Genomic DNA, 57533 nt, shown 5'->3' with positions numbered 1-57533 from the left:
TGGCCGCCCGCTGGCTGGGCTACTGCTTCTCCACCGCCGGGATCCATCCCCACGACGCCAAGAGTGTCGATGAGACAACCCTGCCCGCCCTGCGAGAGCTGGCGGCCTTGCCGCAGGTGGTGGCCATCGGCGAGTGCGGTCTCGACTACAACCGCGACTTCTCCCCCCGTCCGGTGCAGGATGCGGTATTCGACGCCCAGCTGGCACTGGCTGCTGAGCTCGGGATGCCGGTGTTTCTCCACTGCCGCGATGCGCACGCCCGTTTTATCGAGATCCTCCGTCCCTGGTTGCCGAAACTACCGGGAGCCGTGCTGCACTGCTTCACCGGTTCCGACGAGGAGCTGGACGAGTGTCTGGCGCTGGGGCTGCATATCGGGGTGACCGGCTGGCTCTGCGATGAGCGCCGTGGTCAGCTGCTGCGCGAACAGGTAGCGCGTATTCCGGCCGGTCGGCTGATGATCGAGACCGATGCCCCCTATCTGGTGCCGCGGGATCTGAAACCGCGTCCGAAGCGCAACGAACCTGCATTTTTGCCGCACATCGCCCAGGTGGTGGCGGCCTGTCGTGGTGAAGCGCCCGAGGCCTTGCTGGCCCACACCCGGGCCACCTCCGCCGCGTTCTTCCAACTTCCTCTCCAGGAGTGATTCATGGCTACAACTCTTCCGGGCGCCTTTCCGGGCCGCCGCCTGCGCCGTCTGCGCAAACATGATTTCAGCCGTCGTCTGGTGCGCGAGAACGTACTGACCGTCAACGATCTCATCTATCCGGTGTTTGTGCTGGAAGGGGAGAACCGTCGGGAAGCCGTTCCCTCCATGCCGGGGGTGGAGCGTCTCTCCATCGATCTGCTGCTGGAGGAAGCCGCTGAACTGGTGGAGCTGGGCGTGCCTGCTATTGCCCTGTTCCCGGTCACCCCGCTGGAGAGCAAGAGCCTGATGGCGGAAGAGGCCTACAACCCGAACGGGCTGGCCCAGCGCACCGTGCGCGCCCTCAAGGCCCGCTTCCCGGAGCTGGGGGTCATCACCGACGTGGCGCTCGATCCGTTCACCACCCACGGTCAGGACGGCATCATCGATGACGAAGGCTATGTGCTGAACGACATCACCACCGAGATCCTGATCAAGCAGGCGCTCTCTCACGCCGAGGCCGGGGTCGATATCGTCGCGCCGTCCGACATGATGGATGGCCGCATCGGTGCCATCCGCGCGGCGCTGGAAGAGAACGGCTTCATCAACACCCAGATCATGGCCTACTCCGCCAAGTACGCCTCCTGCTACTACGGCCCGTTCCGCGATGCAGTCGGCTCTGCCGGCAACCTCGGCAAGAGCAACAAGGCCACCTATCAGATGGACCCGGCCAACAGCAACGAAGCCCTGCACGAAGTGGCGCTGGATATTCAGGAAGGGGCCGACAGCGTGATGGTCAAGCCGGGTATGCCCTATCTGGACGTGGTTCGTCAGGTGAAGGATCAGTTCGGCGTGCCGACTTTCGCCTATCAGGTGAGCGGCGAGTACGCCATGCACATGGCGGCGATCCAGAATGGCTGGCTGAAAGAGAAGGAGACCATCATGGAGTCTCTGCTCTGCTTCAAGCGAGCCGGGGCCGACGGCATCCTTACCTACTTCGCCAAGCGCGTAGCGCAGTGGCTGAAGGAAGATGCCCGTTAAGCCGGGTTGAAGAGATAAACGAGAGGGGGAGCCGATGGCTCCCCCTCTGTCGTTATGGCTCTCTTTTGGTCACGAGCGGCTGATTACAGCTTGATCCAGGCATCGCTCCAGTGGCTGCCGGTACCCGGTGCATAGTGGCTGGTCGAGCCGCCACACCACCCACTGTAGGGCCAGGGTTTGCACTCGTAGTCGCCACCGGCATTGCTGACCCGTTCGCCACTTTGATAAGCGGTGCCCGCAACATAGGCCGGGTAGCTGCCGTTACCACCGTCACTGTCACCACCCGGAGTCTGTTCCACCAATGCCAGGGTGAAGCGGCGCTCGAAGCCCTGCTTGCTCCCCTCAGCCATGCCCGCCAGCAACAGCTCGTAACTGCCGGCCGCTAGGCCCGACTGCGTCAGCTGCAGGGAACCCTGACCATCGATCAGGGCGCTGCCGGTGGCGACCGGATTGCCATTCTGCAACAGGGTCGCGGTGACGGTCACCGGGTTGGCGGTGGTCAGCGTCAGGCTGAAGTCGAGCGCGCCGTTGACGATGAGATATTCGGCCGCCAGATCGGTGACGGTGAAGTCACTGCTGCTACCGGTAGTGGGCAGAATGAAGTCTCCGCTCAGGTAGGTCAGACCGGTCCAGCCGGAGCTGGTCAGCCAGTGCTTGCCATTGGTCTGATAGACGTTGGGCAACTGGGTGCACTGTTTGTTGTCATTGACGAAGCCGATACCGTAAAAGCCCGCCACATTCTTGTAGCAGAGCTGGCGACCATTCTGGTGCAGCACTGGCTGATCCAGCTTGCCCTTGTGGTGGAGTGACAGCCAGTCAAACTGGTTGATGGCCGAGACCAGCGGCACAAACTGGCCATCGGGCTGACGATAGCGGATCAGGGAGCCGGCATCGCAGAGCAGACCATCAGCCCGCTGTTCGACGTAGCCGTAGTACTGCTCGCCATCCTGGAAGGTGAATCGGCAGAGATTGCCTTTCTCCGACTCCTTGGGGATCCAGCCCATCAGCAGTCGCTCCTGATTGGTCAGGGCCGCCAGCTGCCCAACACTGAAGTCGCTGCCGTTGGCTACCCAGCCTTGCGGCATGGTGGAGAATTGCATGAAGTAGTGGTCGGTATAGTACATGTGGCTGTCAGCGCGATGCTTGCGAGCCCCCTGGCTGACCGAGTTGTAGCGATAGATGTCGTTTTCCGGCTTGTGGAAGCCGTTGAGATCATCGTCCAGATAAGGCAGGTCGCCCTTGCGGATATGGTAGTTGGCCATGCCCGTCATCAGCGGGTGCCAACCGTGGCTGCCACGGGCAAACGCACTGTCATGACTGTAGGACTTGCCATCAAAGCCGTGGCCAAATTCGTGGGCAATGATGCCCCAGCTGCCGTAGTAGTGGCTGACAAAGTTAAAGGTATCGACCCCGGTGATACCGCCTCCCCCCAGACCACCACCCATGGCAGTGATCCCCAGGTTGAGGTAGGGGCGCTTCATCAGGCTGTGGTAGTAGTAGTCATAATCGGCCGCCGTAAAGATCCCGTTCGGCACATAGCTGTTGCCGCCATTGCCGAACATCTCGTAACCGTTCACCGCTTTGAAGTTGTACCAGACGTGTTTGAACTCTTCGGTTGAGACCATGTAGGCCAGGTTGGTGGCGATGATCAGCCACTCTTTGGCATACAGCGCATTGATGGGGCGCCAGGAGCCCGTGGTATTAGTGGCAAAACGGATATTCCAGCTCGGTTTGAGGCGTGCCAGCTTTTGGGCAAACGGATCCGAGTTGGAGCTGAACCTGTGCTCGAACTGGGCAGGCAGATTGATGCTGTTGTCGAGCAGATTATTGAGATCAAACACCCCATCGCGGCTGGCGCTGTTGAAGCGTCCCTGCTCGCCGAAGGCGCTCAGTGGCAGGGTGAGTTGGGCATAGGCGGGCAGGCGATCGAGCTGGCCCAGGATCAGCCACTTGTTGATACCGTTCAGGCGTGACTCGATATTGATGTCATGCAGCTCTCTGGCGGCATAGTTGGTGATGCGCACCGTGTCGTTATCAAGCAGCTCGGTCTTGACCAGCGAATTGATGTTGACCGAACGCTGGGCGCGATCGATCAGCACCTCGTAGGGTTCGTCATTGCGCAGTATGTAGCTGACTGCGGCCGGCATCAGCTGATCGAAGATCAGCGGGCGAGCCGGCAACTGCTCGTCGGCCGTGAAGCTGATCTCCTTGCTCAGCAGCTGGTTGAAACCCAGGCCGCGTTCGTTGGCGGTGACAAGCGCCGAGCCCGCCAGCTGGAGATCTTTCAGCGCCGCCACGGGCTGCTGGTTGATCTCCCGGACAGTAAAGGTCGGGTTCTTGAACTGAAAGTCGTTGGCGATCAGGGTATCGGCATCATGCCACTCGATGCGGTCCTTGAAGTTCACCACCAGCCGATCGTCATCCATGTCGATTTTTTGCAGATTGCTGTCGGCGATCACCTGCTCAGGCGCCAGCGGGGTGTTGCTGGCGATAGCATCAGCCAGTTTGCGCAAGTCATAGATGTAGTAGTTTTTGCCGGCTGTATGGGCCAGGAGATAGTCACCCACCTGATGGAGTTGCACCAGACGGTGGCTGTATTTTCCTTCAAAGGCGAGCCGACCGGCGATGGGGGTCTTGAGACTGTTCTCCGGCGTCACATCCTGCTGGCGGTAGACCTTGATCTCGCTCAGCGCATCGGCCACCAGCACGTAATCCTGATTGGCAAAGACGGCCTGGGCGCGGTGCAGGCTGTTGCTGCCGGAATCCCGACCGGTTCCCAGGGTGGTGACATGGCGATGCTCGTCGGCCAGATCGAAGATATCGACCCGGTGCGAGTAGCGCGAGACCACGTAGAGCAGGTTGTTGCGGACAAACAGTTCGCTGACCTGATTGTAGGCCGTGGCACTGCCGGTTTCGGTGCCGCGGATCTCGCCAATCTGCTGGCGGCTCGGGATATCGATAATGGCCACATGGCCTGGATTGCCGTTCTGGCTGACATAGAGCCGATCCTGATAGCGCTCGACCGCCGTGATCAGGCTGGCGTCCAGCCCCAGCTGGTCGGCCGTCAGCTCCTCGCCTTTGTCCAGATATTGCAGCGAGGTGGCAAACGAGTTGACGCTGCAGGAGCTGGTCTCCATCACCACCCGGGTGCGTTCGCCATTCTGGATCTGGCCGTGGGGGAAGTACTCCAGCAGACAGCCGTTGCCGTAGTCATAGTTGCCAAAGCGTTTGTTGACCGCTACGACCCCACCGTCGTACCAGGTCAGCTCCCACTCCTCATCGAAGAAATCAAAGACGTTACGAATGGCTGTTTCGTCGAAAAAGTGGGGTTTGGGCAGATCGAACAGGATGTGGTTATCCGCTGTCAGCGGGTAGAGCAGGCCGTTGATGGCAAGGTGGCGCTTGCCATCCTTGATGGTCACGTTCTGCTCGTCAGCCGCACTCTGATGCAGCGCGGCGAGACGCGCCGTCATCTGCTCGTAGTGCTCCTGATAGGTTTGTTTGAAATAGGCTTGTTCGCGCTCATCGGCCACGACATGGGCCGACAGCAGCAGTCCGAGCAGGGTGGCAAGCTTGGTGGTTCTTGGCATGGTGATTTCCTTATCTTGGTTGTTGTTGGACGTTTTTGGGTGCTTGGCAAGCATGTAAAAGAGAGGGGCTAACCCGTCCGGGTCAGTGCATCCTGCCCATCGGCAGCGTGGCCGACGGGCAGGATATGGGCGGGGGCCTGTCGGCCTCCGTTAGTGGTTGGGGCAAGGTCAGAGTTTGATCCAGGCATCGCTCCAGGCAGAGCCGGTACCCGGTGCATAGTGGGTGGTCGAGCCGCCACACCAGCCGCTGTAGGGCCAGGGTTTGCACTCGTAGTTGCCACCGGCATTGCTGACCCGATCACCGGCCTGATAGCCGGTGTTGGGGGCGTAGGCAGGGTAGTCACCTTCGCTACCGCCGTTGCTCTCTTCGGTCAGCGCAACCGGGAAGCGCTGTACCACCGGCTGCTGGCCGTCAGCCAGACCGGTGATGACCACGTCGTAGCTGCCATCGGTGACGTTGCTGCCCTGCAGTACCAGGGTGCTGGTGCCGTTCACCTGGCTGCTGGTGGTGCCGTGGCTTTGGCCGCTCTGCTCCAGAGTCGCGGTGATTTGGACCCGGTTGGCGGTGGTCAGGTTGAAGCGGATGCTGACCTGACCGTTGACTATGGTGTACTCGCTCGCCATTGCGCTGACGGTGAAGTCGCTGCTGCCTTCGGCGGGTGGCGTTGTGCCGCCGCAGTCGCTGTCGCCCTGTACGCGCCAGACGCCCCAGTCACCCGTGGTGCCCGGCTCTTCGTTCTGGGTCCACCAGCCTGCCAGCCAGTTCTTGCCGTTGTGGCTGACGATGTCGCCGCCCACGTAGACTTTCTTGGCATCCCAGCTGTTTTCACAGACGGCGCCCTGCTCCCTGACGGTCACGTTGCGCTGCTGGGTTACCTGCTGACCGGCGCTGTCGCTTACCTGATAGGTGAGGGTGTAGCGGCCGACCTTGCTGCTGTCGACGCTGCCGCTGACCTTGATTTGGGCGGTCAGGTCGCCATCTTCTTCATCATGGGCACTGACGCCTGTCATCGGATCGAAAGCGGTACCCAGTTCCAGCGTGGTGTCGGTGACACCGCTGAACACCGGCTTCATGCTGTAGACCTCGATGGTACGTACCTGCTCGGTGACGTTGTTGTCGCGATCGCTCACCTTGTAGGTGAGGGGGTAGAGGCCGATGCGCTGGCTGTCTACCGAGCCTTCCACCTGGATCTGGCCAGTCAGGTCGCCATCTTCCTTGTCGTTGGCGCTGACACCTGCCAGCGGATCAAAGGCGGTACCCTGCTTGATGCGGGTATCGCTCAGGCCGCTGAACACCGGCTTGCCGTTGTCGACCGGCGGCGTGATCTCCTGATCGTGGATGAAGGGGCCGTAGCTCTTGATGAAGGATTCGTTGTAGGACTGACCGGCAGCGTTGCGGCCCATGTCCCAGTTGATGGACCAGGTCATCACGCCACGCAGCGGTTGTCCCTCGCTCTTCAGGCGGTTGAAGGCGTTGTAGAGCTTCTGCGGATCCTGCACATAGCCGGTGGCGGCGGCGTCGATGTTGGTCGGAATGCCGAACACCAGCTTGTCATGGGGGATCTTGTAGAAGCCGCGGGTACCGTTGCTCAGCGAATCCGCCATGTAGTAGATGAACTCTTCTTTCAGGGCATCGTTGTTCTGGGCAATCCAGCCGATGCCATCGATGTAGATACCGTCACCACCCTGGTTGTAGAACTGGGGGTTGATCCAGTCGTAGTAGCCTTCCAGATTGCGGATATAGGGGATGTAGGCGCCAGTCTGGGTCAGATAGGGGAACTCCGGCGCCATGGTGATGAGGAAGTTTTTCCCCTGAGCGCGGTAGTGATCCTTGACCAGACGCAGGGCCGCCGGGATCACGGTCTGGTTGTCGGCGGCGGTGATGGCGGCCTGCTCCAGATCGATATCCAGCCCGTCGAAGCCATAGGTCTCCACCAGACGGATGATCTCGTCGGCAAAGGCCTGCTCCTGACCCTTGCGCAGCTCGATGTGCGCATCGGCACCGCCCAGCGCCAGCAGCACGGCACGGCCCTGACGGTTCAGCTCGGCAATCTGCTCGATAAACTGGCTTTCGCTCATGCCGATAGCCGGGTCGAGTTTGAAGGTGGGGATGGGATCGCTGCCATAGACCTTCATGAAGGAGACATCGACCACGTTGTATTGCGGGTTGACCTGATCGAGCTTGACGCAGGGGGCGATACCGCCCTTGTAGCCCGAGCCGTCACACCAGTTGTGCCAATAGCCGACCACTACGCCGGACTGGGGGTTGACCATCGCCTGACCGGCACTGGCGGCATATGCCATGGGGGCGCCCATGCCGAGCAGACAGCCCAGCAGGGATAACTTCAATTTGTTCATCTTGATATCTCCATACAGTACAAACGGAGCGTACAGCTATGGCCGAACGCTCCCGGGGGCAGCCCCGCTGTCATAGGTGTTTTCCCTTAGACCGGTGGCTTTGCGTCGCGCCCTTTCGGGTCACTTTGCCTTTTTCACCCGATTTCTGTGCAGCACAGAGAATCAAGTGACCTGAGTAACAGGCTGCTTATGATATGCACTTAAAAATAAATTAATCAACGTATGTGCATGATTTGTTTTGGTTATTAACTTGTTGATTGGTTGTTTTCCAAGCATGGAAAGGGCCGGTGATAGGCCGCTGTAACCTACTCTTTTGTCGAGTGGATTTGGTCTGCTCCCTTGTGGTTCGAGAGTTGAAAAAGCCGCAAAAAGAGCAAAAAAGTACCGATTATTCATGCTGTTGCCGTCCAGTATCAGGCAGAGAGGTGTTTGAGCTCACAAAGAGGGGAAAACAGTGCCGAGAGGTGGATTCCCGCTTGATTATTGCGTGGCTTGGCCACATGTTAGAAAGCCATACAGAGCTGCTAAAGCGGTCTGTTCAAGACCAAACAAGAGGTAACCGGGATGAATAACCCTTTGCTGACAATGGATTCTCTGCCCCCTTTCAGCCAGATCAAGCCGGAGCAGGTTCAGCCTGCCGTGATTCAGGCGATTGCTGACTGCAAGCAGAAGATCAGCGATGTGCTGGCCCAGCGTGATCCCCATACCTGGGATAGCCTGATTGCCCCGCTGGAAGAGGTAAATGACCGCCTGTCACGGATCTGGTCACCGGTCAGCCACCTCAACTCCGTACTCAATAGCGAAGCGCTACGCGAGGCCCATGACGCCTGCCTGCCGCTGCTCTCCGAATTCCAGACCTATGTCGGTCAGCATGAAGGGCTCTATCAGGCCTATCTGGCCCTCTCCCAGAGCGATGATTTCCCGCTGCTCAGCGGCGCCCAGCGCAAGGAGATCCAGAATACCCTGCGTGACTTCCGCCTCTCCGGTATCGGTCTGCCTGCCGAGGCGCAGCAGCGTTACGGCGAAATTCAGGCCCGCCTCTCCGAGCTGGCCTCCCGTTTCAGCAACAACGTGCTGGATGCAACTCAGGGCTGGCACAAGCTGGTGGCCGATGAAGCCGAACTGGCCGGTCTGCCCGACAGCGTGCGTGCCGCTGCCCGTCAGATGGCCGAGCTCAAGGGCAAAGAGGGGTGGCTGTTCACGCTGGATATCCCCTCTTATCTGCCGGTGATGATGTATGCCGACAACCGCGAGCTGCGCGCCGAGATGTACGAAGCCTTCACCACTCGCGCCTCCGATCAGGGCCCCAATGCGGGCAAGTGGGACAACTCAGCCATCATGAGCGAGCTGCTCACCCTGCGCCGCGAACTGGCCCAGCTGCTGGGCTTTGCCAACTATGCCGAGCTCTCCCTGGCCACCAAGATGGCGGACAAGACCGAACAGGTGGTGAGCTTCCTCACCGATCTGGCGGCTAAATCCCTGCCGCAAGGCAAGGCCGAGCTGGAGGAGATCCGCGCCTTCGCCGCCGAGCAGCATGGTCAGAGCGAGCTGGCAGCTTGGGATCTCGCCTACTACGCCGAGAAGCTCAAGCAGCACAAGTTCTCCATCTCCGATGAGCAACTGCGCCCCTACTTCCCCGCCAGCAAGGTGGTGAAGGGGTTGTTCGAAGTGGTGAAGCGGGTGTTCGGCATGAAGGTGCGCGAGCGCCTCGGCATCGACACCTGGCACCCGGACGTGCGCTTCTACGATATCTTTGATGCCGACGACGAGCTGCGCGGCAGCTTCTATCTCGACCTCTACGCCCGCGAGCACAAGCAGGGCGGGGCCTGGATGGATGTCTGTCTGGGTCGTCGCTACCGTCAGGATGGCTCGCTGCAAAAACCGGTGGCCTACCTGACCTGCAACTTCAACGGCCCGGTGGATGGCAAGCCTGCGCTGTTTACCCACAACGAAGTGGTCACCCTGTTCCATGAGTTTGGCCACGGCATCCACCACATGCTGACCCGTATCGACGTTGCCGGTGTCGCCGGTATCAACGGCGTGGCCTGGGATGCGGTGGAGCTGCCGAGCCAGTTCCTCGAGAACTGGTGCTGGGAGTCCGAGGCGCTGGCCTTTATCTCCGGCCACTACGAGACCGGCGAGCCGCTGCCTGCCGATCTGCTGGAGAAGATGCTGACTGCCCGCAACTTCCAGGCGGCCATGCAGATGCTGCGCCAGCTGGAGTTCGCCCTGTTCGACTTCCGTCTCCATCAGGAGTTTGACCCGGCCAATTCGGCACAGCTCCCGGCGCTGCTGGATGAGGTGCGTAGTCAGGTCGCAGTGATGACGCCACCGGCGTTCAACCGCTTCCAGCACAGCTTCTCCCACATCTTCGCGGGCGGCTATGCGGCGGGCTACTACAGCTACAAGTGGGCCGAAGTGCTCTCTGCCGATGCCTTCTCCCGCTTCGAGGAGGAGGGGATCTTCAACCCGGCGACCGGCCAATCCTTCCTGAAGAATATTCTGGAGAAGGGGGGCTCGAAGGAGCCGATGGAGCTGTTCCGAGCCTTCCGCGGTCGTGAGCCCAAGGTGGATGCGCTGTTGCGACATAGCGGGATCGCTGCCTGAGATTCCTGACCCGCCGCCTGTGTGAGCTTCAAGCAGGTACACTGTTTTGCGGCATAGTGGGATCGAGTCGTGATTTCTGCGACAAAAAGGGACCTTTTGGTCCCTTTTTTCAAGGCTTTTTAATATCTTGCTGATTGCATATTTGCACTGCTCACAGCTCTTCAGTAGAGTCGTGTTCTAACCTTCAAGGAGAGAAAGCCACTTGCCATGAGGCGAGCACTCGATTCCGTCTATCAAATCATCTCAAGTCTGGCTCATTCGAGCGGCCAGGGATATTTCGATACCTTTGTGAGTGAAATCGCCGCTGCTGTGATGGCTGATGTCGTCCTGATCGCCAGCAGGGAATCAAATGCTACCCACCTGACGGTTCAGGCTGCCCATCCCTCCTCTCTTGACCCCGATACCCTGATGCTGCCAATCACTGACTCTCCCGATGCCATTACCTGGCAGGAGGGGGAAGCCTGGTTCAGCGATCGTCTGTTGCAGCTGTTCCCCGCGATGCCACTTGCCGATGCGTGGCAAGCCCAGGCCTACGCCGGGATCGCCCTCAAGGATGCGGATGGCGAGACCATCGGTATCTGCTGCCTGCTCTATCGTCAGCCGCAGGCCAATATGACCAAGGTGATGGGGCTGCTCCGGTTGCTGGGGCCGCTGGCCGGTCGCGAACTGGCGCTGATGCTGCAACGCCAGCAGCCGCAACTCTTGCCTGATACCCCCCATGTGCTGCAGAGCATGCTGTTTCAGGCCCCGGTGGGGATCGGCAAACTCGATCTCACCGGCCGCATTCTCTGGGCCAACCCGGCCATCGAGAAGATGCTGGGTTATCCCCTCGACGAGCTGCTTCATCGCTCCATCTCCGACATCAATCACCCGGAGGATTGGCAGCGCAGCCTTGAGTGCTACGAAGAGATCCGGCGCGGCGAGCGCAGCAGTTTCACCCAGGAGAAGCGCTACTTCTGCAAGGGGGGCGAGATCCTGTGGGGGCGGGTAACTGTCACCCTGATCCGCGACGAGCAGCAGCAGCCGGACTACCTGATGGTGCTGCTGGAGAATATCGATCCCCTCAAGCGCCATGCGGAGCAGCTCAAACTCTCCCACCGGGTCTACGACAACCTCTCCGAAGCGATTCTGGTGTGCGATGCCGACAGCCGCATCATCTCGGTCAACCCGGCCTTCGAGCAGATCACCGGCTACAGCAGCGACGAGGTGCGGGGCCAGCGTCCCAGCATGCTCAAGTCCGGGCTGCACGATCAGACCTTCTATGCCGACATGTACCATGCGCTGGAGCGGGTGGGGGTGTGGCGTGGCGAGGTGTGGAACAAGCGCAAGAACGGCAAGCTTTATCCGCAGCAGCTGATGATCAGCACTCTGCGCGAAGCTGGCAAAATTCAGCAATATATCGCCATTTTCAGCGATCTTTCCCAGACCAAGGTGGCCGAGCAGAAGATCGCGACCCAGGCCAACTACGACAACCTCACCAGCCTGCCCAACCGCTGGCTGTTTGGCCGCTGCCTCACCCGCTTCTGCGAGCGGGGCGAGCGCTTCGCGCTCATGGTGCTTGACCTCAACAACTTCAAGGCGGTCAATAACAGCATGGATCACCATGCTGGCGATGCCCTGCTGCGGGAGGTCTCTGATCGACTGGTGAGCCGGGTGCGCACCGAAGATCTGGTGGCCCGCATCGGTGGCGATGAGTTCGCGTTTCTGGTGCCCGGCATCGTCACCCGCCGTCAGGCCGAGGTGTTTGCCAAGCAGGTGATCGGCAGTTTCGCCCGCCCCTTTATGCTGGCCAACCAGCACCTCTATGTGACCGCGACCATCGGCATGACTCTCTGTCCGGTCGATGGCAGCGAGAGCGACGAGCTGCTGCGCAATGCCGAACAGGCGCTGTTTGCGGCCAAGCGGCAGGGACGGTTGCTCGGTGCCTACTGCTCATCCATGCGGGAAGAGGTGCGCCAGCGCCACCAGATGCAGCAGGATTTGGCCGAAGCGATCAAGCTGGAGCAGCTGACCATGGCCTACCAGCCGATCTGGGACAATCACAGCGGACGGGTCGCCAAGCTGGAGGCGCTGGTGCGCTGGTATCACCCCCACTGGGGGCAGGTATCCCCTGCCGAGTTCATTCCGCTGGCGGAAGAGGCGGGATTGATTCAGGGACTGGGTGCGCTGGTATTGTGGCAATCGTGCCGGGATCTGGCGCGGTTGCAGCAATCCGGCTTCCCTGATCTGCAGATGTCGATCAACCGCTCCACCATGGAGTTCCAGACCATCGACCCCGAGGCGAGTGAGTGGCTCAAGGTGATCCAGCATTTCGGGCTCGATCCTGCCGACATCGTCATCGAAATCACAGAATCTCTGCTGATGGAGAGCAGCGATCAGCACAGAGTGCGGATCGATGCCCTGCGCGAGGCGGGCTGCAAGCTGGCCATCGACGATTTCGGTACCGGCTACTCGGCCCTCAACTATCTGCGTACCTTCCCGGTAGATCTGGTCAAGATCGACCGCTCCTTCGTGCGCCATATCCCCTTCAACGAGCAGGATAGGATGCTGCTCGACGGCATCATCAACATAGTGCACAACCTCGGCATGCAGGTGGTGATCGAGGGGGTTGAGACCCGCGAGCAGCTCAACTTCCTCTGCCAGAAGGGATGCGCCTTCACCCAGGGTTATCTGCTCAGCCGCCCGCTGGCCTATGACGATCTTATTGATTACCTCGCTCTCAACCGTCAGGGGATGAACCTCACTGTCGTGAGCTGATCCACCGCTTCTGTTATCATGGCCGCTTCTGTACGTGCCATGAGTCTGTCTCCTATGCCCCATATTCAGGTTTTCAGTGAAGTCCCCGCCCGTGATGGCGAGCTCGACGCCCTGCGTTTACGCCTTGCCGACGTGGAGTTTCCGGCTCCGTTTGCGCTGGTACTGACTGAAGAGAGACTGGAACTGCGCAAGCTGGACGAGCCCAAGCTGGGTGCCGTCTATGTGGACTTCGTGGAAGGGGCGGTGGCGCATCGTCGCAAGTTTGGTGGTGGTCGCGGCCAGTCCATCGCCAAGGCGGTGGGGCTCAAGGCCGGTGCCACACCGACCGTGGTGGATGCCACTGCCGGTCTGGGGCGCGACGCCTTCGTGCTCGCCTCCCTCGGTTGCAAGGTGACCCTGATCGAACGCAGCCCTGTGGTGGCTGCTCTGTTGCAGGACGGGCTGGCGCGGGCGGCACAGGATCCTGAGATTGGCCCCTGGGTCAGCGAGCGGATGCTCCTGCTGCAAGGCCCGGCGGTGGACAACTTGCTGGCGCTGCCGGAGCGGCCCGAGGTGATCTACCTCGACCCCATGTTCCCGCACAAGCAGAAGTCGGCGCTGGTAAAAAAAGAGATGCGGGTGTTCCAGTCGCTGGTAGGGCCGGATCTCGATGCGGATGTCTTGTTGCCTGCCGCGCTCAAGATGGCTGAGAAGCGGGTGGTGGTGAAGCGGCCGGATTACGCCGGCTGGCTCAACGAACAGAAGCCCAGCATGGCTATCGAGACCAAGAGCAACCGCTTCGATGTCTATGTGATGGCGGCGCTGGCGGCGAGTTAACGGCCGGTGCGAGCCGCAGATGCAAAAAGGAGGGCCAACGTCATGTTGGCCCTCCTTTTTCGTATTGGATTCAGTTGGTTGGCGCGAAGCGGATCAGCTTTTCTTCCCCTTGCCAGTTCAGGCGCAGGGTCGCCAGTTCTGCCAGACTGAGCCGCTCGCCACTGTGCAGCAGCAGATACTCGACCCCTTCGCTGGCTTCGATAGTGCGGATCTTGTCATCCCATTGGTGATCATCGCGGCTGGTGAGGGTCACCGGCAGTTGCCAGCTGGCAGCAATTTCGAGCCAGTCGTAGAGATCGCAGCTGATGGGTTGATAATCCGGCATGATCGGCTCCAAAACAGCCAGGTTGCTGAGTCAGGCTTCCTGTACGCGGGTCGGCCAGCCCATCTTCTGCTGGCGTTCTACTTCAAAGCGCAGCTCGCTGGCGCGCAGGTAGTGTTCATCCATCCAGCCCTTGGGCAGGGTCAGGGTCAGTGACTCCTCTTCTGCCTGCAGGGTGAAGCTGGGCACTGTGCCCTGGGTGCGGCGCATGCAGAGGATCAGCGCGATGCGCAGGATACGGGCCAGCCGGATCGCCTGACGACCGGTGACTGCACCCTGTTTCTCCAGCGGTTCCAGCTTGAATTCGTCCCGCTGGTTGAACAGCAGGGCCGACAACAGCTTCTTTTGCGCGGGAGTAAAGCCCGGCATGTCGATGTTGTCGATGATGTAGGCGGCGTGTTGCGGCGCCTTCTTGTACTCGATACAGAGGCCGATCTCGTGCAGCAGGGCCGCATAACGCAAAATCGGGCGACCGTAGCGTTTTGAGAGTCGCCAGGCCGGTTGCAGCTGGTTGAACGCCTCGACGGCGGTATCGCGTACTCGTTCGGCGTGCTCTTTATCCAGCTGATAGCGGCTGATCAGGCTGTCGGCGGTACGATCCCGGGCATCACAGTCGTGATTGTTGCCCAGCAGACCGTAGATCAGTCCTTCACGCAGGGCGCCCCCCGCGAGGGTCATGCTCTCGATATCGAGGGTTTCGAAGATGGCGATCAGGATGGCGAGGCCGGAGGGGAACACGGTCAGCCGCTCGGCCGCCAGCCCTTCCAGTTGCAGCCGGTCGAGCTTGCCGCAGGCGATGGCCTGACCCATCAGCTCCTGCAGTTTCGGCAGGGTGACCCGTTCGCTCTTCCCTTGCGCCAGCATGATCTCTTGCAGCGCCTGCACCGTGCCGGAGGCGCCAACGCAGGTACGCCAGCCGAGGATGCGGTAATCTTCCGCCACCTTCTCCAGCACCGCCTTGGCGGCAGCAATCGCCTGCTCGAAACGGGCTTCAGAGAGCTCGCCATCACCAAAGTGATTGTTGAGCCAGGTGACGCAGCCCATGTGCAGGCTGTTGAGCAGTTTTGCTTCGCTATGTTCGCCGATCACCAGTTCGGTGCTGGCACCGCCGATGTCGATCACCAGCCGGTTGCCTTCCCCGGCAGAGGTCCAGGAGACCCCTTCATAGATGGTCTTGGCCTCTTCCTCGCCCGAGATGATCTCGATGCTGTGGTTGAGTACCCGTTCCGCTTCGCTGAGGAACTCATCGACGTTGGTGGCAAGCCGCAAGGTTGCGGTGCCCACCACCCGGATGTTGTCGGCCGGAATGTCCTGCAACTGTTCGGAGAAGAGACGCAAACAGTCCCAGCCCCGCTCCATGGCGGCACGGCTGAGACGAAATTCCGGATCGAGCCCGGCTGCGAGGCGAACCTTGCGCTTGACCTTGGCGACGGTGCGCAGGGCACCGGCGACCTCGCGCACCACCAGCATATGAAAGCTGTTGGAGCCGAGGTCGATGGCGGCATAGAGAGGCGAGTTGTGCAACGGGCCTGTCCTTAGCTCTTGCGCGGCGGACGACGACGGTTGTTGCTGTTGCCACCGCCCTGACGATCCCGCATGTTGCGGTTCACCGGCTGACGGTTGCGGAACACCCGTTTCGGCGGGGTCACATCATCCAGCAGCGCTTCGCGATCATATTTGCTGACCGGAATGGCGTGGTGGATGTACTCCTCGATGGCCGGCAGGTTGAAGGCATAGTCTTCACAGGCCAGGCTGATGGAGTGACCGCTCTTGCCGGCACGACCGGTACGACCGATACGGTGTACATAGTCTTCGGCGTCGTCGGGCAGGTCATAGTTGAAGACGTGGGTCACGTCAGGGATGTGCAGACCACGGGCGGCCACGTCGGTGGCGACCAGAATATCGAGCGCACCCTTGGTGAAATCCTCGAGGATCTTCATCCGCTTCTTCTGTGGCACATCACCGGTCAGCAGACCGACGCGATGGCCGTCGTTTTCCAGCCAGGCATGGACGTCTTCACAGACGTGCTTGGTGTTGGCGAAGACGATCGCTTTTTCCGGCCACTCCTCTTCCATCAGGGAGAGCAGCAGCAACATCTTGTCTTCATTGGAGGGGTAGAACAGCTCCTCCTTGATCCGCACGCCGGTCATCTGCTCCGGCTCTACCTGCACATGTTCCGGGTGGTTCATGTGTTCGTAGGCCAGCTCCTGCACACGCAGGGAGAGGGTGGCGGAGAAAAGCATGCTCAGACGCTCGGTCGCGGGCGGCATGCGGCGGAACAGGAAGCGGATGTCCTTGATGAAGCCCAGATCGAACATGCGATCCGCTTCGTCCAGTACCACGACCTGAATGTTGCTCAGATCGATCACCTTGGACTTGAAGTAGTCGATGATGCGGCCGGTGGTGCCGATCAGGATGTCGACGCCCTGCTCCAGCACGGCCAGCTGCTTGTCGTAACCTTCGCCACCGTAGGCGAGGCCGAGTTTCAGGCCGGTAGAGGCGGCGATGCTGTCGGCATCGTTATAGATCTGTACTGCCAGTTCCCGGGTGGGTGCCATGATGATGGCTCTGGGTTGATTAACCAGACGGGGCTTGGTCAGCGGGTGAGTCAGCAAATAGTTGAATGTCGCGGCCAGGAAGGCAATGGTCTTGCCGGTTCCTGTCTGGGCCTGACCGGCGAGGTCATGACCTTCTACCAGCAGTGGCAGAGACAGTGCCTGGATGGGCGTGCAATAGTGAAATCCCTTTGATTCCAGACCAGCCAGAACTTCGGGTTCGAGGCCCATTTGGGCGAATTTGTCGGTCGTTAAGTGTGTTTTGCTCATGGCGGTAGGTTATCAGGTTAGGCTTGCAATAATAAACAGGATCATTTCAAATAGGGCAACTATTGCCTTTGTTGATATGTCAATAAAGCCTTAATTACTGACTGGAGTTGGAGATGAGTGACAAGATTGTTCAGCTGAGCGATGCCAGCTTCGAGGCAGATGTAATCAAAGCCGATGGCGCCGTTCTGGTCGACTTCTGGGCCGAGTGGTGTGGTCCGTGCAAGATGATTGCCCCGATCCTGGAAGAAGTTGCCCAAGAGTACGAAGGTCGCGTGACCGTAGCCAAACTGAACATCGACCATAACTCTGATACTCCGCCCAAGTACGGCATTCGTGGTATCCCGACCCTCTTGCTGTTCAAGAATGGCGAAGTGGCAGCGACCAAGGTCGGTGCACTGTCCAAGACTCAGCTGAAAGAGTTCCTGGACGGCAACCTGTAATAATTAAAGAGGAGCGCATTGCAATAATGCGCTCCTTGTGTTTTATCACCTAGACGCTCATCCCGATTGGTGCTAGTTTATCGCTCGTTTGCTAACCTTTTTGCCTGACTCTTTGCTAACCACAGCCTGGCAATCAAATCCGATCAGCATCAATCCAGCAGACTGTCTCCTCATTTCAATCCTTGCTTACAGACTTTCACCACTATGAATCTGACTGAATTAAAGAACACTCCTGTGTCCGAGCTGGTCAAGCTTGGCGAATCCATGGGGTTGGAAAATCTGGCTCGGGCGCACAAGAAAGATATTATTTTTGCAATCCTCAAGGCGCACGCCAAGGGTGGTGAAGATATCTTTGGCGACGGTGTGCTGGAAATCCTGACCGATGGTTTCGGCTTCCTGCGCAGTGCAGACGGCTCCTATCTGGCAGGCCCTGACGATATCTACGTCTCCCCGAGCCAGATCCGCCGCTTCAACCTGCGTACCGGCGATACCATCTCCGGCAAGATCCGGCCACCGAAAGAGGGCGAACGCTACTTCGCACTGCTCAAGGTCAATGAGGTCAACTACGACCGCCCGGAAAACTCCCGCAACAAGATCCTGTTTGAAAACCTTACCCCCCTGCATGCCAACGAACGTCTGCGTATGGAACGGGGTAATGGCTCTACCGAAGATATCACCGCCCGTGTACTGGACCTGGCTTCCCCCATCGGTAAAGGCCAGCGTGGCCTGATCGTGGCGCCGCCCAAGGCCGGTAAGACCATGCTGCTGCAGAACATCGCCCAGAGCATCGCCTACAACCACCCGGACTGTGAACTGATCGTTCTGCTGATCGACGAGCGTCCGGAAGAAGTGACCGAGATGCAGCGCATGGTAAAAGGTGAAGTGATCGCTTCCACCTTTGACGAGCCTGCTTCCCGTCACGTTCAGGTTGCCGAAATGGTGATCGAGAAGGCCAAGCGCCTGGTCGAGCACAAGAAAGACGTGGTGATCCTGCTGGACTCCATCACCCGTCTTGCTCGCGCCTACAACACCGTTATCCCGTCATCCGGCAAGGTACTGACCGGTGGTGTGGACGCCAACGCCCTGCACCGTCCGAAGCGCTTCTTCGGCGCCGCGCGTAATGTTGAGGAGGGCGGCAGCCTGACCATCATCGCTACCGCGCTGATCGATACCGGTTCCAAAATGGACGAGGTTATCTACGAAGAGTTCAAGGGTACCGGCAACATGGAACTGCATCTCTCGCGCAAGATTGCCGAGAAGCGCGTCTACCCGGCTATCGACATCACCCGCTCAGGCACCCGTAAAGAAGAGCTGCTCACCTCAGGTGACGAGCTGCAGAAGATGTGGATCCTGCGCAAGATTGTCCACCCGATGGGCGAGATCGACGGTATCGAATTCCTCATCGACAAGCTGGCGATGACCAAGACCAACGACGAGTTCTTTGACGCCATGCGGCGCCAGCAGAAGTAAGTCCGGTCAGAAAATGACGAAACCGCGGCCCTGGTCGCGGTTTTTGTTTATCTGTTTTCCGGTCGCCCTAGTAGTATGAGATCCCGATGTCACATGGATGGAGACGTCATGAAGCCTGTTTTCTGGTTATTGCTGGGGTTGCTGAGTGCAATGCCAGCCTGCGCGCAAAGTGCTCCGATCGCGGTGGCAGCCGAGACGTTGCAGACTCACCAGCGCTATCTGGCGGGCCGTCTGCAGGAGGGGCAATTTGCAGCCATCGACTCTCTGCTGGCGACCCTGAGTCGCGAGCGGCGGGAGTTCCTGCTGTTGCAGCTGCTGCGGGATATTCCCGCTACCTCCCCTGCATCCCCTGCGTTGCAACAGTGGGTCGAGGCTCAGGCCGACAAGGCACCCGAGTGGCTCATGGAGCAGCAGGTCGACGGTTTTCTGGTGCAGCAACCTGTCTATGATTTTGCCGCGCAGGCCCGTCAGTTGCTGGGGGAGTGGCAGCTGCAATCACTGATGCAGCGCTATCGGCAGCAGCTTGCCCAGGGCAGCTTCCAGCTAAAGTCCATCTACTACAGCAGTAACCCCGATCTCGCCATGCAGCAGCAAGCCCTGTTGCTAGCCCTCGACACCTTGGCGCAACCGATCTGGATGCGGGAGGCGCAAGCGCTGGCCAGCCAGAATATCTATCTGCCCGACAATCACCTGTTGTTCCATCTGTTGCAGCGCACCGGCGAACCGGCGCTCTATAGCATGCTGTGGCGGCGGCCGGCAGATCAGGACGCGCTGCGCGCACTCTCCACCATTAACCGCTTTCATCACGGCAGTGCCGCAAGTGATCTGCTGATTGCCGCCAGTGGCAACGAGGGGTTGAAGGGAGCCGCCCTGCGGCAGCTGAGCGCACTCTCCCCCTTGCCGCCGCAAGCCCAGAAATACCTGCTGGCGGAACTCTCCAACCGTCAATACGGGGCGCTGGTGGCCGGTCTGTTGATGGAGGTGGACGAGCCCCAGCTGCTCTCTGCACTGGCCAGACGCCTCGGCCATCGTGACGTGCCACCCATTGCACCGAGTCTGCTACCCGATTCGGGTACACCCGATGGGCAGCCAGGGTTATAATGCGTGACCTCCTGAACCCGGTTGGGAACTTGCATGAAATACAAGGATTTGCGTGATTTCATCGCGCAGCTGGAACAAAACGGACAACTCAAGCGCATCACCCGCGAGATAGATCCCTATCTGGAGATGACCGAGATCAGCGATCGCACCCTGCGTGCGGGTGGCCCGGCTCTGCTGTTCGAAAATCCCAAAGGCTACACCATGCCGGTGCTGACCAACCTGTTCGGTACCCCTGATCGGGTTGCCATGGGCATGGGGCAGCCCGATGTGGGCGCCCTGCGTCAGGTCGGGGTCTGGCTCTCCTATCTCAAGGAGCCCGAGCCGCCCAAGGGATTCAAGGAGCTGATGGAGAAGCTGCCGATCTTCAAGCAGGTGCTCAACATGCCGACCAAGCGCCTTTCTTCCGCCCCCTGCCAGCAGGTGGTGCAGGAGGGAGATGCGGTCGATCTCGACCAGATCCCGATCCAGCACTGCTGGCCCGGCGATGTGGCGCCGCTGGTCACCTGGGGCCTCACCATCACCCGTGGCCCCTACAAGAAGCGGCAGAACCTCGGCATCTATCGCCAGCAGAAGATCGCCAAGAACAAGCTGATCATGCGCTGGCTCGATCATCGTGGCGGTGCCATCGATTTTCGCGAGTGGCAGGAGGCCCATCCCGGTGAGCGATTCCCGGTGGTGGTGGCACTCGGTGCCGATCCGGCGACCATCCTCGGCGCGGTGACGCCGGTGCCGGATACTCTCTCCGAATATGCCTTTGCCGGTCTGCTGCGCGGCAGCCGTACCGAAGTGATCAAGGCCATCAGCTGCGATTTGGAGGTGCCCGCCAGCGCCGAGATCGTGCTGGAAGGCTATCTTGAGCCGGGTGAGATGGCGCCGGAAGGCCCTTATGGCGACCACACCGGCTACTACAACGAGGTGGACGAGTTCCCGGTCTTCACCATCACCCACATCACCAAGCGGCGCGATGCCATCTATCACAGCACCTACACCGGCCGTCCGCCCGATGAACCGGCGGTGCTGGGTCTGGCGCTGAACGAGGTGTTCGTGCCGCTGCTGCAGAAGCAGTTCCCCGAGATTGTGGACTTCTATCTGCCGCCGGAGGGGTGCTCCTACCGGATGGCGGTGGTGACCATCAAGAAACGCTACCCGGGCCATGCCAAGCGGGTGATGCTGGGGGTCTGGTCCTTCCTGCGCCAGTTCATGTACACCAAGTTCGTGGTGGTGTGTGACGATGACGTCAACGCTCGCGACTGGAAGGATGTGATCTGGGCCATCACCACCCGGATGGACCCGGCACGGGACACCACCTTGATCGAGCACACCCCGATCGACTATCTGGACTTCGCCTCGCCGGTCTCCGGCCTCGGCTCCAAAATGGGGCTGGATGCCACCAACAAGTGGCCGGGCGAGACCAATCGGGAGTGGGGTCAGCCCATAGTGCAGGATGAGACAGTGAAGCAGAAGATCGATGCCATCTGGGATGAGTTGAATATCCTCGGTTGAGGCGAAAATGGCCCGTTTGCTGCAAAAATGGATGAGATCCGCAGCGATTTGGGTATCCTCGACGAATGGGGCCAGCAGTGCTGGTCATCACCTGACAGTGAAACAATGAGCGAAGCGGGTCGAGCGAACCCGCCACAAGGACAAGAATGCAACGTATCAAATGCCGCGTAGAGGAACTGCGCGAATATGTCGACACCATCTGGCATGTGGCCCTGACGCCGCAGCAAGAGGTCAGCTTCAAGCCGGGCCAGTATCTGCTGGTGGTGATGAGCGATTCGGACAAGCGTCCCTTCTCCATCGCCAACTCGCCGACCCGCCCGGGCGTGCTGGAGCTGCAAATCGGCGCCACTCCCGAGAACGCCTACGCCGGTCAGGTGCTGGCCCGCATGCGCGAGCAGGGGGAGATCGAGGTCGAATTGCCGGCTGGCAAGGCGTTCCTGCGCGATGAATCCCCCCGTCCGCTGATCCTGATGGCGGGCGGCACCGGTTTCTCTTACGCCCGCTCCATTCTGGAGTACCTGATCGACACGGGCAGCAAGCGTCCGGTGTTCTTCTACTGGGGGGTGCGTCAGGCGCACTGGCTCTATGAGCTGGAGCAGATGCAGCAGTGGGAGCGTGACTACGCGCCGCTCACCTTCATCCCGGTGGTACAGGAGCCAGAGAGTGACTGGAGTGGCCGTACCGGTCTGGTGCACAAGGCGATCATGGATGATTTCGTCAGTCTCCACGACTACGACATCTATGTCGCCGGCCGTTTCGAGATGGCGGGTGCCGCGCGGGAGGAGTTCAAGATCCTCGGCGCCGAGCCGGAGCGCATCTTTGGTGACGCCTACGAATTTATCTGACGGGATCCCCGTCTGGATGACGCAGCCCCCGGTTTTGCCGGGGGCTTTTTTTTGTGGCTGCCGCAGTACCGGATCGCCCAGAATGGTTGGATTATCGCGGCGTTATCCCATTATTTTTCAATATTTTGACTATGAATGGCTACTAATCAAACGTAGCTGATGGCATCTTTGTGAGAGATTGACAAGAGCATCCATAGAGCAAGCACAAGGAGGCGCAGTGTTGAGTGAAGAGGGCAGGGCATCTGCGGAGGATGACAGGGGAGAGACCGGCTCTGTCGAGCGGGTCGCAACACTGATCCCGTCCCCTCATGGCGGTGAAATGGCCCGTTTGCAGGCAGAGATCGCCGCTTTGCAGCATGAAAACGGCCTGTTGCAGGAGAAGCTCAATGCCGCCCTCGATGGCACCGGCATCTGTCTCTGGCAGGGCACCATTCCCACCGGCGAGCTGCGGGTATTCAACCTGCAGAACTTTCAGGCCGGTGACATGGCCCCTCATTTCGATCAGTGGAGCGCCAAGCTCCATCCCGACGATCGCGCCCATGCCATGGGCAGCTACTTTGCCCATCTTGAGGGGAAAACCCCCTTCTATGAAGCCGAATACCGCACCATCAACCCGCAAGGCGAGGTCACCTGGCTGTGGGATAGGGGACGGGTCGTCGATCGGGATGGCGATGGCAAGCCGCTGCGGATCATGGGTTCCCATATCGATATCACCCAGCGCAAAGCCTATGAACAGAGGCTGGCCGAGCGAGCCAACAGCGATGCCCTGACCGGCCTGCTCAACCGGCAGGGGTTTGGCAAGGCGTTTGCTCAGCAGCAACATGACGGAGCAGGAGCGCTGCTCTTTATCGATCTGGATGATTTCAAGGGGATCAATGACCAGCTGGGCCACGCCTGCGGCGATCTGGTGTTGCAGCAGATGGCGGACTGGCTGCGCCTTATTATGCCTGGCTCGGCGCTATGTGGCCGTTACGGCGGCGACGAGTTTGTAGTGCATCTGCACCGGGATGTGTCGAGCCATGGCCTGGCGCAACTGGCTGACGCCCTGATCAGCCGGATGCACGGCTATGTGCCCAAACCCGGTTGCCCGCAACGGGTGGGGCTGAGTATCGGCATCGCCCTGTGGGAGGAGGAGCCATTGAGCTTCCGACAGGCGCTGGAGGTGGCCGACAGGGCCATGTATGAGGCCAAGGCGCGCGGCAAGCGAGCCTGGTATCTGCTTCAGGTGTGATGTTTTTTACAGGTTCAATACAAAGCAAAAACCCCAGCCGAGCTGGGGTTTTCGTTATTCGCCTTTGGCGCCGAGCTGCTGCTCGAGCTGAGCCAGCTTGCTTTCGAGGGCGGCCAGTTTTTCACGGGTACGCAGCAGCACCTTGGTCTGCACGTCGAACTCTTCGCGGCTGACCAGATCCAGCTTGCCCAACTGGGCTTGCAGTACCTGACGCATCTTCTTCTCGGCCTCTTCACCCATGCTGCGAATGCCGGGCGGCAGGGAGTTGTGCACCTGCTTGGCGATCTCTTCCAGTTTCTTCGGGTCGATCATGATGTCCTCCTTAAGCGTTGGCGGACATTCTACCGACAATTACCTCACTTTGCCGAGATCGCGGCGGCTTTTTACCATTTGTGCTGGCAAGCAAACGCCGCCCTTCGGGGCGGCGTTCTCGTTTCTGCAACTGCTGAAAAATCAGGTCGGCTGGTGGTTGCGATCCAGCCAGCCTTGCAGCAGGCCGACCAGCAGGCCGGTCAGGTGGGCGATGTTGGCGGTGCTGGTGCCGAGCATGTCGAAGAAGCCGAGCACCATCCAGAACAGCATAAAGCCCATCAGCGCCGGCGGCAGAGTCAGGCCGCAGGCCGGTTGCAGCTTGCTGCGCAGCCAGCAGTAGCCGAGCAGGGCATAGACCACGCCGGAGAGGCCGCCAAACAGCGGGCCGCTGGCAAAGAACTCGGCGATATTGGGCAGGGCGGCGCCCACCAGCAGCAGGATCAGCAACTTGCCGCTGCCAAGGCGCTGCTCGATCTGGCCGCCGAGATACCACCACCAGAGCAAGTTGAACACCAGATGGAGCACCGAGAAGTGGATCAGGGCGGGGGTGAAATAACGCCATGCCTGCCAGTCGGTGAACTGGGCAAGCGTCGGGTGGAATGCCAGTTCATCGTAGATTGGCAGGCCGATGGCCTCGATCCCGTAGATGGCGAGACAGGCGATGATGGCCACCAGCGTCAGTGGCCCCGCCTGATGGAGGAAATCTGTGATGGGATCCGTCATCCCCTTGCTGTAGTCGATACGGGCATCGGCGCGGCCGGATTGCCAGGAGGCTTCCATATAGCGCGGGTGGGCCGGCTCGGCCAGAAAGCGCTTCACCTCCAGCTGGGCCTGCGCGAGGCGCTGCTCGTCCGCCAGCCAGATGGTGACCCCCAGCTCGGACTGGGTCAGCTCGCAGGAGATCCCCAAGGTCGCCAGATAGTCCACCAGCGCCTGCGCCATGCGGGCGTTGTCGAGCACCAGCAGCTGAATCATGCCTCGCCTGCCTCGATGGGAAACTCCCGGCGCCACGCTTCGAAACCGCCATCCAGACTGTAGACCTCGTCATAACCCTGTTGCAGCAGGTATTGGGCCGCCCCTTGACTGCTGTTGCCGTGATAGCACATCACGATGACCGGGGTATCGAAATCCACTTCGTTCATAAAGCGCACCAGGGTGCCGTTGGTGAGGTGGAAGGCGCCGACCGCGTGGGCCGCTTCAAAGGATTGCGGGTCGCGAATATCCACCAGACGGGCTTCACCCGCGCTCAGTTTCTGGTGGGCATCATGGGCACTGATATGGGCAAACTGGTCCATCGGGATGTCCTGCGAATAGGTTGATTACGGGCCAGTGTACCGCAAGCTTGGGCGCAAACTAACCCCACAAAAGATAAGGGAGCCTGCGGCTCCCTTGTCGATATGGCATGCTGGTCAGTGGGTTAACCGCCCAGATAGGCCTGCCGCACCGCCGGGTTGGCCAGCAGGGCGGCTCCTGTGTCTTGCAGCACCACGTGGCCGTTCTCCAGCACATAGCCGCGGTCGGCCAGCTTGAGCGCTTGGTTGGCGTTCTGCTCCACCAGAAAGATGGTCATCCCCTTTTGCCGCAACTGTTCGATGGTGTCGAAGATCTGCTGGATGACGATGGGGGCCAGCCCCAGCGAGGGTTCATCCAGCAGCAGCAGGCGCGGTTTGCTCATCAGGGCGCGGCCGATGGCCAGCATCTGCTGCTCGCCGCCAGACATGGTGCCCGCCCGTTGTTGCAGGCGCTCGTGCAGGCGCGGGAACAAGGTAAACACCTGATCCAGCAGGCCATGCTGCTCGGCCTTGTCGACGAAGAAGGCGCCCATCAGCAGGTTCTCCTCCACCGTCAGGCGGGCGAAGATGCGACGCCCCTCCGGCACCACGGCGATATCCTTGCGCATGATCCGGGCGGTGGTGAGGGAGCTGATCTGTTCCCCCTCAAACCAGATGGAGCCGCTGCTGGGCTTGGGTTCGCCGCAGAGGGTCATCAGCAGGGTGGTTTTGCCGGCGCCGTTGGCACCGATCAGGGTGACGATTTCCCCCTCTTTCACCTCGACGCTGACATCGTGCAGTGCCTGAATTTTGCCGTAGTGGGTCGATACGTTGCGAAGTTCTAACATCTTTTTGTCCTTACGACTCGCCCAGATAGGCCTTGATCACTGCCGGGTTGTTACGGATCTCATCCGGCTTGCCATGGGCCAGCGGGGTGCCCTGGCTGACCACGAAGATACGGTTGGAGATGCCCATCACCAGCTTCATATCGTGTTCGATCAGCAGCACCGAGACCCCGAATTCGTCCCGCAGGCTCATGATGAGCTCATCCAGCTCGTCGGTCTCCTTCGGGTTGAGGCCGGCAGCCGGTTCGTCCAGCATCAGCAGCTCGGGACGGGTCGCCATGCAGCGGGCGATCTCGAGGCGGCGCTGCTGACCGTAGGCCAGATTACCGGCGGCGCGGTTGGCGAGATCCTTGAGGCCCACTTTATCCAGCCAGAAGGCGGCCCGCTCCAGCCCCTCCTGCTCCGCCCGGCGGAAGGCCGGGGTCTTGAACAGACCGGCGATAAAGCTGGTGTTGAGGTGCTGGTGCTGGGCAACCAGCAGGTTCTCCACCGCCGTCATCTCCTTGAACAGCCGCACGTGCTGGAAGGTACGCACAATCCCCTTGCGGGCGATGAGGTGGCCGGGCAGCCCCTGGATCTCCTCACCCTTGTAGCGGATGGTGCCGCCGCTCGGGCTGTAGAAGCCGGTCAGGCAGTTGAAGATGGTGGTCTTGCCTGCGCCGTTGGGGCCGATGATGGAGATCACCTCGCCCTTGTCGATATCCAGTTTTACTCCGTTGACGGCCAGCAGGCCCCCGAAGCGCATCGACAAATCAGAGACTTCCATTAACTTCTGATGTGTACTCATTTCTTCAACTCCAGATGCGGACGGGTCATCGGTAGCAATCCTTGTGGCCGCCAGATCATCATGAACACCATCAAGAGGCCGAACATCAGCATGCGGTACTCGTTGAATTCGCGGGCCAGCTCCGGCAGCACCGTCATCACGATGGCAGCCAGCACCACCCCGATCTGGGAGCCCATGCCACCCAGCACCACAATGGCGAGCACGATGGCCGACTCGATAAAGACGAAGGATTCCGGGCTGATAAAGCCCTGCCGTGAGGCAAAAAAGCTGCCGGCAAAGCCCGCGAAGGTAGCGCCTATGGTGAAGGCGGTCAGCTTGATGATGGTGGGGTTGAGCCCCAGCGATTTGCAGGCGATCTCGTCTTCCCGCAGCGCTTCCCAGGCGCGGCCCAGTGGCATCCGCAGCAGGCGGTTGATGACGAACAGGGTCACCACCACCAACACCAGCGCCATCAGGTAGAGGAAGATCACCTTGTGGTTGGCGTTGTAGGTAATGCCGAAGAAGTTATGGAAGGTATCAAAGCCCCCATCCTTGACGGTGCGGTTGAACTCCAGCCCCCCCAGCGTCGGCTTGGGGATGCCGGAGATGCCGTTCGGGCCGCCGGTCAGGGTGGTCATGTTGTTGAGCAGGATGCGGATGATCTCGCCAAAACCCAGGGTGACGATGGCCAGATAGTCCCCCCGCAGCCGCAGCACCGGGAAACCGAGCAGGAAGCCGAAGGTAGCGGCCATCAGCCCGGCGATGGGCAGGCACTCCCAGAAGCTCAGCCCGAAGTAGGTGTTGAGCAGGGCATAGCTGTAGGCACCGACCGCGTAGAAGCCGACATAGCCGAGATCGAGCAGGCCGGCGAGGCCGACCACCACGTTCAGCCCCAGCCCCAGCATGATGTAAATCAGGGTGAGGGTGGCGAGATCGATGGCGCCGCGAGAGGCCATAAAGGGCCAGCTCACTGCGAACAGCAGCACCAGCACGGCGGTGAGGTTATAGAGCTTGGGCGCCTCTTCCGGGCTCGGCAGCACCAGCTTGGTGAAGCCGACCGAGAAGCCGCTGATGGAGGCCTGAAACAGCTTGGCAATCTGGCCGCGCAGCATCTGGAACCAGAAAACGAGGGTGGCTCCCCCCAGCAGCCAGGCCAGCGACACATCGAGGCGGCTCACTACCTGCAGGCTGGAGCCATCGGTCTCCAGCTTGAAGCCGAGCAGCCAGAAAGAGAGCACCAGCAGCACCAGGCTGGCGATACAGGCGTGGATAAATTGATGTTTCATCACACTTTCTCCACTTCCGGACGGCCGAGAATGCTGCGTATGGACATAAACAGCAGCACGAGAGCATGCATAAATTGGCGTTTCATACCTTCTCGACCTCCGGACGACCCAGGATGCCAGTAGGCATAAAGAGCAGCACAAAAATGAGCAGGGCAAACGCCATCACATCCTTGTACTCGGTGCTGAGATAACCGGCGGTGAGCGCTTCAACCACGCCGAGCAGCAGGCCGCCCAGTACGGCGCCCGGAATGCTGCCGATACCGCCCAGCACTGCGGCAGTGAAGGCCTTCAGACCGGCCATAAAGCCTAGGTAGGGGTTGATGACGCCGTAATACATGCCGAGCAGCACCCCGGCGACGGCGGCCAGCGCGGCCCCCAGCACGAAGGTGATGGAGATGACTACATGGGTGTCGATGCCCAGCAGGTTGGCCATCTTGATATCTTCCGAACAGGCGCGGCAGGCGCGGCCCATGCGGGAGCGGCCGATGAACTGGGTCAGCGCCAGCATGGTGATGAAAGTCACCACGAAGATAATCAGCTGCATATAGGAGAGGCTGGCCTGAAAACCATCCTCACCCCCCAGGGTCCAGCCACCTGAGATCAGGCTGGGCATGGCGATATCCCGCGAGCCCTGCGCCATCCGCATCATGTTCTGAAGGAAGATCGACATGCCGATGGCGGAGATGAGGGGGATCAGCCGGTTGCCACCGCGCAGTGGCCGGTAGGCGACCCGCTCGATGCTCCAGCCATAGGTGCCGGTGATGATGATACTGACCAGGAAGGCGCCTCCCAGCAGTAGAAAGGTGCTGTCGATGCCCATCATCATGAGCCCCGCCATCACCATAAAAGCGACATAGGAGCCGATCATGTACACCTCGCCGTGGGCGAAGTTGATCATGCCGATGATGCCATAGACCATGGTGTAGCCAATGGCGATCAATGCATAGGTGCTGCCTATGGTTAATCCGTTCAGCAGCTGCTGAACCAGATAGAGGAAGTGTTCGGACATACTGCGTTCCCTGTACTTGCCCGCAAAGAGAGGAGGGGGTGAGCGTACTCACCCCCGATCGGCAGATTATTTGACTTGGCTGGAAGTACCGTCAGCGTGCCACTGGAACACACCGAATTCGAAGCCTTTCAGGTCACCGTTCGGAGCCCAGGTCAGGGGGCCCATCACGGTATCGATCGGCGCAGCCTTGATGGCGGCGGCAACGGCGGCCGGGTCATCTTCACCCGCCTTGGCGATACCGGCTGCCAGGGTTTGCACCGCGGCATAGGTAGTCCAGACGAACGGGCCGGAGGAGTCTTGACCCTTGGCTTTGAACGCTGCAACCAGCGGGGCGTTGGCCGGCACCAGATCGTATTTGTTCGGCAGGGTCACCAGCAGGCCTTCGGAAGCCGGGCCGCCGATGGCGGAGATATCCTTGTTACCCACCCCTTCCGGGCCCATGAACTTGGCTTTCAGCCCCTTCTCGCCAGCCTGACGCAGGATCAGACCCAGCTCAGGGTGATAGCCGCCGTAGTAGACGAAATCGACGTTCTCTTTCTGCAGCTTGGCGATCAGGGCGGAGAAGTCCTTGTCACCGGCGGTGATCCCTTCAAAGGCCACCACTTTCACGCCAGCCTTGTCGAGCGCCGCTTTGACGCTAGAGGCGATCCCTTCGCCGTACTGCTTCTTGTCGTGGATAACGGCCACGCGCTGGGGTTTGACCTGCTCGATGATGTATTTGGCGGCAGTCGGGCCCTGATCGCTATCCAGGCCGATGGTGCGCAGGGTCAGCTGGTAACCGCGCTCGGTGATCTTGGGGTTGGTGGATGCGGGGGTGACCATCAGGATCCCCTCGTCTTCATAGATGTCGGAAGCGGGCAGGGTGTTGTCGGAGCAGAGGTGGCCGACCACGAATTTGACGCCGTCATTCACCACCTTGTTGGCGACGGCCACCGCCTGCTTGGGATCGCAGGCATCGTCATAGACGACCGCTTCGATCTGCTTGCCATTGATGCCGCCAGCCTTGTTGATCTGCTCGACCGCCATCTTGCCGCCGGTGAACTGCATGTCTCCGTACTGGGCAACCGGGCCGGTGACCGGGCCTGCGATACCAATCTTGATGGTGTCTGCCGCGTGAGCGATGGAGATCGATCCAAACAGAGCCAAAGAAACCGCTGCGCCAACTGTGATTTTGCTCAACTTATGCATTGATTCGTCCCTTAATCAGTGGATTGTTTCATTTCCGTGTGCCATTCCGGATCTACATCCCGTGCATCCGGCTATAGGTATGGTTCTATCATTCCTCACGGGGCAATAACAAGCTGTTAAAGATACTAACCAGAGGGGGTTGGATGGGTGGATTTTGAAATAAATGACCTGTTATTTTCGGCTAATCAGAGCTTAATTTTGATTTGTTGACTTAACATCTTGGTAACGAGAGGCGATTCTGACAAACGCCAGAGGATTAATCTGGCGATATTTTACTCTGACAGCGCTCCCATTTTGACCAGAATCCATTTGCGCAAACAGAAATGAGCGCCTAAATTAGCCGGCATTGACAATTCCGTGGCAGAGCTCGTTAAAACCAAGCCTTTATTCGGGAAATCTGCTAATGTTCCGCCTTTGACAGTCAGGAGACAGAGATGGCCACTATCAAGGATGTCGCCTCGCGCGCAGGCGTATCCATCTCCACCGTCTCACATGTGCTCAACCACACTCGGCGGGTCAGCGAAGACGCGACCCAGAAAGTGATTGAGGCGGTGGCAGAACTCAACTACGCGCCCAACTCGGTAGCGCGCAGTCTTAAAATAAATTCGACCAAGACCATTGGTATGCTGGTGACCACCAGCGTCAACCCCTTCTTCGCAGAAGTGGTGCAAGGGGTTGAAGCGTACTGCTTCGAACAGGGCTACAGCCTGATCCTCTGCAACACCGAAAACCAGCCGCCTCGCCAACAGCATTACCTGAGAATGCTGATGGAAAAACGGGTGGATGGCCTGCTGGTATTGGGTACCGATATCGACACCCCGTTGCGTGACATGCTGCGCATCCACAAGAACGTGCCGCAGGTGGTACTGGATTGGGGCACGGAGTGCGATTTCGCCAACGTCATCAACGACAACGCCCGCATCGGCGCCCGCATGGCCGTTCGCCATCTGCTGGAGCTGGGGCACCGCGACATCGTCTGCATCACTGGCCAGCTCTCCAAGCCGACCACCCAGCAGCGACTGGACGGGGTACGTGATGCGCTGGGCGAGCACGGTCTGACCCTTAAAGATGAACAGGTCTTTGAAGGGGACTACGAGAGCCAGAGCGGCTTCGATGCCATGCAGCGCATCCTGGCCCTGCAACCTCGTCCGACTGCGGTCTTTGCCTTTGACGATCCCATGGCGATCGGCGCGATTTGCGCTGCCTGGGAAGCCGGAGTCAAGGTGCCGGACGATATCTCCATCATCGGCTACGACGATGTGGAGATGGCGCGCTTCTCCAGCCCGCCGCTGACCACCATCCGTCACCCGAAGGCCGAACTGGGCCAGCTGGCGGTGAAGCATCTGGTCAGCCGGATCCGCAACAAGGAGCTGGAAGTGGAGTCGATGACGGTACAGCCCGAGCTGATTGTCCGTCGCTCGGTCAAACCGCTGCGTTAATCCGCACCCGTTGCCAACACGAAAAACCCCCTCTGTCACGAGGGGGTTTTTGTTTTCGCAGGCTGGAGTACAAGAGGTTTTCCCCAAGCAACTCTGCTTATCCTCACTTCTGTCAGAAGCAGGAATGGTTATTTTTGTGTGTTGTATTTCGGTGAGTAGGGGCCATACAGGATGCCATTAGGCATACCTGCGCTTAGCAGTCTGAAACTGGTTATCCCTGCGATATCATGGCCCTTGTCCATCACAGTGTTGGTGATCTGGTCAACGACGGCGACGACCAGCATGCCAACCAAGCTACCACCACCATTGGACTTTTGCTCTGCGCTGGAAGCGCGGGCGGTACCTTCCCATATGGTTTTGCCGTTACGCAGGTCCACCAATTTTGCTTTCGCTGTCACGACTGTTTCACTCGAGACCACCATATAGCTGGTGCCATATTCGGTGATGTCCAGATAGAGCGCGGTATCAGCACCAAAAATCTGATGCAGTTTGCTGATGGGCAAAGAGTGGATATCTTCCGCAACAGTCATGCCGTTCTGACGGAAGGTTTCGTTGGTCAGTGAGACCGGGAAAACATAATAGCCAGACTCGGCCAGTGGCATGGTGCTCTGGGAGAGCAGGCTATTGCCGGCTTTAACATCTGGACTGTGGTTTACGGGAGGCAAAACCAGAATAGATGTAGGGTGACTTTCCCGAAATGCTGTGTAGTCATACGCAGCTTGTTGGGATGCGCAACCAGCCAGTAGCAGTGAGCCCATGATGGAAATCAGTAACTTTTTCATTTGGCTGCTCCTTGCTTCTGGGTGAGCAGAAAATTAATGAAAGTGGTTGATTCTGGGAAGAGTTGCTTCTCTTTCTCGAAGTGTTCCAGTGCGAGGTTGTCACGCCCTTGCTGGGCATAAAGCATGGCCAGATGAGCATGGAAACCGGGCGGCACCTTTTCCCCTTTGCCATTGGCTTCTTGCAGGTTTTTCTCAAGCCGATCGATCTGTTCACCGTTATCTTTTTCTTCAAGGTTCTGGTAGACCGAATCCTGATATTCACCCCAGTTGTACAGGGGCTTGGGTGGGGTCGCACAACCGTAGCTGAAGAGGGCAAAAGCCAGACAGAGTCCTTGACGCATTTTGTTCATTGATTCCCCCTTAGCGAGCCGGTTGCCAGGCACCGTTCTGGATGCCAGAGACCAGATTGTTTACGGCTTCACGAATCGCCAGGTCGAGCACCTTGCCATTGAGTGTGGAGTCATAATCGGCCGTGCCACCAAAACCGATAACTTCGCGGTTGGAAAGCTCGAATTCGCCTGCCCCTTGTGACGAGAAAACAACTTCTGACGTTTTGACATCGACGATGTTGAGGTTGACTTTGGCATAGGCGATCTGCGATTTACCCCTGCCGAGAATGCCAAACAGCTGATGATCTCCCACCGCTTTTCGACCAAATTCAGTGACATCGCCTGTGACGACGTAATCGGCGCCTTTCAGCGTCTGAGTCTCTTTCTTGAGCCCTGCTTCCGCTTGCAACTCTTCCATGTTGGCTCTATCCAGAACACTGAAACGGCCAGTTTGTTGCAGGTGGGTGATCAGGATTGTCTTGGCCTGGCTACCCAGGCGGTCGTTACCATCGGAGAATATACCGCGCATGTAGCTTGAGCGATTATCAAACTTGCCCACAGAAATGGGGCTGCGAGTGCCTTGGTATTGGGTCTGGTAAGAGGTCACTTTGGCAACTTCAAGTGTTCGGGAGGATTCGCTTGCACAACCCGCAAGTGTCAAGCTTGCTGCGATAGTCACAGCAACAATGTGATACTTTGTCATGACAGCCTTATTAAGTTTATGATTATTAATGTTTTTTTGTGGGGCCTGTATCGTATACCAACGAAGCTCCCAACGGAACCGTTTCAGCTGGAAGCCTTAATAAAACTCCTTGTTGTGCTTGCTAACCAAGGTGGGGGATTGAAGGGGGATCTCCAAATTATGCAGTGTGATCGTTGTGTTGGACTGAAAACTGTCAGTTTTATCCACCAAGACCCAATTCCAGCCCATATGATAAACATTCCCCCTATTTGACCCACCTCGCATTTTGCCTGTTAATCGTTTGATCAATATCAACAAAGGGTTAAGTTCTGATGGACTCCCGACTTAACCGTTCCATCCTGTAGGTTGGGTATGACTGTCAAGGATGGTGTCTTATGTTCCCCCCTCGCAAGCTGGGTCACCAGATCACGCTGCTGGCAATCGGCGGCATCGTATTGCTCGCCGTGGTGCTGCTTACCTTTAATCTGTTTGAAAATCGCCAGCGGGCGCTCGCGGCCGAGCAGGCTGCACTGCGGAGCCAGCTCCAGAACGTGGAAGCGGTGATCAAAAATACCAGCCATGAAACCGTGCTGGCGGCAACCCTGATCGCCCAGCGGCCGGATGCAGCCAGGGCTGTGGCCGACAAGGATTGGCAGACCCTCGCCAATCTGTTTGATCCGCTCTGGCCCGCCCTCAAGGCGCAGGGGATCCAGCAGTTTCACTTTCACATTCCCCCGGCTACTTCCCTTTATCGGGTACACAAGCCCGCAAATCATGGCGACGACCTCTCTACTACACGGTTGGCAGTGGTCGAGGTGAACCGCAATCATCAACCGGTCGGCGGGTTGGAGACCGGTCAGGGCGGCACCGGGATCCGCGGCGTAGTGCCGGTCACTTTCAATGGTCAGTCGGTCGGCTCGGTGGAGTTTGGCCGCGCCCTCGACACCTCGCTGTTTGCCGATCTGCTGGGCAAGGACAGTCGCCTTGCCATCTATCTGTTTGAACAGGGTAAACCCGTTATGCTGACTGGTACCTCCATGCTTGGTGAGTCGGTGGACTGGTATCAGGAGGTATTGGCGGGAGAGAGCCGCTTCACCACCATCAAGCAGCAGGGGAGCGATTTTCTGGTGATGGCGGCACCGTTGCGCGACTTCTCCGGCAAGGCGGTCGGGGTGATCGAGTTGGCGTGTGATCACAGTGAGGTTGCAGCCGCACTGGTACGCCAGAGCTGGCAGATGGTAATGATCGCGCTACTTGGCACCGCTCTGATTGCGGTGGCGCTGGTGCTGCTGCTGGCGCGTCTTAGCCGTCCGCTGCTCGACAGCGTCAAGGCGCTGGAGGCGCTGGCCAATGGCTCTGGCGATCTCGGCAGCAAGCTGCCGGTGGCGGGGCCGGAGGAGATCCGCCGGCTCGGGTCGGCGTTCAATGCCTTTGTTGCCAAGATCCGCGACACCATCAGCCAGCTCACCGCTACTCTGGGCGAACTGGCTGGCGAGAGTGAGCGGCTGTCGCGCAGTGCGGCGGGCAACCTTGGCAGCATGACGCGCCAGCAGGAGCAGACCACCCAGCTCGCCACCGCCATGACCGAGATGACCAGCACGGTACACGAGGTGGCCAACAACACGGCGCAGGCGGCCGAAGCGGCCAACGAAGCGGACAATCAGGCGGTCACCGGTGATGAGGTGGTGCAGCAGAGCGTCAACATGATCGAACAGCTGGCCGAGGAGATCGCCAGTGCGGGCAACACGGTGAAAGAGGTTGCCAAGGCCAGCGAGCAGATTGGCTCGGTGCTTGCGGTGATCCAGTCCATCGCCGAGCAGACCAACCTGCTGGCCCTCAACGCCGCCATAGAGGCGGCCCGGGCCGGGGAACAGGGGCGCGGTTTTGCGGTGGTGGCCGACGAGGTGCGCTCGCTGGCCGGGCGCACCCAGCACTCCACCGCCGAGATCCGCGGCACCATAGAGCAGTTGCAACGGGCGGTGGGCACCACGGTGACCCTGATCGAACACAGCGTCTCGCGAGCGGGGGAGTCGGTGGCGCGGGCCAATCAGGCGGGGGAAGCCCTCGGCCGGATCAAGGGGGCGGTCAACAGCATTCGCGACATGAACACCCAGATCGCCGCTGCCTCGGAGGAGCAATCCTCGGTGAGCGACGAGATCACCCGCAATATCGTCAGCGTCCACGAGATCTCCCAGGCCACCACGCTGGTGGCGCGGGATACCGCCCATATCGCCAGCCATGTGGCGACCCTGGTGGACAAGCTGGGGGATCTGGCCGGGCAGTTCCAGGATGGTTCCAACGTGCGGGTGGTGCTGAGTCGCGCCCGCGCCGCTCATATGGGCTGGAAGACCCGGGTGCGCGCCTATCTGGATGGGCAGGAGGGGCTGTCGCGCAGCGAGGCGGTCAGTGACAAGGAGTGCCGCCTTGGCCACTGGTACTTCAGCGAAGGGCAGGCATGCTGCGGCGATCAACCGGCCTTCAGGGCGATGGCTGCCCCCCACGCCAGATTGCATCAGGTAATCCAGCAGATTATCGAGCTGAAAAATCAGCACAAGCATGAAGAGGCGGAGGCTCTCTACCGCGAGATCGAGCAGAACTCAGAGCAGGTAGTGGGCTGCATCGATCAGCTGCTGCGGGAGATGACCAAGCCGGAGCGTTAATGACGAGCGGATCGGATAGCCAAAGGGCTGACAGTGATGTCAGCCCTTTTTCATGGTGCGGGTCAGGGGCGAGGTTACTGCTCCGGACGCAGATCCTGATAACGGGCGGCGGTGATGAACTGGCCGAAGGTTTCACACCAGACGATCACGCTGCTGTAGCGGGCCGGATCGATCGTGGCGGGCAGCGGCACGATAAAGTTGTCGAAGGTCTTCACCGCCCCTACTCGCACCATCTGATCCTTGAGGCGGGCAAAATCGGCTTCGGTCTCGACAAACTCGGGGGAGAGGTAGAGCTGGTAGTCCGGCCCGGGGGCCAGCTTGCCCATCAGGCTGACGGCATCCGGCCCTATGCTCACCTTGCCTTCCCCCCAGTGCAGCCGATCGCTGTCTTTCAGATCCCGGCGAAAGGTGCCGTGGAATCTCGCTTGCTGCTGGCTGGCCGCTACCTGCTCGGTATCAGGTGCGGGTGGCGCGATCAGGATCGGCAGGGTATAGACACCGGCGGCAAAGCCTGCCGCCGCGACCAGCAGATGGGTGCCCAGCAGCAGGGCCATGGTTTTGCGTTTCATGATATCTCGGTCGTTGATGAACAGGTGCCAGCATCATAGCAGTGGTGCTGGCTAAAGCGCTTGTCGTCCAGCTCAATGGAGCCGGATGTTTGCGCAGCCGCGGTTGATATGGCTTACAGGCTGGCGAAATCCACCTCGGGCAGGGTTTCAAAGCCAGGGCGGGCAAACAGATAGCCCTGCATCAGGCTGACGCCCATCTCCCGCAGACAGGCCATCTCTTCGCGGGTCTCGATCCCCTCTGCCAGCGGGGTGATCTGCAACTCGGCAAACAGCGCCAGACAGTGGCGCACTATGGCTTGCCGGGTCGGGTCCTGGTCGATGCCGCGCAGCAGGTGCATATCGAGCTTAACGATGTTGGGGTGAAAATCGGCCAGCAGGTTGAGGCCCGAGTAACCGGCGCCAAAGTCATCGATTGCCGTCTTGAAGCCGAGGGCCTGATAGTGATCGACGATACCGCGAAGATGCTGGCTATCCTGCACCTGCTCCACCTCGGTCAGCTCGAACATGATCTGCTCGATGGGGAAGTGGTGCTCGCGGGCCGCCTGCAGGGTGGTGCGGATGCAGCGCTCCGGGCGGTAGACCGCGTTGGGCAGAAAATTGATGCTCAGCATCCCCTTCATCCCGAGCCGGGCGGCCAGCGCGATGGCCTTGATCCGGCACAGCTGATCGAAGCGGTAGCGGTTGTCGTCGTTGACCCGGGCAATCACGCTCTGCGCCGGCTCGTTGTTGATCCCCCGTACCAGCGCCTCGTAGCCGAAGATGGTGCGCTGGCTGCAATCGACGATGGGCTGAAAGGCCATGGTGAAGTCGAAGTCGAGATCTGCTTTCTCCTGACACAGCTGGCAGATGGCGGGGGACGGGGCGGCAGGTATATCCATGACTTTCCTCTTGGGCGTGGCGGCGCTGAGCACTGTCTCAAATGATAACAGCTGATCACCCCCCTGTAGGTTCGATTAGCGCAGCGTAATCGAACGATCGAGAGGCTTTGATTACGGCTGTTGCCGTGAAACAGGAGCGGCCAGCTGGAGGGGGGAATTCGGCTGGCCGTTATGACGGAATAATCCATTTACGCGAACGTCCGATTACGCCTGACGGTTAATCGCACCTACGAATTGTATGAGTACTTGGAAAGTAATTTACAGTTCAAATGATTTTAACAGCTCAATTTTCTGTGTTATATATTTTAAGCTTATGTTGTCATCTAATGAACTATATATTCTCATTACTCTTTCTGAGTATATCTTTTCCTCGTCGTTTCTTTCTTGAATTATTTTCTCATGTTCCTTTATTAATTCCGAGCGGTTTTTTAATGATGTCGACTCATCATTTATATAGGAGTTCAAAAGATGAGCTTCTATTAGCGCACACAAGTTCCTATATTTATTCAACCTATCATGTGTCGGTATTATAGAATACAGGGTGCCTATTAGGCTTTTGGGGTGTTTTCCATCTGTCAATGAAATCTCGTATGCATTATGGTAGTACTCATGAACGGATAATAAAAAAGCCATCAATGATGGATATAAATAATAACCTGGTGGGGTTAAATGTAGTACCAAACTGACCTTTGAAAATAACTGCTCTATATCTCTTAATGATAAGTTTTTTATCTCGGCAATACATTGAGTAGTCTCTGACAGGCTCTTCCATTCATAGTCTGAGTCAGCTTTATTTCCTCTAGCTTCAAAATATTGATTTAACTCTAGCTTCTTATATAAATTTTCAATGAATTTCTGTATGTTAGGTTTAGGGAGCTGATACTCAATATCAATGAATCTCTTAAGGTAGCCTAGCGACTCAAAACCATCGCCATAAATTGATTTTACACTGTGTGATAATTGATTTTTATCCATAGCAATAACAAAGACCAATCCTTCTATATCAAATAGATGTTTAATTCTTTCAAGTAGTTCAATTGCATACGTTGGTCGACACCGATCAAGCTCATCTATAAATATGAATAATTTTCCTTTATAGCTAGATTGAATTGATTTAGAAAGATTGATTTTGAATGTTTCAGTATGTTTCTTGTCACTCTCATATTTTTCTATAGCGCTGGAAGATGCTTCCTTAGCAAACTCACCTATGGATTCTTCGACAAATTCTTGTGTATCCAGAATACCCATAGTAGAAATTTTTAATAATGTAGGGATTCCTCTTTTTATTAAAATTTCACCTGCGTTTTTAGCTATATTCCAGGCGTGATTTTGAGTTGTTGAACCATTATATAGTTGACTGTCTATTTCACCAAGAAAGGCCAATAATGGGTCGCCAGCAAAGTCAGTATGCCATGCACTAAATAAAACAGTATTATATTTTGCTAGTTCTAGCTCAGCACGCAGCATTTTAATAAATGTGGTTTTTCCTGTACCCCAAGGAGAGTTTATTGAAAAAGTCATAGGGGTGGATATTTTTTGCAGAAGAGTAGATATATTATGAATACTTTCCTTTAGATCAACCCTGTCAAACCTACAGGGATCTTCTGGTGGTATCGCTATAGAATCAGGCTTGAGTTTCATTACTAAGTCCAAGTGTGATTAAAAAGTAATATTTTTATACACTATCAAGGGCTTAAAACAATAAAAACGGCGCCTTTCGGCGCCGTTTTTGATCTAGCCAACAAACCTCAATCACTGCAGCAGGGAGATATCCGCTACTTGCAGGAACAGGTTGCGCAGGTTGTTCAGCAGTGCCAGACGGTTGGCCTTGAGGGCTTCGTCGTCGGCCATCACCATCACTTCGTTGAAGAAGGTATCGACCGGCTCGCGCAGGGCGGCCAGACGGGTGAGGGCAGCCTGATAGTCACCGGCAGCGAACAGCGGGGCCAGTTCGGCTTGCAGTTCGGCAACCTGGGTAGCCAGCGCCTTCTCGGCGGCATCGACCAGCAGTTCCGGTTTGACGGCAGTCAGCAATTCGCCTTCGACCTTGGCCAGAATGTTGCTCACGCGCTTGTTGGCAGCAGCCAGTGCCAGGGCGGCATCCAGCGTGCGGAAGTGGCTGACGGCCTTGACGCGACGATCGAAGTCGAGCGGACGGGTCGGGCGGCGGGCCAGTACGGCCAGCACCACGTCGGCACCGATGCCTTCGTCCTGATAGGCGGCGCGGAAGCGGCCCAGCATAAAGTCGACCACGTCGGTAACGACGGTTTTGTTGGTCAGCTTGTCGCCGTAGACGCGTACCGCTTCTTCAACCAGTTCAACCAGATCCAAGTCCAGCTGCTTCTCGGTCATGATGCGCAGGGCACCGATGGCGGCGCGACGCAGGGCGAACGGGTCCTTGTCACCTTTCGGCAGCATGCCGATGCCGAAGATACCGGCCAGGGTGTCGAGCTTGTCGGCCAGCGCGACGGCGCAGGCAACCAGACCGGACGGCAGGGCATCACCGGCAAAGCGCGGCATGTACTGCTCGTTGAGGGCCACGGCCACCGCTTCGTCTTCGCCATCGTGACGGGCGTAGTGCATCCCCATGACACCCTGGGTGTCGGTGAACTCGCCGACCATGTTGGTCATCAGGTCACATTTGGAGAGCAGACCGGCACGCTTGGCCTGAGCCACATCGGCGCCGATACGCTCGGCGATAAAGCCGGCGACGGTCTCGATGCGCTCGACCTTGGCCTTGACGGTGCCCAGCTGTTGCTGGAACAGCACGGTTTCAAGGCGCGGCAGGCGGGAGGCCAGGGTCTGCTTGAGGTCGGTCTTGAAGAAGAACTCGGCGTCTGAGAGACGGGGGCGAACCACCTTCTCGTTGCCGCTGATGATCTGGCTCGGGTCTTTGGACTCGATGTTGGTGACGAAGATGAACTTCGGCAGCAGCTTGCCGTTCTTGTCGTAGACCGGGAAGTACTTCTGGTCACCCTTCATGGTGTGAACCAGCGCTTCAGCCGGAACGGCCAGGAACTTCTCTTCGAAGTTGGCGGTCAGCACCACAGGCCACTCGACCAGTGCGGTGACCTCTTCCAGCAGGGCGTCGTCCAGATCGGCTACGCCACCGAAAGCGGCAGCGGCCGCTTCGACGTCAGCCTTGATCTTGGCCTTGCGCGCCATAAAGTCGGCAATCACCATGCCGCGCTCCTGCAGGATTTGCGGGTACTGGCTGGCGTTGTCGATGGTGAACTCGCTCTCGCCCATAAAGCGGTGGCCGCGAAGGGTGCGAGCAGAGTCGATACCCAGAATGTGAGCGGGAACCAGCTCGCCATCCAGCAGCAGGGTCACGGTGAAGACCGGACGCACGAACTGGATGGTCTTGTCGCCCCAGCGCATCATTTTCGGGATGGGCAGTTTGGCCAGTGCGGAGGCGACCAGTTCGCCCAGCAGATCGACGGCCGGACGGCCTTCGACCTTGGCGGTGTGAACCAGCCACTCGCCTTTGTCGGTGACCAGACGCTCGGCCTGCTCAACGGTGATGCCGTTGCCACGGGCCCAGCCTTCGGCAGCCTTGGTCGGCTTGCCTTCGGCATCGAACGCCTGCGCCACGGCCGGGCCGCGCTTCTCGACGCTCTTGCTCGGCTGTTCGCCGGCCAGCTCGCTCACCTTCAGCGCCAGACGGCGCGGTGAGGCAAACCACTCGACGTCGCCGAAGGCCAGATCGGCCTTGGTCAGTTCGGCTTTGAAGTTGTCGGCAAAGGCTTCGGCCAGGGAGCGCAAGGCTTTGGGCGGCAGCTCAGCAGTACCGATCTCTACCAGAAATGTATGTTGTGCCATGTCCGTTCCTTAACCTTGCTTGTTCTCACTGCGCTGACACATAGGGAAGCCCAGCGCTTCGCGGGAGGCGTAGTATGCCTCTGCCACGGCCTTGGTCAGGGTGCGAATGCGCAGGATGTAGCGCTGACGCTCGGTGACCGAGATGGCCTTGCGGGCATCCAGCAGGTTGAAGGAGTGAGCGGCTTTGAGGATGCGCTCGTAGGCAGGCAGCGGCAGCGGTTTTTCCAGTGCCAGCAGGTTCTGGGCTTCCTTCTCGTACTGCTCGAAGCAGTGGAACAGGAACTCCACATCGGCGTGTTCGAAGTTGTAGGTGGATTGCTCCACTTCGTTCTGGTGGAACACGTCGCCGTAGGTGGTCTTGCCCAGCGGGCCGTCAGACCAGACCAGATCGTAGACGCTGTCCACGCCCTGAATGTACATGGCCAGACGCTCGAGACCGTAGGTGATCTCGCCGGTGACCGGCTTGCACTCGAGGCCGCCAACCTGCTGGAAGTAGGTGAACTGGGTCACTTCCATGCCGTTCAGCCACACTTCCCAACCCAGACCCCAGGCACCCAGAGTCGGGTTTTCCCAGTTGTCTTCCACGAAGCGGATGTCGTGGATTTCAGGATCCATGCCCAGCTCTTTCAGGGAGCCCAGATAAAGTTCCTGAATGTTGTCGGGGGAAGGCTTGATGATCACCTGGAACTGGTAGTAGTGCTGCAGGCGGTTCGGGTTTTCACCGTAGCGGCCGTCGGTCGGACGGCGGGACGGTTGCACGTAGGCGCAGGCGATGGGCTCCGGGCCCAGGGCACGCAGACAGGTCATGGGGTGGGATGTACCGGCACCCACTTCCATATCCAGCGGCTGAATGATGGTACAGCCCTGGCGGGACCAATAGTCCTGCAGCTGCAGGATCAGGCCCTGAAAGGTTTTGACATCGAATTTTTGCATAATTTTTTTCGCGCGAAGTGAAAATCAGAGCAAGATTTGCTGAATGTGAACCGAGGGAGTATACCGTCTGGCATGGTCGGATAATAGGCGAAATTGCAGCGGATTCGCGGGATGGTGCTGCGCTCTGGCTGGTCGGGCGGGATGTCCGGTATATGATGTGAGCAGTGCCGCCTGCGGAGTGGGCAGGGTTGGGCAAACTGCTGAAATAACGAGGGAGAGGAAATGGAACTGCGCTGCGCCTGGGTGACCAAGGACCCGGAATACATCGAATACCATGACAAACAATGGGGCAGGCCGGTCTATGACTCGCGCGAGCTGTTTGCCAAGCTCTGCCTCGACGGCCAGCAGGCGGGGCTGTCGTGGATCACCATCCTCAAGCGCACCGAGAGCTACCATCGCGCCTATGCCGACTTTGATCCGGTGCAGATTGCCCGGTTCGACGAGCAGGATGTGGAGCGGTTGATGCAGGACACTGGCATCATCCGCAACCGGCTCAAGGTGCAGTCGATCATCAGAAATGCCCGCGCTTATCTGGCGTTGCAGGAGCAGGGGATCGACTTCGCCGACTACCTGTGGGGCTTTGTTGGCAGCGCCCCCATCGTCAACCAGCGGCAGGGCAACGGCGATATTCCGGCGACCTCGCCGGAGTCGGATGCCATGTCGAAAGCGCTCAAGAAGCTCGGCTTCAACTTCGTCGGCAGCACCATCTGTTACGCCTTTATGCAGGCGGTGGGAATGGTGAACGATCATCTGGTCAGCTGTCCTTGCCACGCCGAGTGTCAGTTACCGCGCTGACCACCCGCCGATTGGCCAAAAAAACACCACTCTCGCCATCTGTTCAGGCTTGCGTCAGACAATGGCGTGCCAGCGCGTTACAATCCGGCCCCCGGCATGGTGCCGGATTGTTTTCACAGAGGTTTTTTCATGCGAGCCAAGATCCTGGTGCCTGCTCTGGCACTGACCGTTGCCCTGAGCGGCTGTACCACCAACCCCTACACAGGTGAATCCCAGACCTCCAAAGGTGCCTGGGGCGCGCTGGCTGGCGCCGCTGCCGGTGCGGCCGTAGGTGCGCTCTCCTCCAGCAAGGGTGACCGCAAGAAGGGCATCCTGACCGGCGTTGCTGCTGGCGCGGCGCTGGGTGGCGGTATCGGCTACTACATGGACGTGCAGGAAGCCAAGCTGCGCGAGAAGCTGCAAGGCACTGGCGTCAGCGTGACCCGTAATGGCAATGAGCTGATCCTCAACATGCCGAACAACGTCACCTTCGACAGCTCCAGCTCCCAGCTGAAAGCGGCCGGTGCCAACACCCTCTCCGGCGTGGCCATGGTCGTTGCCGAGTTCGACAAGACCCGCCTGAACGTGGTCGGTCACACCGACAGCACAGGTTCCCGCGAGCTGAACATGAAGCTCTCCCGCGATCGTGCCGATGCCGTTGCCGCCCAGCTGATTGGTCAGGGCGTAGCAGGCAGCCGCATCTCCACCACCGGCGTAGGCCCGGATCAGCCGGTTGCTACCAACAGCACCGCCGCTGGCAAAGCCCAGAACCGCCGCGTGACCATTACCCTGACCCCGACCGCCTAAGTCGCTCAGGTTTCGGTAACGAAAAGGCCCCGCCAGTGATGGCGGGGCCTTTCTATTGGCGCCGTGGCGAGCAATGACGCCTTGTTGTTTGCTCCCTTCTCCCCTCGTGGGCGAAGGGGCGGGGATAAGCGCCTCTTAGACAGCCGCTGTCAGCTGTACTTCGACCTTGTAGCCTTCGTGGGCCAGACGGGCCTGTACGCAGGCGCGCACAGGTGCGGTGCCAGCCGGGATCCAGGCATCCCACTGCTCGTTGAAGGCGGCGATGTCCTGAATGTCTTTCAGATAGATATTGGCCATCAGGATCTTGTCGACGCCGGAGCCGTTGGCTTCCAGCAGGCGTTGCAGGCTCTCAAGTACTTCGCGGGTCTGCTGGTGGATGTCGGCCTCTTCGCTGACGGGCACTTCCACCACGTAGAGGGTGCCATTGTGGATGACCACGTCTGACCAACGCTGGGTGGTGCCGATTCGGGTAATGGTTGTCATGGAGTGCTCCGGTACGGGGGCTTATTGACCCTTGCGGATCAGATAGCGGTAGGGGGCCTGCTCTGTCTCGCTGGCGACCAGGGTGTGATCCATAAAGCGGCAGAAACTGGGGATGTCGCGGGTGGTTGAAGGATCGTCGGCACTGACCAGCAGGGTCTCGCCATCCGCCATCAGCCGCACTTTTTTGCGAACCATCATAACGGGTTCCGGGCAACGAAGCCCGATTGCGTCCAACTCGTGGGTTGCGCCGCAGAATAAATCACTCATCTATTATCAACCTTCAACCTATTCGGCTGCCAATGATACTCATGGCTAAAAAATAATCAAACAAACGCCCCATCAACCAGCATATGTAACCGAAATGTTATTCTGCCCTATCCAGCTTGCGCCGGACGAGTAATATAAAAATTGAACCATATTCAACAAGGAGGTGAATATGCAGGTCTCCTACGGCAGATTACAAGCCTATGCAGGCATGGGGTTCTTGTCCTTCGCCATGATAGTGATGGGCAGCCCGATCGGGAATACCGGTACCTGGTTCGGCTCCATGGTGATGGTCGGGTTGGGGCTCTGGATCGAGCTCAGCGATTACTATGACGAGGATGAGGACGAGAACGATCAATCCTGAATCGGATGACGATTCAACAACAAAGGCGGAGCAATTCCGCCTTTCTCATTTCTGCCGTTTGGCAATGTGCCCGGATCAGCGGGTCGAGCGCATGGCCCGCTCCAGATGCAGCGCCGTCTGCTCCGGGTTGGCCTTGGGATCGTTGAAGAAGTTGCTCAGCACATCGAGGATCGCCTGCCGCATATTGGTCGGCGTCGCCATCCCTTCCGCCATGCTGGGCAGCAGGTTGTCCTGCTTTTCCGCCAGCAGGAAATCCTGATAGGAGCGGACAGCGCAGCGGTCGAACTTGCTCATGTCGGGATTGGTCAGTGCCGGGATCGACCCCTTCACCCGATTGAACTCTTCCTGAAATTGCGGCGTCATCAGCAGCTGGGCCAGATCCCCCTGCGCCTGCAGCTGGGCCGGATCCCGCTGTTTGAACATGGCGATGGAGTCGAGGTTGTAGCTGAACAGTCCGGCGCTGCCCGGGCTCGGCAGACAGGCGATATCCTCACCCGGTCGGTAGTTACCGGCACTCAGTTCACCCTTCACCCAATCGCCCATCACCTGCATGGCGGCGCCACCGCTCTCCAGCAGATTGGTGGCCTGATGCCACTTCAGACCGGCGTATTTTTGCGGCACATAGGCGCGCAGCTGCTGGAAACGGGTCAGCACTCGCACCATGTCGGGGCCGGTCAGGGTGGCGCTGTCCTGCTCGAGGAACGCCTTGCGATAGAATTCTTTTCCTCCCTCACCGAGCGCCACTGTTTCAAACAGTACCGCCAGCTGCCAGGGCTCGTTGCCGATGGCGAGCGGGGTGATGCCCCGTTTTTTAAGCTGGTCGGCGACGGTGACAAACTGGGCCCAGTCGGTGGGCGGAGCCAGCTTGTTGCGCTCGAAGATCTTGCGGTTGAGCCACAGCCAGTTGACCCGGTGGATGCCGGTGGGCACCGCCATCAGGGCGCCATTCTGGCTGAGGGTGGCCCGCACCATGGGCGGCATCTGACTGTACCAGCCGAGGTGTTCGGCCATGGGGGTGAGATCGCGCAGGAAGCCGAGCCCGGCCCACTCCTTGAGCTCATAGCCCTTGAGGTGGGCCGCTTCGGGCGGGTTGGCCGCCAGTGCCCGGCTCTTCAATACCGTCATGGCGCTCTTGCCGCCGCCGCCCTGCACTGCAAAGTCGTTCCACTGGTTGCCCTGTTTGGTCCACTCGGATTTGAGCACTTCGACCGCTTTCGCTTCGCCGCCGGACGTCCACCAGTGCAGCACTTCCACCTGGGAGGCGGCAACGGGAGCAGAGAGCAGGGCGATGACAGAAAAAGACAACCACTTCATAAGGTTACTGCCTTGGTAGGGAGAGCGTGGCCTGCAGGCCACCTTGCGGACGATTTTCCAGCACCAGATCGCCGCCGTGGGCGTGGGCAATGTTGCGGGCGATGCCAAGACCGAGGCCGGTGCCGGCCTGATCCGTGCTGAGCCGGTAGTAGGGTTCAAAGATACGCTCGAACTGATCGTCCGGCAGGCCGGGGCCCTCATCCATGATAAAGAGGATCAGCATCTCTTCGTCATCCATGATGATGATGCGCACCTTCTGGCCGTACTTGATGCCGTTGTCTACCAGATTGCCGATGCAGCGCTTGAGCGCCAGCAGCTTGCCGCGGTAGGGCCACTTGCAGTGGCCTTCGATGGTCAGCCGCTCGTCGTGCAGGTTCATCGACTCCGCCATCTGCTCAAGCAGGGCGTTGATGTCGATCTCCTCGATATTCTCGTGAATGTCGGTCTCTTTGACCGTCTGCAGCGCCCCTTTCACCATCAGCTCCAGTTCGTCGAGATCCTTGTTGAACTTGGCGATTTGCACCTCGTCGTCGAGCAGTTCGACCCGCAGCCGCAGCCGGGTGATGGGGGTCTTGAGGTCGTGGGAGATGGAGCTGAACAGTCGCTCTCTATCATCGATATAGCGACGAATGCGGTGCTGCATGATGTTGAAGGCGCGGGTCGCCGCCACGATTTCCGACGCTCCTTCCTCCTTGAGCGAAGGCTGATCAATATCCTTGCCCAGATTCACCGCCGCCTTGGCGAGACGGCGCAGCGGCCGGGTCTGCCAGCGCACCAGCATAAAGGTGAAGAAGCAGAGGAACACCGTCATCAGGGCGATGAAGCGCACCTGGTTGCTCGGCATCACGGTATCGTCGAGGGTCATGTAGGGGGCGGGCAGCAGGGCCGCCAGATAGAGCCACTCCCCCTTTTCAATCTCGATCTGGGTCACCAGTACCGGTGGATTGAGCGGCTCCAGCGACAGGGTGTAGCGGGCCCAGGAGGAGGGGAGATCCGCCAGCAGGGTGTCGTTGTTGAAGACGTGGAGGTCATCGGGTCGGGAGAAGTCCACCTTGATCGCCATGGCGTCGGAGAGCTTGCGGGTCAGCACTCCCTGAACCTCCTCCAGCACCTGCGTCTTGCGTTCGCTGTCGGGGATGGCGTTGATGTGGATCTCTTCCTCGTTGAGCGAGACGAAGAAGCGGCTGCCCCCCATGTTGCGCAGCTGGTCCAGCGCGATATGGCGATACTGCAGCGGCAGGGATTTGAAGAAGTTGACGGTGGAAGCGGCAGACATGGCGAGGTTGCGGGTGGTGCTGAGCATCCCCTCCAGCTCCCGCTTCTGGATCTGCTGCATCCAGATGCCGGTCAGAATGGTCTGGGAGAGCAGGATGGCCAGCAACAGCAGCAGGATCATCCGTGACAACAGGGAGCGGGGCACCAGCGCCCCCCAGGACCACTTGTTGCTCATGGCAGCTCGTGCACCTCGGCAATCAGCATGTAGCCACTGCCGCGAATGGTCTTGATAATACGCGGGCTCTTGCCGTTATCGCCCAGCTTCTGGCGCAGACGGCTGATCTGTACGTCGATGCCACGCTCCATCGGCAGACTTTCGCGGCCGCGGGTGGCATCCGAGATGGTGTCCCGATCCAGCACCACGCCGGGCTGTTGCAGGAACATGCCGAGCAGCATGGCGTCGCTGCCGGAGAGGTCCAGCAGGCTGCCATCGTCATGGGTCAGCTGGTGGCTCAGGGTGTCGAGGGTCCACTCGGCAAAACGCAGACGGCGGCTCGGCTCTTTCTCTTTTTCCGGCTGGCGGAATTCGGCGCGGCGCAGCAGCGCCTTGATGCGGGCCTGCAGTTCGCGGGGGCTGAACGGCTTGGCGATATAGTCGTCGGCGCCGAGTTCGAGGCCGATCACCCGATCCGCTTCGTCGGAGGCGGCGGTCAGCATGATGATGGGCACCTGGGAGTCACGACGGATCTGCTGGCAGAGGGTAAAACCGTCCTCGCCGGGCATCATGATGTCCAGAATAATCAGGTCCGGGCTGTGCTGGGCGAGTTGCTGGCGCATCTCGTTGCCCTCCGCCGCCGTCAATACCTGAAAGCCCGCCCGGGTCAGGTACTCATTGAGCAGCTCGCGGATCTCTTGGTCGTCATCGACGATCAGCAGTTGTTTGCTCATTGACATATGTATGTGCATCCACCCATTTTTTTGTGCAGATTGAACCTGTCGGGGGAGTAAAAAGCAAGCAAGCCCCCTATCTAATGTGAGGTTTAAGGCAATAACAGCCTATTGATAAGATTAAAACGAAAAAAGGCCGACCCAAACGGGACGGCCAACAGACAGCTTCTGACCACTGACGAGCACCCCGTGTGGCGATCGTCACAGACTTGAAAAGGGGCCAGTCAGACTGGCCCCGAAAAGGGACAACTCTCAGTAGTGCATCCGGTCGATCCGGCTGGTTATCACACCCGTTCAAACACGGTGGCGATACCCTGACCCAGACCGATACACATGGTGGCAACCCCCAGGGTGGCATCCTTCTCCTCCATCAGATTGATGAGGGTGGTGGAGATGCGGGCACCGGAGCAGCCGAGGGGGTGGCCCAGCGCAATGGCGCCGCCGTTCAGGTTCACCTTCTCGTCCACCAGGTCCTGCAGACCCAGATCCTTCACGCAGGGCAGGGACTGGGCGGCAAACGCCTCGTTCAGCTCGAACAGGTCGATATCACCGACAGTCAGACCGGCACGCTTGAGCGCCTTCTGGGTGGCCGGCACCGGGCCGTAACCCATGATGGCGGCGTCACAGCCAGCGATGGCCATGGCACGTACCTTGGCGCGCGGCGTGAGGCCGAGGGCCTTGGCGCGATCCGCGCTCATCACCAGCATGGCGGCGGCGCCATCTGACAGCGCCGAGGAGCTGCCGGCGGTGACGGTGCCGTTGACCGGGTCAAACACCGGGCGCAGCTGGCTCAGGGTTTCGACCGTGGTCTCCGGGCGAATCACCTCGTCGTAGTCGTAGAAGAAGCGCGCGCCGCTGGCGTCATGGCCTTCCAGCCCGACGATCTCCTTGGCAAAACGCCCTTCCACGGTGGCGGCGTGAGCGCGGCGATGGGAGCGGGCGGCAAACTCGTCCTGCTGCTGGCGGCTGATGCCGTGCAGCTTGCCGAGCATCTCGGCGGTCAGCCCCATCATGCCGGAGGCTTTCGCCACCGACTTGGCCATGCCGGGATGGAAGTCAACGCCGTGGCTCATCGGCACGTGACCCATATGCTCAACGCCGCCGATGATGAAGATATCCCCGTCACCCACCTGAATGGCGCGGGAGGCGTCGTGCAGCGCCTGCATACTGGAGCCGCACAGGCGGTTGACGGTGACCGCCCCCACCTGCTTCGGAATACCGGCCAGCAGCGCGGCGTTGCGGGCAATGTTGAAGCCCTGCTCCAGGGTCTGCTGCACGCAGCCCCAGTAGATATCCTCGATCTCGTTCGGGTCGAGGTTGGGGTTGCGCAGCAGGATGGATTTCATCAGGTGCGCGGACAGATCTTCTGCACGCACGTTGCGGAAGGCGCCGCCCTTGGACCGGCCCATGGGGGTCCGGATACAGTCGACAATGACTACGTCTTTCATGAATGGATCTCCTTTCCGCAATCAGTAGAAGGTTTTGCCTTGGGCTGCCATTTCACGCAGCTTGTCGCTGACGCGGTAGAGCGGGCCCAAGTCGGCATACTGGTCGGCCATGGCCACGTAGCGATCCAGACCAATGGTGTCCAGATAGCGGAACACGCCGCCGCGGAAGGGAGGGAAGCCCAGACCGTAGACCAGTGCGATGTCGGCTTCGGCTGGCGTGGCAACAATGCCCTCTTCCAGGCAGAGCACCACCTCGTTGATCATCGGGATCATCATGCGGGCGATGATGGCTTCCTTGTCGAAATCCTGTTTCGGCTTGGCGATGGGGGCCAGCAGCTCGTAGCTAGCTGCGTCAGCCACCTTCTTCGGTTTGCCCTTCTTGTCCTGCTCGTAGGCGTAGAAGCCCTTGCCATTCTTCTGACCGAAGCGGTTCACTTCGTACATCACGTCGATGGCGGTGCGACCTTCCTTGCTCATGCGTGCCGGGAAGCCCTGCGCCATCACGTCACCGGCATGGTGACCGGTGTCGATGCCGACCACGTCCAGCAGGTAGGCGGGGCCCATGGGCCAGCCGAACTCTTTCTCCATCACCTTGTCGACGGCGGCGAAGTCGGCGCCATCGGCAACCAGTTTGTTGAAGCCGAAGAAGTAGGGGAACAGCACGCGGTTGACGAAGAAGCCCGGGCAGTCGTTGACCACCACCGGGGACTTGCCCATGGCGGCGGCATAGGCCACCACGCGGTTGATGGTTTCATCGGAGGTCTGCTCGCCGCGGATGATCTCCACCAGTGGCATGCGGTGCACCGGGTTGAAGAAGTGCATACCGCAGAAGTTCTGCGGGCGCTTCAGCCCCTTGGCCAGCAGGGAGATTGGGATGGTGGAGGTGTTGCTGGCGAGCACTGCGTCTTCGCCAATGATCCCTTCCACTTCGCCCAGTACGGCGGCCTTCACTTTCGGGTTCTCGACCACGGCTTCGACCACCACATCCACATGCTTGACGTTGTCATAGCTGAGAGTCGGAGTGATGGCGGAGAGCACCTGGCCCATCTTGATGCCGTCGATGCGGCCCTTCTCGAGCTGGCCGTTGAGCAGCTTGGTGGCTTCGCCCATGCCAAGTGCCAGCGCCTTCTCGTTGATATCTTTCATCACCGCCGGAATGCCCTTGCTGGCAGACTGGTAGGCGATGCCGCCCCCCATGATGCCGGCACCCAGTACGGCGGCGTGGCCAGTGGCCTTAGCAGCCTGCTTGGCCGCCTTCTTGGCCAGCGCCTTGATGTGCTGATCGTTCAGGAAGATACCGACCAGTGCCTTGGCCACGTCGGTTTTGGCCAGCTTGATAAAGCCCTGTGCTTCAACGACCAGCGCCTCGTCACGGCCCATACCTGCGGCGGCTTCGACGGTTTTCACCGCGGTCATCGGCGCCGGATAGTGTTTGCCCGCCACGGCGGCAACCATGCCGGCGGCGGTGGTGAAGCTCATCATGGCTTCCAGTTTGGAGAGGCGCAGCGGCGCTTTCTTGGCTGCGCGACGGCTCTGCCAGTCCAGCTTGCCCGCTATGGCGTCCTTGATCATCTGCAGCGCAGCGCTCTGCAGTGCGTCCGGGGCGACCACGGCGTCGATGGCGCCCACCTTGAGGGCGTCATCGGCACGGTAATCCTTGCCGGTGGTGATCCACTCGAGCGCGTTGTCGGCGCCGATCACTCGCGGCAGACGGACTGTGCCGCCAAAGCCCGGCATGATGCCGAGTTTGGTCTCGGGCAGGCCAATCTTGGCGCTGGTGTCAGCCAGACGGAAGTCGGTGGAGAGAATGGTCTCGCAGCCACCGCCCAGGGCGTGGCCCTTGATGGCACAGAGGGTCGGAACCGGCAGATCTTCGATGGCGTTGAAGATGTCGTTGGCCTTTTTCAGCCAGCCGAGCAGATCTTCTTGCGGCAAATCGAACAGTTCCAGGAATTCGGTAATGTCGGCACCGACGATAAAGGCGTCTTTGCCGGAGGTGAGGATCAGACCTTTTAGTTCACGTTCTTGTTGTAATGCGGCGATCGCTTCGCTCAGGGAGAGCAGGGTAGCGCGATCCAGCTTGTTGACTGAACCCGGGGCATCAAACCTCAGCTCGGCGATGCCGTTTTCGAGGTAGCTGACCGACAGGGTTTCGCCTTGGTAGATCATGAGAGTGTCTCCTTGTTCCCACTCAGTGGGGAGTGGTGCTCCTTAATCCCCAGCAGGGGGCGAGGCTCACTATTGATCCAAAAGGAGACATTTTCAACACCTATTTAAAACATTTGTTTAACAGATCTCGAGTAAAAGCTCTTCATCACAAAACGGGCAAAAGAGAGGCGCCTTGTGGCGCCTCGGATGGATGTGAGTTTGTTATCAACTGGCCAGTTCCGGCCGGTTGCGATACTGGTTCAGCACCTCGGGATCGGCGAGGGCATGGGTATTGTTGACCGGTCGGTTGTGTACCACTTCCCGCACCGCCAGTTCGACGATCTTGCCGGACTTGGTGCGTGGGATGGCATCTACCTGCAGGATGCGGGCGGGCACGTGGCGGGCGGTGCAGTGCTGCTTTATTTGCTGGCGGATCCGCTCGCGCAGCGGCTCATCCAGCTTGCAGCCCGCTTTGAGCTTGACGAACAGCACCACCCGCTCGTCCTGCTGCCACTGCTGGCCGATGACGATGCTCTCCTCCACCTCGTCCAGCTGCTCGACATAGCGGTAAATTTCGCTGGTGCCGATGCGCACGCCGCCCGGGTTGAGGGTGGCGTCGGAGCGGCCGTAGAACAGAATGCCACCGGTCGGGGTCAGCTCGATCCAGTCGCCGTGGCACCAGATGTTGTCGAACCGCTCGAAGTAGGCCGCATGGTACTTGTCGCCATTCTCGTCGCCCCAGAAGTAGATGGGCTGAGCCGGGAACGGCTTGGTGCAGACCAGCTCGCCCTTCTCCCCCTGCACCGGCTGGCCCGCCTCGTTGAATACCTGCACCGCGAGACCGAGGCCGCGCCCCTGACTCTCGCCGCGATAGACAGGGCTGAGCGGGTTGCCGATGACGAAGCAGGAGCAGATATCTGTGCCGCCGGAGATGGAGCTGAGCTGCACATCCTGCTTTATCTGCTGGTAGACGTAGTCAAATCCCTCCGGCGACAGCACAGATCCGGTGCTGCAGAGCAGCCGCAAGTGCGGCAAATCGTGGGTCTTGATGGGGGCATAACCCTGCTTGTGCAGCGCATCGAGATACTTGGCCGAAGTGCCGAACAGGACGACTTCTTCGTCGCGGGCGAGATCCCACAGCACGTTGCCATCCGGGTAAAATGGCGATCCGTCATAGAGCACCAGGGTGGCGCCGGAGGCGAGGGCGCTTACCAGCCAGTTCCACATCATCCAGCCGCAGGTGGTGAAGTAGAAGATTCGCTCCCCCGGTTTGATGTCGCAGTGCAGCTGGTGTTCTTTCAGGTGTTGCAGCAGGGTGCCGCCGATGCCGTGCACGATGCACTTGGGTTTGCCGGTGGTGCCGGATGAATAGAGGATATAGAGCGGGTCATTAAAGGCCATCGACTCGAAGGTGAGCTGGGCATCGTGTTGGCTTGCCAGCACTTGCTGCCAGTCGTGACCAAGCTGCAGCGGGTTGCCGAGCAGGGGGATCATCACCGTCTGCTCTATGCTGCCGATCTGGCTCACCACGCTGGCGACCTTCTGTTGAATGTCGATAGCTTTGCCGTTGTAGCGATAGCCATCCACCGCAAACAGCACTCGTGGTTGGGTCTGGCCGAAGCGCTCTACCACGCTGGCCTCGCCAAAGTCGGGGCTGGTGGAGGTCCAGATCGCCCCGATGCTGGTGGTTGCCAGCATGGCAACCACGGTTTCCGGAATATTGGGCAGGTAGGCGGCGACCACATCGCCACGACCAATCCCCTGATGACGCAGCCACTGAGCCAGCCGGGCAACCTGATCACTCAGTTCACCCCAGCTCAGGGTGCGGCTTGGGCTACCTTCGATCCGGGAGATGATGGCCGGGCTCTCGTCCTGACGGCGCAGCAGGTTTTCGGCGAAGTTGAGGCGGCTATCGGGGAACCAGCGGGTGCGCTGCATATCCTGACGGTTCTCCGCCACTATGTTGCCGAGCTCCCCCTTGACGCCGCAGTGCTGCCACACCAGCGGCCAGAAACGGGTGGTCTTCTCCACCGACCATTGATAAAGCTGCGGGTAATTCTGCAACTGCAAGCCGTGGAAACGGTTCACCTCCGCCATAAAACGGTAGAGGTTGGATTGCTGCATCCCGAGCGGATCCGGTTGCCACAGGCAGAGGTTGTCCATGAGTAATCCCTGACTTCATGTATCTACCGGCAGTGTATTGAATTGTTTTTGATTTGTTAATGATTGGTTTTGTGTTGATAACAAACACGTTTGTAACGTATGCGTTACCTCACGAAGCGGCAGCTTGACGGGTCGAGCCGCCAAGCGCTTGATGTTATGCTGCAATCACATTCACCTCGGAGCAGGACGCCATGAGCAGCTACAGCCAACTTTTTGCCCAGCACCTCGATACCTTGCAGCAGCGCACCCGCGACATTCTGCAACAACAGGGGCTCAGCGGACTGGCCATCCACTCCGGCCAGACTCACCGCATCTTCCTCGATGATCAGGATTACCCGTTCAAGGTAAACCCGCATTTCAAAGCCTGGTTGCCGGTGCTGGACAATCCTCACTGCTGGCTGCTGGTGGACGGGGTGAACAAACCAATCCTGCTGTTCTACCGCCCGGTGGATTTCTGGCACAAGGTGGCGGATCTGCCCAATGCCTTCTGGGTCGAGTTCTTCGATATCCGTTTCCTGACCCGGCCGGAACAGGTGGCCGACCATCTACCTGCCAACAAGCAGGAGTGGGCCTATCTGGGGGGCCATCTGGAAGTGGCCGATCTGCTGGGGCTGACCCAGCCCAATCCCGAGGCGGTGCTCAACTACCTGCACTATCACCGCGCCTACAAGACCTCCTATGAGCTGGAGTGTCTGCGTGAGGCGAACCGGATTGGGGTACGCGGCCATATCGCCGCCAAGGACTCCTTTATGGCGGGGGCGAGCGAGTTCGAGATTAATCTGGCCTACATGAAGGCGGTCGGGCAGGGGGCCAATGAGGCGCCCTACGGCAATATCGTCGCCATCAACCGCAACGCGGCCATCCTTCACTACACCCATTTGTCTGCCTTGCGGGTGCCGGATGCGGAGCGCCACTCCTTCCTGATCGATGCCGGCGTCGATTTTCACGGTTATGCCTCCGACATCACCCGTACCTGGGCGTGGCGTCGTGGCGAGTTTGCCGATCTGATTGCTGCCCTCGACGAGCAGCAGCAGGAGATCATCAAGGAGATCAAGCCGGGTCGCCGCTATAGCGAGCTGCACCTGCAGATGCATCATAAGCTGGCGCGCCTGCTGCAAGCGACCGAGCTGGTGGATATGTCGGTAGACGAGATGATCAACACCGGGGTGACCAACGTCTTCTTCCCTCACGGCCTCGGCCACTTCCTCGGTTTGCAGGTACACGATGCGGGCGGTTTCATGCAGGATGAGCGCGGCACCCATCTGGCGGCGCCCGAGCTGTTCCCCTATCTGCGCTGCACCCGGGTGATGGAGGTGGATCAGGTGTTCACCATCGAGCCGGGGCTCTACTTCATCGACAGTTTGCTGGAGCCGCTGCGTCAGGGCGAACAGGGCAAGAGGGTCAACTGGAACAAGGTGGAGGCACTGCGGCCGTTTGGCGGCATCCGCATCGAAGACAACGTGGTGCTGCACGCCAACGGGGTGGAAAACATGACCAGACAAGCAGGACTCTGATGGCTGCAGCGTACTCCATTCCGGCTGCCTCGCTGGAGTTGACCGAAGAGATAAAGAAGAGTCGCTTTATTACCCTGATCGCTCACACCCCGACCGTCGAGGTGGCCAAGGGGTGGGTCAACGAGATCAAACGCCAACATCCGGCCGCGCGCCATCACTGCTGGGCCTTTGTGGCGGGTGCGCCGCAAGATAGTCAGGTTTATGGCTTCAGCGATGACGGCGAACCTTCCGGTACTGCGGGCAAGCCGATCCTGGCCCAGTTGATGGGCTCGGGGCTCGGTGAAATCTGCGCCGTGGTAGTGCGTTACTACGGCGGCATCCAGCTTGGCACCGGTGGACTGGTCAAAGCCTATGGGGGCGGTGTCGGTGCCGCCCTCAAGCAGTTGCCCACCCTGCTCAAGGTGCCGCGCACTCCCTCTCTCATTCACTGCGATTACGGTGACATGGGGACGGTCGAGTCGCTGATCAGCAGCCATAATGGCGAATTGCTGGCGGCGGATTACGGTCAGCAGGTCACCTTGCAGGTGGCGTGGGAGTCCTCGGTTTGGGCTCAGGTGGACCGTGAATTGACCGACCGGACTCATGGGCGGGTATCCCTCAGTCCCTTAGATGGCTAGAATCCATCGCTCTTTAATTGGGGAAAGGGAGCTGTAATGCACATTCTGAGCATTATTCGCATTGTTGGCCTGCTGGTTGCGCTGTTCAGCTCGACCATGCTGTTGCCTGCACTGGTGGCCTTTGGCTATCGGGATGGTGGTGGTGCCGAGTTCGTCAGCTCTTTTCTGATCGCCCTGCTGCTCGGCGTGGTGCTCTGGTTTCCCAATCGCTACCACAAGAAGGAGATGCGCTCGAAAGAGGGCTTTCTGATTGTGGTGCTGTTCTGGACCGTGCTGGGCAGTGTGGGGGCTGTGCCCTTCATCATGAGCGATGTGCCGGACATGTCGGTCTCGGAGGCCTTCTTCGAATCTTTTTCCGGCCTGACCACCACAGGCGCAACGGTACTGACCGGGCTCGATAATCTGCCCAAGGCGTTTCTGTTCTATCGCCAGTTGCTGCAGTGGCTGGGGGGGATGGGGATCATCGTACTGGCGGTGGCCATTCTGCCACTGCTGGGTATCGGGGGCATGCAGCTCTATCGCGCCGAGATCCCGGGGCCAGTGAAGGATACCAAGGTGACGCCGCGCATCGCCGAAACGGCCAAGGCGCTCTGGTTCATCTATCTGCTGCTCACCGCACTCTGTGCGCTGGCCTACTGGCTCGCCGGAATGACGCTGTTCGATGCAGTGTGCCATTCGTTCTCGACTCTGTCGGTCGGTGGCTTCTCCACTCACGATGCCAGCATCGGTTTCTTCAACAGTCCGGTCATCAACCTGATTACCGTGGTGTTCCTGCTGCTGGCCAGCGTGAACTTTGCGCTCCACTTTACCGTCTTCTCTCACCGCCCAGTTCGGCTCGGGCGCTACCTCTATGATTCTGAACTCAAGGTGTTCCTGGCCATTCAGGCGACCCTGGTGATGATCTGCTTTGTCGCCTTGCTGACCCACGGACACTACGCCACCTGGCAAGAGGCGCTCAACCATGGCCTTTTCCAGGCGGTCTCTCTGGGTACCACCACCGGCTATAGCACCACGACCTATGCCGACTGGCCCTCGTTCCTGCCCATGCTGCTGATGTTCTCCGCCTTTATTGGCTGTTGCGCGGGCAGTACGGGCGGCGGCATCAAGGTGATGCGTTTCATGATCCTGTTCATGCAGGGGATGCGCGAGTTGAAGCGGTTGGTTCACCCCAGAG

Annotated in this window: 48 protein-coding genes and 1 riboswitch (2 of these 49 only partly in view); of the genes, 19 read left to right on the top strand and 29 right to left on the bottom strand. The window is 59.3% G+C overall.

Translation table 11 applies throughout. From position 1 onward, the window contains the following. A protein-coding gene (locus ACTG1K_RS02610) for a TatD family hydrolase (RefSeq protein WP_440004778.1) crosses the window boundary here: on the top strand, nucleotides 1–644 show its 3' portion. The gene continues 142 nt to the left of window position 1, outside the view; only the last 644 of its 786 coding nucleotides appear in the window; its start codon lies beyond the left edge, outside the window; the stop codon is at nucleotides 642–644. 3 nt (nucleotides 645–647) lie between these two features. Beyond that, nucleotides 648–1664, top strand: a complete 1017-nt coding sequence (hemB, locus tag ACTG1K_RS02605; protein WP_005357271.1) for a porphobilinogen synthase — start codon at nucleotides 648–650, stop codon at nucleotides 1662–1664. A gap of 83 nt (nucleotides 1665–1747) precedes the next feature. Here the strand turns inward: hemB and ACTG1K_RS02600 are convergent, their stop codons facing one another. Then, nucleotides 1748–5254 (bottom strand): hypothetical protein, encoded by a 3507-nt coding sequence (locus ACTG1K_RS02600; protein ID WP_440004777.1) that lies wholly within the window; start codon nucleotides 5252–5254, stop codon nucleotides 1748–1750. 168 nt (nucleotides 5255–5422) lie between these two features. Further along, on the bottom strand, nucleotides 5423–7612 hold the full coding sequence (locus ACTG1K_RS02595; RefSeq protein ID WP_440004776.1) for an immunoglobulin-like domain-containing protein: 2190 nt from the start codon (nucleotides 7610–7612) through the stop codon (nucleotides 5423–5425). Between the two features lie 54 nt (nucleotides 7613–7666). Next, a riboswitch (cyclic di-GMP riboswitch) is annotated at nucleotides 7667–7752 on the bottom strand. Nucleotides 7753–8176: 424 nt separating this feature from the next. Between ACTG1K_RS02595 and prlC the strand changes: the two genes are divergently transcribed. The 3 genes from prlC (at nucleotide 8177) to ACTG1K_RS02580 (ending at nucleotide 13792) form a co-directional block, all read left to right on the top strand. Next, entirely contained in the window at nucleotides 8177–10219 is a 2043-nt protein-coding gene (gene prlC, locus ACTG1K_RS02590; RefSeq protein ID WP_440004775.1) for an oligopeptidase A, read from the top strand. 207 nt (nucleotides 10220–10426) lie between these two features. Next, nucleotides 10427–12976: a putative bifunctional diguanylate cyclase/phosphodiesterase gene (locus tag ACTG1K_RS02585; RefSeq protein ID WP_425857288.1), complete on the top strand. Its 2550-nt coding sequence runs from the start codon at nucleotides 10427–10429 to the stop codon at nucleotides 12974–12976. Between the two features lie 54 nt (nucleotides 12977–13030). Then, nucleotides 13031–13792 carry a class I SAM-dependent methyltransferase gene (locus ACTG1K_RS02580; RefSeq protein WP_425857317.1) on the top strand — a complete coding sequence of 254 codons (762 nt, stop codon included), beginning with the start codon at nucleotides 13031–13033 and terminating at the stop codon, nucleotides 13790–13792. 70 nt (nucleotides 13793–13862) lie between these two features. Here ACTG1K_RS02580 and ACTG1K_RS02575 read toward each other — a convergent pair whose 3' ends face one another. Genes ACTG1K_RS02575 through rhlB form a run of 3 tightly spaced genes read right to left on the bottom strand, consistent with a single transcriptional unit; the run spans nucleotide 13863 to nucleotide 16939 of the window. After that, nucleotides 13863–14117 carry a Rho-binding antiterminator gene (locus ACTG1K_RS02575; RefSeq protein WP_139444414.1) on the bottom strand — a complete coding sequence of 85 codons (255 nt, stop codon included), beginning with the start codon at nucleotides 14115–14117 and terminating at the stop codon, nucleotides 13863–13865. A gap of 30 nt (nucleotides 14118–14147) precedes the next feature. Beyond that, complete coding sequence (gene gppA, locus ACTG1K_RS02570) at nucleotides 14148–15638, bottom strand: guanosine-5'-triphosphate,3'-diphosphate diphosphatase (protein WP_021229247.1); 1491 nt, start codon at nucleotides 15636–15638, stop codon at nucleotides 14148–14150. An 11-nt stretch (nucleotides 15639–15649) separates the two neighbouring features. Next, nucleotides 15650–16939, bottom strand: coding sequence for an ATP-dependent RNA helicase RhlB (gene rhlB / locus ACTG1K_RS02565; RefSeq protein ID WP_005339414.1), 1290 nt, complete (start codon nucleotides 16937–16939; stop codon nucleotides 15650–15652). 113 nt (nucleotides 16940–17052) lie between these two features. Between rhlB and trxA the strand changes: the two genes are divergently transcribed. The 6 genes from trxA (at nucleotide 17053) to ACTG1K_RS02535 (ending at nucleotide 23529) form a co-directional block, all read left to right on the top strand. Beyond that, nucleotides 17053–17379, top strand: a complete 327-nt coding sequence (gene trxA / locus ACTG1K_RS02560; RefSeq protein ID WP_005339416.1) for a thioredoxin TrxA — start codon at nucleotides 17053–17055, stop codon at nucleotides 17377–17379. Between the two features lie 204 nt (nucleotides 17380–17583). After that, nucleotides 17584–18849, top strand: a complete 1266-nt coding sequence (rho, locus tag ACTG1K_RS02555; RefSeq protein WP_005339417.1) for a transcription termination factor Rho — start codon at nucleotides 17584–17586, stop codon at nucleotides 18847–18849. Between the two features lie 108 nt (nucleotides 18850–18957). Beyond that, nucleotides 18958–19950 (top strand): hypothetical protein, encoded by a 993-nt coding sequence (locus ACTG1K_RS02550; RefSeq protein WP_440004774.1) that lies wholly within the window; start codon nucleotides 18958–18960, stop codon nucleotides 19948–19950. A 33-nt stretch (nucleotides 19951–19983) separates the two neighbouring features. Continuing rightward, nucleotides 19984–21453, top strand: coding sequence for a 4-hydroxy-3-polyprenylbenzoate decarboxylase (ubiD, locus tag ACTG1K_RS02545; RefSeq protein ID WP_440004773.1), 1470 nt, complete (start codon nucleotides 19984–19986; stop codon nucleotides 21451–21453). Nucleotides 21454–21599: 146 nt separating this feature from the next. Then, on the top strand, nucleotides 21600–22298 hold the full coding sequence (gene fre, locus ACTG1K_RS02540) for an NAD(P)H-flavin reductase (protein WP_425857295.1): 699 nt from the start codon (nucleotides 21600–21602) through the stop codon (nucleotides 22296–22298). A 217-nt stretch (nucleotides 22299–22515) separates the two neighbouring features. After that, complete coding sequence (locus ACTG1K_RS02535; RefSeq protein ID WP_158114354.1) at nucleotides 22516–23529, top strand: GGDEF domain-containing protein; 1014 nt, start codon at nucleotides 22516–22518, stop codon at nucleotides 23527–23529. Between the two features lie 54 nt (nucleotides 23530–23583). Here ACTG1K_RS02535 and ubiK read toward each other — a convergent pair whose 3' ends face one another. The 8 genes from ubiK to ACTG1K_RS02495 all read right to left on the bottom strand — a co-directional run bounded on the left by ubiK (nucleotide 23584) and on the right by ACTG1K_RS02495 (nucleotide 30206). Next, nucleotides 23584–23841: a ubiquinone biosynthesis accessory factor UbiK gene (gene ubiK / locus ACTG1K_RS02530; RefSeq protein WP_005339429.1), complete on the bottom strand. Its 258-nt coding sequence runs from the start codon at nucleotides 23839–23841 to the stop codon at nucleotides 23584–23586. Between the two features lie 141 nt (nucleotides 23842–23982). Beyond that, nucleotides 23983–24816 (bottom strand): rhomboid family intramembrane serine protease GlpG, encoded by an 834-nt coding sequence (glpG, locus tag ACTG1K_RS02525; protein ID WP_440004772.1) that lies wholly within the window; start codon nucleotides 24814–24816, stop codon nucleotides 23983–23985. Continuing rightward, the gene (gene glpE, locus ACTG1K_RS02520; protein ID WP_021229253.1) at nucleotides 24813–25136 is read right to left on the bottom strand and encodes a thiosulfate sulfurtransferase GlpE; all 324 of its coding nucleotides are present in this window, start codon (nucleotides 25134–25136) and stop codon (nucleotides 24813–24815) included. The genes glpG and glpE overlap by 4 nt, the downstream gene beginning before the upstream one ends. A 122-nt stretch (nucleotides 25137–25258) precedes the next feature. After that, on the bottom strand, nucleotides 25259–25960 hold the full coding sequence (locus ACTG1K_RS02515; protein ID WP_005342433.1) for an ABC transporter ATP-binding protein: 702 nt from the start codon (nucleotides 25958–25960) through the stop codon (nucleotides 25259–25261). A 10-nt stretch (nucleotides 25961–25970) separates the two neighbouring features. Further along, complete coding sequence (gene livG / locus ACTG1K_RS02510) at nucleotides 25971–26744, bottom strand: high-affinity branched-chain amino acid ABC transporter ATP-binding protein LivG (RefSeq protein ID WP_005357323.1); 774 nt, start codon at nucleotides 26742–26744, stop codon at nucleotides 25971–25973. Then, on the bottom strand, nucleotides 26741–28009 hold the full coding sequence (locus ACTG1K_RS02505) for a high-affinity branched-chain amino acid ABC transporter permease LivM (RefSeq protein WP_005355922.1): 1269 nt from the start codon (nucleotides 28007–28009) through the stop codon (nucleotides 26741–26743). The genes livG and ACTG1K_RS02505 overlap by 4 nt, the downstream gene beginning before the upstream one ends. Nucleotides 28010–28091: 82 nt before the next feature. Further along, the gene (livH, locus tag ACTG1K_RS02500; protein WP_110304535.1) at nucleotides 28092–29018 is read right to left on the bottom strand and encodes a high-affinity branched-chain amino acid ABC transporter permease LivH; all 927 of its coding nucleotides are present in this window, start codon (nucleotides 29016–29018) and stop codon (nucleotides 28092–28094) included. A gap of 66 nt (nucleotides 29019–29084) precedes the next feature. Next, a complete protein-coding gene (locus ACTG1K_RS02495) occupies nucleotides 29085–30206 on the bottom strand; it encodes a branched-chain amino acid ABC transporter substrate-binding protein (protein WP_005339442.1) in 1122 nt (373 codons plus the stop codon). A gap of 434 nt (nucleotides 30207–30640) precedes the next feature. Between ACTG1K_RS02495 and ACTG1K_RS02490 the strand changes: the two genes are divergently transcribed. Next, nucleotides 30641–31645 carry a substrate-binding domain-containing protein gene (locus tag ACTG1K_RS02490; RefSeq protein WP_005355925.1) on the top strand — a complete coding sequence of 335 codons (1005 nt, stop codon included), beginning with the start codon at nucleotides 30641–30643 and terminating at the stop codon, nucleotides 31643–31645. Nucleotides 31646–31773: 128 nt separating this feature from the next. Here the strand turns inward: ACTG1K_RS02490 and ACTG1K_RS02485 are convergent, their stop codons facing one another. From ACTG1K_RS02485 to ACTG1K_RS02475, 3 genes are read right to left on the bottom strand one after another with little or no spacing between them, the layout of a single operon-like run. Further along, entirely contained in the window at nucleotides 31774–32427 is a 654-nt protein-coding gene (locus ACTG1K_RS02485) for a DUF799 domain-containing protein (RefSeq protein ID WP_425857301.1), read from the bottom strand. Beyond that, nucleotides 32424–32777, bottom strand: a complete 354-nt coding sequence (locus ACTG1K_RS02480) for a DUF4810 domain-containing protein (RefSeq protein ID WP_050498494.1) — start codon at nucleotides 32775–32777, stop codon at nucleotides 32424–32426. Before ACTG1K_RS02480 ends, ACTG1K_RS02485 begins: the two co-directional genes overlap by 4 nt. A 10-nt stretch (nucleotides 32778–32787) precedes the next feature. After that, nucleotides 32788–33459 (bottom strand): CsgG/HfaB family protein, encoded by a 672-nt coding sequence (locus ACTG1K_RS02475; RefSeq protein WP_042054701.1) that lies wholly within the window; start codon nucleotides 33457–33459, stop codon nucleotides 32788–32790. Between the two features lie 374 nt (nucleotides 33460–33833). Between ACTG1K_RS02475 and ACTG1K_RS02470 the strand changes: the two genes are divergently transcribed. Further along, entirely contained in the window at nucleotides 33834–36098 is a 2265-nt protein-coding gene (locus tag ACTG1K_RS02470; RefSeq protein WP_440004771.1) for a methyl-accepting chemotaxis protein, read from the top strand. 74 nt (nucleotides 36099–36172) lie between these two features. On the opposite strand, the gene ACTG1K_RS02465 is transcribed toward ACTG1K_RS02470, so the two are convergent. The 5 genes from ACTG1K_RS02465 to glyQ all read right to left on the bottom strand — a co-directional run bounded on the left by ACTG1K_RS02465 (nucleotide 36173) and on the right by glyQ (nucleotide 42300). Further along, nucleotides 36173–36667, bottom strand: coding sequence for a DM13 domain-containing protein (locus ACTG1K_RS02465; RefSeq protein ID WP_374861421.1), 495 nt, complete (start codon nucleotides 36665–36667; stop codon nucleotides 36173–36175). 113 nt (nucleotides 36668–36780) lie between these two features. Further along, nucleotides 36781–37545, bottom strand: a complete 765-nt coding sequence (locus ACTG1K_RS02460; RefSeq protein ID WP_425857304.1) for an EAL domain-containing protein — start codon at nucleotides 37543–37545, stop codon at nucleotides 36781–36783. Nucleotides 37546–37803: 258 nt separating this feature from the next. Next, entirely contained in the window at nucleotides 37804–39186 is a 1383-nt protein-coding gene (locus ACTG1K_RS02455) for a KAP family P-loop NTPase fold protein (protein ID WP_304520356.1), read from the bottom strand. A gap of 111 nt (nucleotides 39187–39297) precedes the next feature. Then, nucleotides 39298–41367, bottom strand: coding sequence for a glycine--tRNA ligase subunit beta (gene glyS, locus ACTG1K_RS02450; protein WP_440004770.1), 2070 nt, complete (start codon nucleotides 41365–41367; stop codon nucleotides 39298–39300). Nucleotides 41368–41376: 9 nt separating this feature from the next. After that, nucleotides 41377–42300, bottom strand: a complete 924-nt coding sequence (gene glyQ, locus ACTG1K_RS02445) for a glycine--tRNA ligase subunit alpha (RefSeq protein ID WP_005339464.1) — start codon at nucleotides 42298–42300, stop codon at nucleotides 41377–41379. A 222-nt stretch (nucleotides 42301–42522) separates the two neighbouring features. Here glyQ and ACTG1K_RS02440 point away from each other — a divergent pair, with 222 nt between their 5' ends. Beyond that, entirely contained in the window at nucleotides 42523–43095 is a 573-nt protein-coding gene (locus ACTG1K_RS02440; protein WP_440004769.1) for a DNA-3-methyladenine glycosylase I, read from the top strand. A gap of 129 nt (nucleotides 43096–43224) precedes the next feature. Further along, nucleotides 43225–43881, top strand: a complete 657-nt coding sequence (locus ACTG1K_RS02435; RefSeq protein ID WP_042054666.1) for an OmpA family lipoprotein — start codon at nucleotides 43225–43227, stop codon at nucleotides 43879–43881. 135 nt (nucleotides 43882–44016) lie between these two features. Here ACTG1K_RS02435 and ACTG1K_RS02430 read toward each other — a convergent pair whose 3' ends face one another. Together ACTG1K_RS02430 and tusA are read right to left on the bottom strand one after the other, a co-directional pair. Further along, nucleotides 44017–44364: a RidA family protein gene (locus tag ACTG1K_RS02430; RefSeq protein WP_019446300.1), complete on the bottom strand. Its 348-nt coding sequence runs from the start codon at nucleotides 44362–44364 to the stop codon at nucleotides 44017–44019. Nucleotides 44365–44385: 21 nt separating this feature from the next. After that, nucleotides 44386–44631, bottom strand: coding sequence for a sulfurtransferase TusA (gene tusA, locus ACTG1K_RS02425; RefSeq protein ID WP_005339470.1), 246 nt, complete (start codon nucleotides 44629–44631; stop codon nucleotides 44386–44388). A gap of 169 nt (nucleotides 44632–44800) precedes the next feature. On the opposite strand from tusA, the gene ACTG1K_RS02420 reads away from it, so the two are divergent. After that, nucleotides 44801–44992: a hypothetical protein gene (locus ACTG1K_RS02420; RefSeq protein ID WP_005339471.1), complete on the top strand. Its 192-nt coding sequence runs from the start codon at nucleotides 44801–44803 to the stop codon at nucleotides 44990–44992. 75 nt (nucleotides 44993–45067) lie between these two features. Here ACTG1K_RS02420 and ACTG1K_RS02415 read toward each other — a convergent pair whose 3' ends face one another. The 6 genes from ACTG1K_RS02415 to ACTG1K_RS02390 form a co-directional block, all read right to left on the bottom strand. Further along, nucleotides 45068–46306: an ABC transporter substrate-binding protein gene (locus ACTG1K_RS02415; RefSeq protein ID WP_279465522.1), complete on the bottom strand. Its 1239-nt coding sequence runs from the start codon at nucleotides 46304–46306 to the stop codon at nucleotides 45068–45070. A 4-nt stretch (nucleotides 46307–46310) separates the two neighbouring features. After that, the gene (locus ACTG1K_RS02410) at nucleotides 46311–47756 is read right to left on the bottom strand and encodes an ATP-binding protein (RefSeq protein ID WP_005357365.1); all 1446 of its coding nucleotides are present in this window, start codon (nucleotides 47754–47756) and stop codon (nucleotides 46311–46313) included. Further along, nucleotides 47753–48475, bottom strand: coding sequence for a response regulator (locus ACTG1K_RS02405; protein WP_005339475.1), 723 nt, complete (start codon nucleotides 48473–48475; stop codon nucleotides 47753–47755). Before ACTG1K_RS02405 ends, ACTG1K_RS02410 begins: the two co-directional genes overlap by 4 nt. A gap of 278 nt (nucleotides 48476–48753) precedes the next feature. Next, complete coding sequence (gene fadA, locus ACTG1K_RS02400) at nucleotides 48754–49917, bottom strand: acetyl-CoA C-acyltransferase FadA (RefSeq protein ID WP_005342451.1); 1164 nt, start codon at nucleotides 49915–49917, stop codon at nucleotides 48754–48756. Between the two features lie 21 nt (nucleotides 49918–49938). Further along, nucleotides 49939–52086, bottom strand: coding sequence for a fatty acid oxidation complex subunit alpha FadB (gene fadB / locus ACTG1K_RS02395; protein ID WP_425857313.1), 2148 nt, complete (start codon nucleotides 52084–52086; stop codon nucleotides 49939–49941). Nucleotides 52087–52290: 204 nt separating this feature from the next. Then, nucleotides 52291–54228, bottom strand: a complete 1938-nt coding sequence (locus ACTG1K_RS02390; protein WP_440004768.1) for an acetoacetate--CoA ligase — start codon at nucleotides 54226–54228, stop codon at nucleotides 52291–52293. Nucleotides 54229–54419: 191 nt separating this feature from the next. Here ACTG1K_RS02390 and pepQ point away from each other — a divergent pair, with 191 nt between their 5' ends. The 3 genes in view from pepQ to ACTG1K_RS02375 are tightly spaced (at most 36 nt apart) and all read left to right on the top strand, a layout consistent with a single transcriptional unit that may run on beyond the window. Continuing rightward, complete coding sequence (gene pepQ, locus ACTG1K_RS02385; protein ID WP_139746859.1) at nucleotides 54420–55742, top strand: Xaa-Pro dipeptidase; 1323 nt, start codon at nucleotides 54420–54422, stop codon at nucleotides 55740–55742. Further along, nucleotides 55742–56359: a YigZ family protein gene (locus tag ACTG1K_RS02380; protein ID WP_139746858.1), complete on the top strand. Its 618-nt coding sequence runs from the start codon at nucleotides 55742–55744 to the stop codon at nucleotides 56357–56359. Before pepQ ends, ACTG1K_RS02380 begins: the two co-directional genes overlap by 1 nt. Before the next feature lie 36 nt (nucleotides 56360–56395). Beyond that, nucleotides 56396–57533, top strand: partial view of a TrkH family potassium uptake protein gene (locus ACTG1K_RS02375; protein ID WP_167558420.1) — the 5' portion only. The gene runs 320 nt beyond the window's last position; only the first 1138 of its 1458 coding nucleotides appear in the window; the start codon lies at nucleotides 56396–56398; the stop codon falls past the right edge of the window.

The sequence above is a fragment of the Aeromonas sp. 102P genome (assembly GCF_051920345.1).
GTDB lineage: Bacteria > Pseudomonadota > Gammaproteobacteria > Enterobacterales > Aeromonadaceae > Aeromonas > Aeromonas veronii.
This window is presented reverse-complemented; position numbering and strand designations above follow the sequence as displayed.

Excerpts from the sequence above, each read along its gene's own strand:
- hemB (WP_005357271.1), top strand. The coding sequence starts at position 648 with ATGGCTACAACTCTTCCGGGCGCCTTTCCGGGCCGCCGCCTGCGCCGT.
- ACTG1K_RS02600 (WP_440004777.1), bottom strand. The coding sequence starts at position 5,254 with ATGCCAAGAACCACCAAGCTTGCCACCCTGCTCGGACTGCTGCTGTCG.
- ACTG1K_RS02595 (WP_440004776.1), bottom strand. The coding sequence starts at position 7,612 with ATGAACAAATTGAAGTTATCCCTGCTGGGCTGTCTGCTCGGCATGGGC.
- prlC (WP_440004775.1), top strand. The coding sequence starts at position 8,177 with ATGAATAACCCTTTGCTGACAATGGATTCTCTGCCCCCTTTCAGCCAG.
- ACTG1K_RS02585 (WP_425857288.1), top strand. The coding sequence starts at position 10,427 with ATGAGGCGAGCACTCGATTCCGTCTATCAAATCATCTCAAGTCTGGCT.
- ACTG1K_RS02580 (WP_425857317.1), top strand. The coding sequence starts at position 13,031 with ATGCCCCATATTCAGGTTTTCAGTGAAGTCCCCGCCCGTGATGGCGAG.
- ACTG1K_RS02575 (WP_139444414.1), bottom strand. The coding sequence starts at position 14,117 with ATGCCGGATTATCAACCCATCAGCTGCGATCTCTACGACTGGCTCGAA.
- rhlB (WP_005339414.1), bottom strand. The coding sequence starts at position 16,939 with ATGAGCAAAACACACTTAACGACCGACAAATTCGCCCAAATGGGCCTC.
- trxA (WP_005339416.1), top strand. The coding sequence starts at position 17,053 with ATGAGTGACAAGATTGTTCAGCTGAGCGATGCCAGCTTCGAGGCAGAT.
- rho (WP_005339417.1), top strand. The coding sequence starts at position 17,584 with ATGAATCTGACTGAATTAAAGAACACTCCTGTGTCCGAGCTGGTCAAG.
- ACTG1K_RS02550 (WP_440004774.1), top strand. The coding sequence starts at position 18,958 with ATGAAGCCTGTTTTCTGGTTATTGCTGGGGTTGCTGAGTGCAATGCCA.
- ubiD (WP_440004773.1), top strand. The coding sequence starts at position 19,984 with ATGAAATACAAGGATTTGCGTGATTTCATCGCGCAGCTGGAACAAAAC.
- fre (WP_425857295.1), top strand. The coding sequence starts at position 21,600 with ATGCAACGTATCAAATGCCGCGTAGAGGAACTGCGCGAATATGTCGAC.
- ubiK (WP_005339429.1), bottom strand. The coding sequence starts at position 23,841 with ATGATCGACCCGAAGAAACTGGAAGAGATCGCCAAGCAGGTGCACAAC.
- glpG (WP_440004772.1), bottom strand. The coding sequence starts at position 24,816 with ATGATTCAGCTGCTGGTGCTCGACAACGCCCGCATGGCGCAGGCGCTG.
- glpE (WP_021229253.1), bottom strand. The coding sequence starts at position 25,136 with ATGGACCAGTTTGCCCATATCAGTGCCCATGATGCCCACCAGAAACTG.
- ACTG1K_RS02515 (WP_005342433.1), bottom strand. The coding sequence starts at position 25,960 with ATGTTAGAACTTCGCAACGTATCGACCCACTACGGCAAAATTCAGGCA.
- livG (WP_005357323.1), bottom strand. The coding sequence starts at position 26,744 with ATGAGTACACATCAGAAGTTAATGGAAGTCTCTGATTTGTCGATGCGC.
- ACTG1K_RS02505 (WP_005355922.1), bottom strand. The coding sequence starts at position 28,009 with ATGAAACATCAATTTATCCACGCCTGTATCGCCAGCCTGGTGCTGCTG.
- livH (WP_110304535.1), bottom strand. The coding sequence starts at position 29,018 with ATGTCCGAACACTTCCTCTATCTGGTTCAGCAGCTGCTGAACGGATTA.
- ACTG1K_RS02495 (WP_005339442.1), bottom strand. The coding sequence starts at position 30,206 with ATGCATAAGTTGAGCAAAATCACAGTTGGCGCAGCGGTTTCTTTGGCT.
- ACTG1K_RS02490 (WP_005355925.1), top strand. The coding sequence starts at position 30,641 with ATGGCCACTATCAAGGATGTCGCCTCGCGCGCAGGCGTATCCATCTCC.
- ACTG1K_RS02485 (WP_425857301.1), bottom strand. The coding sequence starts at position 32,427 with ATGAAAAAGTTACTGATTTCCATCATGGGCTCACTGCTACTGGCTGGT.
- ACTG1K_RS02480 (WP_050498494.1), bottom strand. The coding sequence starts at position 32,777 with ATGAACAAAATGCGTCAAGGACTCTGTCTGGCTTTTGCCCTCTTCAGC.
- ACTG1K_RS02475 (WP_042054701.1), bottom strand. The coding sequence starts at position 33,459 with ATGACAAAGTATCACATTGTTGCTGTGACTATCGCAGCAAGCTTGACA.
- ACTG1K_RS02470 (WP_440004771.1), top strand. The coding sequence starts at position 33,834 with ATGTTCCCCCCTCGCAAGCTGGGTCACCAGATCACGCTGCTGGCAATC.
- ACTG1K_RS02465 (WP_374861421.1), bottom strand. The coding sequence starts at position 36,667 with ATGAAACGCAAAACCATGGCCCTGCTGCTGGGCACCCATCTGCTGGTC.
- ACTG1K_RS02460 (WP_425857304.1), bottom strand. The coding sequence starts at position 37,545 with ATGGATATACCTGCCGCCCCGTCCCCCGCCATCTGCCAGCTGTGTCAG.
- ACTG1K_RS02455 (WP_304520356.1), bottom strand. The coding sequence starts at position 39,186 with ATGAAACTCAAGCCTGATTCTATAGCGATACCACCAGAAGATCCCTGT.
- glyS (WP_440004770.1), bottom strand. The coding sequence starts at position 41,367 with ATGGCACAACATACATTTCTGGTAGAGATCGGTACTGCTGAGCTGCCG.
- glyQ (WP_005339464.1), bottom strand. The coding sequence starts at position 42,300 with ATGCAAAAATTCGATGTCAAAACCTTTCAGGGCCTGATCCTGCAGCTG.
- ACTG1K_RS02440 (WP_440004769.1), top strand. The coding sequence starts at position 42,523 with ATGGAACTGCGCTGCGCCTGGGTGACCAAGGACCCGGAATACATCGAA.
- ACTG1K_RS02435 (WP_042054666.1), top strand. The coding sequence starts at position 43,225 with ATGCGAGCCAAGATCCTGGTGCCTGCTCTGGCACTGACCGTTGCCCTG.
- ACTG1K_RS02430 (WP_019446300.1), bottom strand. The coding sequence starts at position 44,364 with ATGACAACCATTACCCGAATCGGCACCACCCAGCGTTGGTCAGACGTG.
- tusA (WP_005339470.1), bottom strand. The coding sequence starts at position 44,631 with ATGAGTGATTTATTCTGCGGCGCAACCCACGAGTTGGACGCAATCGGG.
- ACTG1K_RS02420 (WP_005339471.1), top strand. The coding sequence starts at position 44,801 with ATGCAGGTCTCCTACGGCAGATTACAAGCCTATGCAGGCATGGGGTTC.
- ACTG1K_RS02415 (WP_279465522.1), bottom strand. The coding sequence starts at position 46,306 with ATGAAGTGGTTGTCTTTTTCTGTCATCGCCCTGCTCTCTGCTCCCGTT.
- ACTG1K_RS02410 (WP_005357365.1), bottom strand. The coding sequence starts at position 47,756 with ATGAGCAACAAGTGGTCCTGGGGGGCGCTGGTGCCCCGCTCCCTGTTG.
- ACTG1K_RS02405 (WP_005339475.1), bottom strand. The coding sequence starts at position 48,475 with ATGTCAATGAGCAAACAACTGCTGATCGTCGATGACGACCAAGAGATC.
- fadA (WP_005342451.1), bottom strand. The coding sequence starts at position 49,917 with ATGAAAGACGTAGTCATTGTCGACTGTATCCGGACCCCCATGGGCCGG.
- fadB (WP_425857313.1), bottom strand. The coding sequence starts at position 52,086 with ATGATCTACCAAGGCGAAACCCTGTCGGTCAGCTACCTCGAAAACGGC.
- ACTG1K_RS02390 (WP_440004768.1), bottom strand. The coding sequence starts at position 54,228 with ATGGACAACCTCTGCCTGTGGCAACCGGATCCGCTCGGGATGCAGCAA.
- pepQ (WP_139746859.1), top strand. The coding sequence starts at position 54,420 with ATGAGCAGCTACAGCCAACTTTTTGCCCAGCACCTCGATACCTTGCAG.
- ACTG1K_RS02380 (WP_139746858.1), top strand. The coding sequence starts at position 55,742 with ATGGCTGCAGCGTACTCCATTCCGGCTGCCTCGCTGGAGTTGACCGAA.